Genomic DNA, 47,486 nt, shown 5'->3' with positions numbered 1-47,486 from the left:
CGGGCATGCCCGTGTCGAATAGAGACCACACTCCGGATGCAGCGCAGGTTCCGGACCTATGCCGCGCAGGTAGTCCCACGGCCGGATGTAGACCACGACCCAGGGGCCGTCGAGGCGCTGACCGCATACCTGGCACAGGCTGTGCTGCCAGATTTGTTGCAGCCGTGCCGGATTCACTGCGCCCCACACGGGCTTGGTGGGGTCGCGATGGGTCATCGTGATGTACGGCACGACCATGCCCGCCGAGACAGGCGCCTCGGCCAGGCGCTGCGGAACCGGAACCGAGTCGGTGGCGGCGCCGCGGGGAGTGTCGGGCATCGGGTATCTCCATTCGGAAAGAGGACGGGAAAGCGAAAGAGGGCCGGAGCGGCGTTGAGGTGAGCCGGGCCGGCTCGCCGTGAGCACCGTCGTTTCCTGGCGGTCTCTGTCCGCGGTCGGGACAGCTATTGAGCGGGTTCAGGTCCCGCCGATGCCGGGGTAGCGATCACTGCCCTTCAGCGCTTGCCGAGCCTTGAAAGGCTGCGCGCGCAGTGCGCGAGAGGCGGTGCGGACGAGACGTTCCCGGGTTTGGTAGTCGGTGATGGCGTTGTTGAGCAGGTCCAGTGGCTCACCGCCGATGACGGTGGCCATCGTGTGCGCGACACCAAGTGCGTGTCGCGTCGAGGCGATGTAGGGGTCGAGAGCTTCGAGCAGGATGTCGACGGTCGCGTCGCGGCTCAACGGTTGTGCGGTGGAATTGCCCACGGGTGCTTTCCTTTCGGGACAGCGTGGTTCTCGGCTGCTGCCGTTCGGGCCAGGTAGGGCTGGCTGAGAGCACATGGATTGGTGGCGGCGCCGGTCAGTGGAGTTGCAGGCCGAGCAGGTCGGCGTATCGGTCGGCGCCGTCGAATTGTGGGCATGCGCAGCGGGGGAATGGGTGGGTGCAGTCGGCGCAGTATCCGCAGTATCCGCAGTGCGGGCCGAAGGGTTCGTCGTCGAATGAGCCGCAGTATTCGCAGAATCCGATGTAGTCGGTGTCGGCGCTGGCCCACTCGCCTATCAGGTAGCTGTCGTTGGAGTACCAGGTGCCGCCGACCCAGTGCCCGTGGTGTTCGTTGAAGATGTAGGCGGGGTGCTTGTAGGCGGGATCGGCGGTCAAGATGACGACCTTGTTGGAGGCGAGCCAGTGCTCAAACCGCGCCCGCCCCGCCCAGCTGTCCAGCGACCCGAACGGGTTGGTCGGCAGAAAATCTTCAGCCGCGATCCGGGTATCCGAGCGCGAGTCCCCGGGTACGGGGTGCACGTTGTCGGGCAGGACCCCGTTGTGCGCGAGGACCGTTCGTGCATCGCCACCGACGATGAAGGGGTGGCAGTTGCTGGTATCGCGGTCGCCGTGGGTGGCGTAGCGGGAGTGGAACAACGCCGGGCCGCTGAGATGTTGGGCGCGCTGTTCGGCGAATTCGGCGATCACCTGTTCGGCGTTCATGCCGTGTCCGACGAGGATTGTGTCGCCGGTGTGGATGGCGTAGCCGTGGCCGTGTGGGTTGGCCAGCGCGCCGCCGTGCAGGGCGTCGAGGTCGGGGTCCTGGCCGGGTTTGTAGAAGGTCAGGATGCACACGCGAGGGCCTCCAATTCGTCGGTCAGGCAGCGATATTCGGGGCGCGCGGCCAGCCACGCGGTGAACGCCGCCCATTCCCAGCCCCGGCGGCGGGCGATATCGGCGGCCGACAGGGCGCGGGTGTATTCGACGGAGGCGTCGGCGAAGGCGAGCGCGGCCTGCACCTCCCGCGCCTGCAGAGAGCTGGCGAACACCCGCAGCTCGAACGTGTCGTCGGGACACACATTGATCGCCTGATACCGGAACGCGCCTCCGGTCTCACCCTTGGCATGGGCAGCGGCGTTGGCCCGAGCGCCCGGGTCGAATACCGCCCACTGCTCGGAGTCACGGCGCGCCAGCATCTTGACGTGGGATTCGTTGCGGTAGACGAACTTCAACCACCGGTAGGTGTGCGCGGGGGAGGAGAACCCGGCGCGGGACACGTGCACGTGGATGCCGACGCTGGTGTCGGTGTAGGCTCCCAGTATCCGCAACCGCTGCAGCAGCGACCACGGAAACTGTTGGCACGCAAAGTCATACGACATCGGGTGCGTCACAAGCTCGTATCCGCACGGCTGGATACTTCCATCTTCCTTGAGGTATCCGAGGTCGCCGAGCTGGTCGATGGCGAGTTCGGCGGCGGCGTCGAAAACGTCTCGGGGGGTTTTGATTTCGAGTTCCAATCCGAGGTACAGCGGTCCGGTGCCGTGGAAGACGGGTTCGGGTTTGTAGCCGTAGGAGTGGACGCCGCGATGGTCGGGATGTTGGTTGGCGCAGGCGTCGCAGTAGTCCTCCCAGCAGCGGATGAGGATGTCGCAGCCGCCGCAACGGTGGTAGTCGGCGTCCTCGCAGCGACCGCACACATCCGCCCCGGCTTCGGTCTCGTTGAGCCCGTCTGCGCGTGAGCCGCAGTCGTCACACACCAGGTAGCTGTCGGCGCAGTCGTCACAGACCTCGCCATGGCCGATGACACGGACCAGGTCGCTGTCGAAGCGGTCGCAATCGCGGCACCGACGCCAGCCGATCGAGCATTCCGTGCACACGTCGGTGCCGCGCACGGTGGAGCGGCGCTCTCGTGTGGGGGTGGCGCAGTCGTCGCAGGTGTCGAGCCGGTCGGCGCACGCAAGGCACAGATGATCACCTTCGACGGTGGTGACGGTCGTGTTGTCGTCGATCGGGTGTGAACAGGCCTCACACCGCCGATCGGTGAGAGTGGATGCGGGCATACAGGATTCACGTCCTTCCAAAAAGTCGGGGGACAGACGACGGCGCCCCGCTGCGCGCCGGGGTAGCGGCGCGAAGCGGGGCGCAAGAGGAAAGCGGTGCCGGGCAGCCCGGGTCGAGCGGGCCTGGCGGTCGGGTCAGGTCAAGCCGGGTGCGGGGGCCGCGGTGGGAGCCGGCCGGGGCGGGGTCGACAGGCAGGTGCAGTGGGAGAGGGCGGAATGGCAGCCGAAGCACCAGCCGCAGGTGCGGCAGTAGCGGCTGGTGCGTTCGAGATCGCGGTCGAGGCAGTACCCGCACACCGTCCGGCGGCGGACCAGCCACCGTTGCTCGGGCGGCAGGTAGGAGCGGTTGGAATACCAGATCCCGCCCACCCACAGCCCGGCGCGCTCACCGAACAGGTACGCGGTGTGGGTGTAAGCGGGGTCGACGGTCAAGATCACCAGCTTGCTCGACCCCAACCAGCCAGCCAGTCCGCGCGCTCCGACGGCGGTGTCGATCGGCCCGAACGGTTGAGTGGGCAGGTAGTCCTCGGCTGCGATCCGGGTATCCGAGCGCCGGTCATACGCACGCGGATGCACCCGCTTGGGCAGAGTCCCGTTGTGCGCCAGCACTGTTCGCGCATCGCCGCCGAGCCGGAAGGGATGGCAGTTGGATAGGTCGATCGCGCCGCGGGTGGCGTAGCGGGAGTGGAACAACGCAGGCCCGTCGGGGTGTTCGGCGCGGGTGCGGGCGAACGCGTCGATGACGGTGTGGGCGTTCATGCCGTGCCCGGTGATGATGCGGCCGCCGGTGACGATGGCGAAGCCGTGTCCGTCGGGGTTCGCCTCGGCTCCGAACCGCAGCGCGCGGGTGTCGATCGGGGCGTCGGCGGGGTAGTAGGTCAGCAGGCACATTGCAGGTTCTCCATCTCCGCGGCTAGGGGCTGGTAGTCGGGGCGGGTGGTGACCCAGGTGGCGAAGCGGGCCCAGTCCCAGGCGCCGGCGCGGATGTCGGCGACTCGCAGGCTGCGGGTGTAGTCGATGGAGGCGGCGGTGAACGCGAGTGCGGCCTGCACCTGCTGCACGTCCAGCGAGCTGGCGAACACCCGCACCTCCAAGGTGTTACGCGGCAACGGATTGATCGCCTGGTACCGCTCGAGCCCCAGCGCGTGCTGCGGCCCCTTGGCGGTATGGCGGGCCCGCGCGCGGGCGGCGCTGTCGAACTGGGCGTAGTGCGTGCGCCGGCGCGCCAGGCGGGTGACCGCTTCTTCGTTGCGGTACAACAGTTTCAGCCACCGATACACATGCGCAGGGTTGTCGAACCCAGCCCGGCTGGCATGCACGTGCAGCCCCACTGACGCGTCGGCTTCGCACCCGAGCCGTTGCAGCTGCTTGAGCAGTGGCCAAGGGAACGCGGCGATCGCGTACGGGTAGGACATCGGGTGGGACACGAGTTCGAACCCGGACGGCCGGATGGAGCTATCACGCTTCAAATACCCGAGGTCGCCGAGATGGTCGGTGGCGAGCCCGGCGCAAACGTCGAAACGGTGTTCGGGGACGATGATCTCCAACTCGAGCCCGAGGTAGAGGGGGCCGGTGCCGTGGAAGCGGGGGTCGGGGCGGTAGGTGTAGTTCCACACCTTCCCGCGGTGGGCGCAGGCCTCGCACCGGTGTCCGGGTCGAACAAGAGTGCCGCATTCCGGGCACGCTTGGAATCGGCTGGCGCAGCGGGGGCAGGCGCGGTGCCCGCCGGAGATGTAGCGGCTGTCGGCACTGAACCGCCCACAGCTGAAACACGCAGCGAACAACGCGCCCGCGCACCGCGCACACACGAGTTGATCGGTGTCGGTGCGCAAGTCCGGGCCGGTCAACCGCCGGCACGACACACACCCTGCCCACCCGGTCAGGCAGTGCGCACACAACTGCGCCTCATCAGCAGTGCGCGTCAGCCGCACTGACGGGGTGCGGCAGTAGTCGCAGCGGGGCAGTTGCTGCCAACACGACGCGCACACAGCGGCATTCGCGATGCACAACTCCGTATCGGACGCCGCGCCGTCGCAGACCGCGCACGGTGGGCCCAGGATCGGATCGGTCATGAACGCACACACCCTCCACAACAGAAAAGAGCGCCGGCCGACAGGGGGAGTCGACCGGCGCGGGACAGAGACAGAGACAGGGCAAGCAAGGAGCAACGGGGAGCACCCGATGGGCCCTGCGAGCTTGCTTCAGGCGGCCAGGCTTGGACGGGCGTATTCGCAGTCGTCGGCTGGTTGGCCGTGGTGGCGCCCCGGGCAGTCGATAGTCCGCAGGACGCGATCGGCCACGGACAGGCGGGTGCGTGTCTCGGCCTCGAGATTATCGATGCGGGACTTCGCGATCGCCTCATAGTGCTCGTGCGAACCGGCCACCGATTCCACGTGAGGGAATCCGGCCTGGATCCACATACGCACGTAGAGACCGAACGCGGCGGTGTTGAGCGGGGCCTTCTGGCTGGCCTGCATGACCGCGAGCGCGACCTCGGCCGCGGTCCCAGACACAGGGGACAAGCCGGCGGCGACGCGGTCGAGCAGTTCGCGGCAGTGCGAGCGGTACACGAATTCCTGGCGCATCCGCTCATGGGTCGGCATCAACAGCGCGAACGAGTGGTAGAGGGTGTTGCGGTGGCGCGGATGGCGTTGTTGCGCGCGGACGATTTCGTCCTCGGCCCAGTCGATCTGCTCGAACACCGGCTCGAGATCGGACAGACACCGAGACACCACCGATGCCACATCAGCGACATCGTCGAGCTGACTTTCGGTCACAGGGACTCCTTTCGACAGCAAGGGGCAGGAGAGAAAGGGAAGCGAGACACGACCGCGAGTCGACGGGCTGATGTCGCTGCCTCTGACCGCGTTGTTGCGGATGCGGCGCCGCTGTATGACCGTGGGTTGGGCGTATTGTTGAACTGCGAGGCGCGGGTTGATCTCACCGAGAGTTTGGGAGATCACGACATGAACGACCCCCAGGCGAGCAGGAGCACACGCGGACGAGATGCCGGGAAACTCTCTGGCCAGCTACGTCATTCGCGGGAAGTAATGGATCGTCGCCGCGCGCTTGAACGTCGCCGCGAACAGAATGTCAGCGCCGCCGTGCGGCAGTATTGGTCAGCGTGGCAGGCGATTTCGACGATCGAACAACGCCGCGACCGCCGCATCCGAGCGTTGCACGACAAGATCCGCCACCTCGAAGAAGCCGCGGCAACCGACATCGCGGTACACCGCACCAGGCAGGCTGCGGCTGTGGTGCGCATGAACGAGCACGGATGTAGCACCGACGATATCGCCGAACTACTCGAAATCAGCGTCAGGGGCGCGCGCCAACTACTTGCCGCCGGGCAGGAAAAGCCTGAACCAGGCGTGCAGGCGGCACATCGTGAGAGCGGGCAGAGGCTTAACGAGCCGCAGCGGTCCGCGGGATCGGCAGAACAATCGCCGTGACCGGCGGTCAGAGATAGACCGCCGAGGGATCACCGAACGCAGGGTCCGCAAGCGAACTCCGACCGCCCCTACGGTGGAAGGGTTCACGACCCTGTATCGGGAGAGATCACGCGTCGTTGAGGTAACCCCCGACGTTCCAGACGATCCCCTGGAAACCGCCTGGAGGCACCGGATGCCGCACCGGGATCCCGGCGGCGGGCGCGAAGGGCCAAAAGCACATGCCACATCGATGGCAGTAAACCCCAGCCCGCCACACCGCATAAGCCGCAGGAGCCCCGCGCCGAATCCGGGCCGAGCGTCGCAGCCTCCGGAACGCGAACCACAGAATCAGCAATGACGGAAGCGCGAGAAAAAGCGCAAAACCAAAAGCCCCGATCAAAATCGAAGCAGCCGAGACGCCGGGGTGTGGACGGCTAATCAGCACGCCCCCAGCGGCGAAATACCCGACCGCAGGCAAGCTCAGCGCCAGCGCGAGGGTTGTGAGGCGACCAGCACCCCGGAAATCGGGCTCGGGCGCGAGTGATTGTGCGAGATAACTGGATTGCGTTCGCTCGACGAGCGAGGAGCCCATGACCGGCATCAGACCCGACGAACTCACACCGACACCGGAGTAGTAGTCGGTGCCGTAGACCGTCGAGGTCCCCGAAGCGCGGATCGCAGGAACGCTCTGCACGCAATCGTCGTAACCGCAAGAGGGACAAGATATATCGACGCTCATGAGGTTCCGATTCCCTCCGACCGCCGCTGCGCCGGGAAGATCGCAGGTGCGCAACAACGTCTCTGCTCGTAGCCGGTGTCGAGATGGTTGCATCCATCGAACACCGCCACCCCGAGCCTGTCGATAGGTAAAACGCACACTTGTGTCACCCATCGGGCATGTACCTCCTCGTCTGCGACAGAAATATGGCGCACATCACATGACCCTCATGGGGGTGCGTACTCGTCATCTGCATGAGTTTGTTAAGTACGCGCGTCGAGCGTCGGCTTGCTCGAATGCGATGCCCCTACCGTGACCTGTGAGTGTGGTCGAGTGGCCTACTGACGCCGTCAGCAGCAGGGATGGGGTGTTGACGGCGTCAGCAGGGAACAGGTATCGTTTGTGCCGGAAAATTGCGCGAAGTTTCGTGAAATTCCTGTTGCTACCGGCGGAGACGTTGTACCGGCCGCCTTAGCTCGACTTTTGTGAGGCAGGGGTTAGGGGTTCGATTCCCCTAGGCTCCACAAAACTCACAGCTCCACAAAACTCACAGCTCCACAGAATTCACAGCTTCACAAAGCTCACGGCCGGGCCAGCAGGTCGATGACCGCCTGCACTTCCTCCGGCGTCGGCGTCGGCAGATTGTCGCGGCCGTGGATCAGCCCGATCCCCAGATACACCATCGCGCCCGCGCGCAGGCGCGCCTGGACCGGCTCGAAACCCAGATCGAGCATGGCCGTCTGCACGGTCCGGAAGATGCGCTGATCCAGCGCCCGGACCGCCGCCGCCACCGTGTCGTCGGTGCGTGACCACTCCCGCACCGAGGCCTCGACCATCCAGTGCTTCGGGTCCACCAGCATGGCCGCCATCTGTTCGATGCGGGACTCGACCGGAATCGAATCCAAGGCGGCGAGGGCCCGGACCGCTTCGCTCTGCATGTCGCCCCATCGGTCGGCCATGGCGGCCATCAGCTGTTCGAGATCGTCGAAATGCCAGTAGAAGCTGCCCTTGGTGACGCCTAGCTCCTCGCACAGCCGGGGAATCCGGATCGCGGTCACACCCTCGCGCGCGAGGAGATCCAGCGCGCCGGTCACCCAGTCGTCGTACGACAGCCGCGTCGTCTGCCGGCGGTTGCGGTGTTGTGCCTCCGCTTTCTTGGACACGGCTTTCTTGGACGTGCTCGGGGCTTTCTTCGGTGCTGTCATCCGTTCACCGCCGAGTTGCCCAGGTCCATAACCCGATCGTAGGGGAGCCGGTCGGCTGCGGATTCGACGTGCGCACGACGCACCTCCTCGTACCATTCGAACGAGTACCGTCAACAGTACTAAATGGTATGGTCGCTGCGTCGGGTGGCGATCGATGTCACCTCGGAGGTGCGAGGGATGTATCGACCGATCGGCCGCCCCGCGCTGTTGCGCGGTTGTCGGCGCAGGTGTGACGGCCGCGGTGGCCGGGCGCACGGTGACAAGCCATCGCCGCCGACTCGGATCTGCCGGTTTCGTCCGGCACTGCCGTCTGCTCGATCACGACGACCACGACATGATGCTGCGATTCCGAACGGTGCGATGAGATGACGTCACAGCTGCGAACCGTGAAATGCCCCAGCGCTTTCCGATATTGGGAGGCGAAGCAGCAGCCCGCGGTCCTGCGCGTGGAAGCGCTCGTGCGGAAGGTGACCGGCGCCGAGCTCTTTCCCACCGACGAGCAGGCCCGTGCACTCACCGAGGACTTGTTCACCGGCGATCCGGTCGCCGAACGATTCGTCGCCGAGGTGATGCACGGTCCCGGTGGTTCGGCATCGGGCCGCGCACTGCTCGACCGGGCGCTGGCGGAGGGAATCGACGCCGTGCCCGAGGCGCCGGATTCGATGCGGGAACTGTTCGCCGAATTCGACACCGTGCCGGAGTGGGTGCGGCCGGAATTGGTCGAACAGGGTGCGGCCATCTGGCGGCGGTGGGGCACCATGCTGTTCAGCTTCGCGGGTGCGGAAACACTGGAGATGTACACCGAAGCGGCGGTCGCCACTCCGCTGTCCCTGGCGGGCGGATACGCCGGAAACAGTGCGCTGCGTAGGTATTTGGAGACCTGCCGATTCTGGATGGACGTCTCGCAGCCGAATGCGCTGCTCACCCCGGGGTCGACCGGGCGCGCCACCGCGCTGAAGGTCCGGGTGATGCACGTGTCGGTGCGGGCGCGGGTGGCCGGCCATCCCGAATGGGATATCGACAAGTGGGGACTGCCGATCAGCCAGACCTATCAGTTGCTGACTTTGATCGCGGGCAGTGTGACGCCCGGCCTCGGGCTGTGGGCGCTGGGCTATCAGACGACGCCGTCGGAAATCCGTGCGCTCCTGCACTTTCAGAAGTACATGGGATATCTGCTGGGGGTGCGGTTGCAGTGGCATCCGGAAACCGTGGCCGACTCGCTGCGGGTGCTGGCGATGACCATCGCCTCGCGTTCCTACGACGCTGGTGCGCACGGCGCGGAATTGATCGAGTCCTATCCCGCCGCCTTCGCTCCGCGCCCTGAACACCGCGGCATGAGCCGGCTGCGCGCCGCCTACAACTACCGCATCAACTCGGTGTATTCGGCGATGTACATGGCGCCCGGCACGCGGCGCAAATACCGTATGCCCCCGGCCTTTCCCTGGGTGCTGATTCCGGTGCTGCGGTTTCCGTTGATCACCGCGATGGAATGCGTGCGCCGGATACCACCGGTCGGGCGGCTGCACGAGAAGGTGATGGTCCGGCACCGGGAGAACTGGTATCGGGCCCAAATGCAGGGCAGAGAAGCGGAATTCGATGCGAGCGGAGCGTTGCGGCGATGAACGACACAGCCATTGTCGAGGCATGGAACGGTCCCGGCCGGCGAGACGGCGAACTCACCACCGTCGAACCGCGGCACAACGCATTTCATCCCGCGGCGAGTTCACTCGCGTTCGAACACTGGTATTTCGACGCCCATATCGACAGCGGACATACCGTCGTCGGCTTTCTCACCAAACGCCGCCCCGAGGATTTCCCGCATGCGCGACCCTGGGTCGAGCTGATCGTCTACGAGCCGGACGGCACCCGCCGGCAGGTCTCGCGCAAGTATCCCCGCAACCAGGCGTCGTTCGATGCGCGATATTGCGATGTGCGGATCGGAAACAACCGGGCCTACACCGAATTCCGGCCCGGTGGGTTGCCGACGCACCACCTGCGACTGGCCGAGGACGACCTGGTTTTCGACCTGCGCTTCGACAATGAGCTGCCGAGCTGGATGCCAGGTAAGGGTGAGACGCATTTCGGCGGCGGTGATTGCTTCGGCTGGGTCGTCGGCGCGCCGCGAGCTCGGGTGAGCGGCACCGTGACCATCGACGGCGTCGAGCGGTCCGTCTCCGGTCGCGGGTACGCCGACCACAACTGGGGTGTCGGCGATATGCGGACGATCATCGAGCGCTGGCACTGGGGGCGGCTGTATGTCGAGGACTATTCGTTGCTGTTCGCCGACGTGCTGACCCAGCAGCGACGCGGCGCTCACGAGATCGCACCGCTCATGCTGGCCCACCACGATCGCATCGTTCTCTCGACCGGCGAGACGACCTTGCGGGAGGGACCGGCGCGTTTCGACGCGACCGCCGGGCGCGGGTACCCGGAGTGGATCGAATTGCGCGTGCCCGATCGGGTCGAGTTGCGGCTGACCGTGGATCGGGTGATCCACGCCCACGATCTCCTCGACGATATTCCTTTGGTGAGCACCCGGCTGCTGAAACCGCTGGCGCACAGGGTGATCGGCCATCCAGGCTACTTCCGCTTCGAATCCACCTTCGAGCTGACCGTGCTCGGCGGTGCCGAACCGGTCCGCCGCACCGGCACCACCTTGCACGAGTTGGTGGCGCTCACCTGAGACGTGCGCGGTCCGCGCATCCGCGGTGCAAGGGCGCTGCAAGCGACCGGCGGCAGGGTCGATGTCATGAGCGAGACATTCGATGTGGTGGTCGCCGGTGCGGGTCCGGTCGGCCTGATGCTGGCCTGTGAACTGCGGTTGGCCGGAGTCGAGGTGCTGGTCGTGGAACGGCTGACGGAGATCGACCGGACCATCAAGGCCGGAGCGATCAATGTGCCGACGGCTCAGGCCTTCGATCGGCGCGGGCTGTTGCCCGAGTTGCTGGCGCAGCAGCAGGCCACGGTCGAGCGGATGAAAGCGTTCGGCGGCCGGACGGCGGGCGCCGCGAACCGGCCGCCGATCCCGGGGCATTTCGCCGGGATCATGCTGTCGTTCGACCTGATCGACGCGGAAGATCCGGCCTTCGCGGGGGTGGGGCCGGCGGGCCGGGCCGTACTGGTGAGCCAGCAGGGCATCGAGGAGATTCTCGGTGTGCGCGCCGCGGAACTCGGCGTGGTGGTCCGCCGGGGCGTGGAAGTGACCGATCTGACCGACCACGGCGACGCCGTGACCGTGCGCTGCCGTGCCGCCCAGGGGCGTGGCGACGACGAGAGTTGTGGTCCCGACGAGATACGCGCGTCGTGGCTGGTGGGATGTGACGGCGGACGCAGTACCGTGCGCAAACTCGCCGGCTTCGACTTCCCCGGTATCGGGCCGGAGATCACCGGACGGCAGGCGGTGGTGGAGATGTCGGAAACCGAAGGGCTGCAGCCCGGTTGGCACGACACCGAACACGGCATCTACGTCTACGGGCCGACTCCCGGCCGCTTTCTGACCGTCGAACTCGACGGACCGCCGATCGATCGCGACGCGCCGATCACGGCCGCCGAGTTGGAGGCAAGCCTGCGCAGGGTCTCCGGGGTACCCGTGCGGGTCTCGGCCGTGCAGTCGGCCACCCGGTTCACCGACAACACCCGCCAGGTGCCGGACTACCGCAAGGGGCGCGTCCTGCTCGCGGGTGATGCGGCGCATGTGCATTCGCCGTTCGGCGGTCAGGGCCTCAATCTCGGCATCGGCGATGCGGTCTGCCTCGGCTGGAAGCTGGCCGCGGTCGTCGACGGCCGGATGGACGAGCGCCTCCTGGACACCTACACCGCCGAGCGGTATCCGATCGGCGCCTGGGTGCTGGAATGGACCCGGGCGCAGGTCGCCCTGATGCGACTGGACCGGCGCAGCAAGGCGTTGCGGGCGGTGATGTCGGAACTACTGTCCACCGGCGACGGCGCGACCACCGTGTTCAAGCGGATCTCCGGTGTGCTGCACCGCTACCACCTGGGCGGCGACCACGAGCTGATCGGCGCGATCGTTCCCGATCGCGAGCTGTCCGACGGGACTCGCGTGGCCGAACACTTCGTCACCGGTCGGGGTGTGTTGTTCGATTTCGCCGACTCCGCGCAGCTGCGCGCCGCGGCGGCCCCGTGGCAGGACCGGATCCGGATCGTCACGGCGAAGCCATTGGACACTTCGGACGAGCCCGGCTCCGGTGACGCGGCCGGCGTGCTCGTGCGTCCGGACGGCTACGTCGCCTGGGCCGCCACCGACGGTGTCGACGGCTTGACGACCGCGCTGGCTCGCTGGTTCGGCCGGTGAGCGCGATTCCTACCGGCGCGTTCGAACGTGTTATATGTAACTTCGAGTAGCGGTCACATGTGCTGCCTGCCTACGATCGCATAGCTATCGTTCGTCGAGGTGCCGGCGTGGGCCGGCGCGCGCTGCGGGACTCGCGGCCGGGAGTGGAAGGGAACATCCGTGGTCGCGATCGTTGCGGATCTGCCGCGCGCGGCGCGCAATATCTGGGCGGTGTCCTTCGGCGACGGAATCGAGCCCTACCGGCCGGCGCCGTCCACGCCGATCAGCGAAAAGCCGCACAATCGACTGCTGCGGTACGACCGCGACGAACCCGGTACCGGGAATCCGGTGTTGCTGGTGCCGCCGCTGGCGGTCACTCCGGCCTGCTTCGACCTGCGCGACGGCCAGAGTCTCGTGCGCTATCTGCTCGGCATCGGCAAGCAGCCGTACGTGATCGACTACGGCGATTTCGACTACGGCGACCGCGATCTCGGCCTCGAGCACTGGACCCACGGCATCGTGCCGGACGCGGTGCGCCGCGTCGCCGCCGAACACGGGCGACCCGTGGACGTGATCGGCTGGTCGCTGGGTGGCGCGCTCGCGATGATCGGCGCGGCGGCACATGCGGATCTGCCGATCGCGTCGGTCACCGGCCTGGCGACGCCGTTCGACCAGCGCCACACGCCGTTCCTCGTGCCGGTCCGGATGGCGGGCCGGTTGACCGGTGGACGCGGCGTCGCTCTGGCGACCAGAGTGCTCGGCGGGGCTCCGCGTGAGCTGGTCCGGCTCGGCTTCCGGTTACAGGCCTTCGATCGGGAGCTGACCCGTCCGTTGTTCATCGCCCGGCACGCCGCCGATACCGAGGCGCTGGCCCGGATGGAAGCCGTCGACCGATTCATGGCGACCATGCCCGGTTATCCCGGCCGTTCGCTGTGGCAGATCTATCGCAGTCTGGTGTTGCGAAACGAGTTGGCGGACGGCGTGATTCGATTGCGTTCGGATCTCGTCGTCGATCTGTCGAAGCTGACCTGCCGGGTGCTGCTGATCGGTAGCCGCACCGACATGCTCGTGCCCGCCCGTTCCACCCGCCGTGGTGTGGACCTGCTCACCGGAGCCGCCGATGTGCGCTTCGTGGAGGTGACCGGCGGACATCTGGGCCTGATGGTGGGTCCCGACGCGGCCGGCTCGACCTGGCCCGCGATCGGCGAATTCCTCGGCGAATCCGATCAGATCAAGCCGAGTTCGCGCGCCCGCGCGATGGCTTCGGCACGGGAACCGCTGCCCAGTTTGTGATAGATACCGCGCAGGTGTGTTTTGACGGTGTTGATCGAAACCCCCATGCCCTCCGCGATATTGAGCGTCGTCATCCCCGACGGCAACTGGCGCAACACCGACATCTCGGTTTCGGTCAGTCCCGGGTTGTGAGCCGTGCCGCGAGCCGACGGATGGGCTCGGATCAGATCGACCAGCCGGTCGTGGTGACCGAACCGGCCGACCGAACCGTCCAGTAACGCAACGGTTCCCGGCACCTCCAGGAACGGCCGCACGATCCGGTCGTCGGCGGCGTGACCGAGCGCCTGCGCCACCGCCTCGTAGGCCTTGACCGGGCGGTCCAGCTGCGCGGACGCGGAGGCATACAGGAGCCAGGCCGTGACGGCGGTGAGCGGGGACAGCCCGTCGGTCCGGCGCAGCAGTGGCTGGAGCAGTTCGAGTGTCGCCGAGGAGGTCTGCGCATACTCCGACAGACAGGCCTGCGCCAGCACGACCTCGGGCGTACGACCCAGTACCGCGACCGCTCGCTCGACCAGAGTCTGTGCGCCGACGCGGCATTGGATCCGCAGCAGTGCCATGACCGTGTGCAGGACCAGATTCCCCGAGGAACGCGCCGGTGTCGGTTCGGCGAGCATGTCCAGCAGCTGAATCCGTAGCGTATCGGCAGCCAGGAAACGCTCTGTCGCGGAATCGAATTCGATCAGCCGCAGAATGGCCAGCGCCTGCCGGTCGGCGGCCGGCGCGGGGGAGAGGCCGCTCGTCGTGGCGGGCGGGGGCTGGTCGCCGACATCGATCGCATCGCCCTGCAGATAGTGCGTGTACGCGATCATCGCCTGCGCGTGAATCATCGCGGAATGTGTTCGCAGACCGTACTTCTCGGCGAGGGCGACGGCATGTTCGGCGCGCTTGCACATCACCGTGAGGCGGCCGCCGATACCGCCGCACAATGCCAGTCGCGTCGCCGCCGGCACGACGAAGCGGCCCAGTCCGGAATGTTCGGCCAGCGCGAGCGCCTGCCAGAGTCCGGATTCGGCGCGCGCGACGTCGCCACGGTGCAGGTGTGCGTTCGCCAGCTGCAGGATGATGTAGCAGTCCAGTTCGGCATGGCCGATCGGAGTGGGCGTCGCAGGATCGGGAGCAGCGGGTTCGGCGCCCGTCAGCACCGCGACATCGGCGGCCACAGCGTTGCGCAGCGCGGTCAGCCAGGACGCCGGCACCAGCGCGGAGGCCGAACAGGGTTCTGCGTCGAGGCGATCCAGATAGGCCGTGCAGGCCGCCACGTCTCCGCGGCCCACGGCCTCGGCGATGCGCAGCAGTTGGACGAATTGGTCGTCGGCGAGTTCGCCGACGTCGTCCAGCCGGGCGAAGAAGGACGGCCCGTCCCCGCCGAACACCAACCTCGGGCCGTGCTCGCGGATGAACCGCGACAGCTGCGGGTGTCCGGGTACGGCGAGGACGTGATGCAGTGCGGCGGAGGGCATCCGGGCATCGATGAACCACGTCGAACAGCTGCGGTGTATGCGTTGCAGCCGGTCCGGAAGCGAGCGCGCGGCCTCGGCGAGCAGATAGGCGCGCAGCATGGGGTGATAGCTGTGCCACAGCTCGCCGTGGCGGGCGACGCAGGTGATCGGCAGATTGTTGCGCAGCAGATATTCCAGGGTGGCCGGGGCGGATTCGCCGACCAGCTCCGTGGCCAGCGCGACACTGAATTCCTCGGGTACCGCGGTGGCGAGCAGGAAATGCAGCGCATCGTCCGGTAGCGCGGCCAGCAGCTCGCCGACGAGGAAGTCGCTGATGGCATGGGGTGCGCGGGCCAATGCCGCCAAGGCGGTGGGCCGATCGTGCGGATTCGCGGCCAGATAGATCGCGGCAATCCGCACCAGCGCGGCCCAGCCGCAGGTCAGTCGCTGAATGCCGGCGATATCGGCGGCATTCAGGTGCAGGTCGTGCTGGTCGAGCAGGGCCGCGGTGTGCTCGTCGTCGAGCGCGAGTTCGCGCGCCGTCAGCCGGGTGAGCCGGCCACTCAGTTCGAGGCCGTGCCATCGCAGCGGCGGATCGAACCGTCCGGTGACGATGGTCGTCAGTGTGGCCGGTGCGTTTTCGACGACATATTCCAGCCCCGCCAGCGCCAAAGGGTCGGTCAGCAGGTGGGCGTCGTCGAGGACGAGCACGGTCGGTTCGGCTCGATCGGTCAACCGGTCCACCAGCGTCGCCGGTTCGGCGAGGGGACCCGTGGGGTCTCGGTCGGGTGATCCGACGGGGAAGTCGAGCACTCCGGCGATCGCACGCCACAGATCGGCGGACTCACCGCGGCGGCCGGTGAAGGTGAGCCAGCCCACCCGGCAGCCGGAATGCCGGGTCGTCAGTCGCGTCACCCAGTCGGCGGCGAGGACGGTCTTGCCGGTTCCCGCGGGGGCGCAGATCAATACGGTCCGGCCGGCGCCGGCCGCCTCGTCGATGCGGGCGTGGGCCGCGGGAAGCGAGAGCGGTGCGAAGGAGAGTTCCGGCACGCCGAGTTGGAGGCCACTGCGAATGGCGGCAACATTAGAGCTATCGGCTAGCGATTGTGTTGTTCTGGGCGAAGCGTTCAAAGCGCCTCCCGGAGCTGTGCCTTTGCCGAAGGCGGTGTCGGTGAAGCCTGCTTTCTCCAAACTGAAACGTACACTACTCATTTGCTGAATTCGGTCAAAATATGCGTTCCATCATGATTTCGAATCGGTCTCGGGCCTTCGAATTCGGCCGTGGCGCAGGACGTAACGGGCCGGTCGGAGCCGTAGTGTCGGTCGGAGAATCGACACTCCGGTCTGCGGCGGCGAGGTAATTCCGATGCAATTGCGACGAGATCGGCCCCCGCGGGCCGAGCGGAAAACCCCGCCGCCCGCTTCCGGAGCGACGTGGTCGCTACCACGCGGTCTGATCGTGATGCTGTCCGTCGCCGGCGCCGTCGTGGCCGTCATGGGGATGAAAGCGTTCGCCGGCGTGCTCGGCCCCACCTTCCTGGCACTGATGCTGACGATGGCCGTGCAACCGGTGCAGACCTGGGTGCAGCGGCGCGGCTGGCGGCCGTGGATCGGGATGGTGGCGGCTCTGTTCCTGGTCGTGCTGATTCTGCTCGTACTGCTCGGCGCGCTGGTGCTCTCGGTCGCGCAGTTGGCGTCCGAGCTGCCGAAATACTCCGACAAACTCGATGACATGCTCAACGGTGTGCGGGATGCGCTCGCCGATCTGGGCGTGGACACCGAGCAGATCCGCAACGCCCTCAACGGTCTGGATGTGGGTAAGGTCGTCGATCTGCTGTCGGCCGCACTGAGCAATGCGCTCGGAATCTTCTCGAATCTGTTTTTCGTGCTGGCATTGCTGCTGTTCATGGCGATCGACGGCATGATGATCGATCGAAAACTCGCGGTGGTGGCCAAGGCGCGCCCCGAAATCGCTTACGCACTGGGTGTATTCGCCATCGGCACCCGTAAATACCTGGTGGTTTCCACGGTGTTCGGCTTGATCGTCGCGGTCTTCGACGGCGGTGCCCTGTGGTTGATGGGCGTGCCGCTTCCCGTGCTGTGGGCGCTGCTCTCGTTCATCACCAACTACATTCCGAATATCGGCTTCGTGATCGGCCTGATTCCGCCGGCGCTGCTGGCGCTGCTCGACAGCGGGCCGATGCTGATGATGTGGGTGATCGTCGTCTACTCGGTGATCAATTTCGTGATCCAGTCGATCATCCAGCCCAAATTCGTCGGGGATGCCGTCGGCCTCAGCGTGACGGTGACGTTCCTGTCGCTGGTGTTCTGGTCGTGGGTCCTGGGCGCGCTCGGTGCGCTGCTGGCGATTCCGCTGACGCTGCTGATGAAGGCGCTGCTGCTCGATATCGATCCGACCACGCGGTGGGTCAACGTGCTGATCCAGGACCGGGCGCCCGATCTGGACGAGGATCCGTAGCGGCGGTGACCTCAGCCCGCGGAGTCGGGCAGTTGCGCCATCCCCAGCAGCGTCAGCCCGAGCGAATCGATGCGTGCCAGCACGCCACGCATGGCCGTGGTGTCGGAGAGCGTGCCGAACAGTGTGGTCGTCCCCGCCGAGGAATGATCACTGCGGCTCAATTCCGGAAATGCGGCCAAGGCCCGTTCGGACAATTCACCATCGATGACGAACTGATAGCGGATCGACAACGACCAGCTCACCTCCTCGGCCGGGGTGCATGCACGGCTCCAGGCTCGTGCACAACCGCTGGTAGTCGCCTCATCCGCCCGGGATGAGCTCGAGATCCGAGCGCGAACCGGTGTCGCGGGGCGACGGCGCCCGATACTCACCCGCCACGGGTGAAGCCAATGCGCGCCGCGGTGGGCACAGTCATGGGAAGACCCCTCGGCTGGGAAGGAGTTCTGCCATGACCACAACCCCGCAGGAGCATCCCGTACGTCAGGGCATCGCCGCCGGAACCTCGATCGGCGCGGCGATCCTGCTGGTCACCGTCGGTGTGCTCTCGATTCTCGAAGGAATTTCCGCGGTCGCCAACGACAAGCTGTTCGTCGTGGGCATCGACTACGTCTACCAGTTCGACACCACGACCTGGGGATGGATCCACATCGTGCTGGGGATCCTGCTGGTCATCGCCGCCCTCGGCCTGATGGCCGGCACCACGTGGGGCCGGATCGTGGCGATCACGTTGGCGGCGTTGTCCATTCTCGCTAACTTCCTGTGGCTGCCGTACTACCCGGCGTGGTCGATTCTGGTGATCGCCTTGAATGTGGTCGTCATCTGGGCGGTCGCCACCTGGAATCCCGGCCCGGACCGCATCTGACGCAGCGGGTCGCCGGCTTGTGACCCGTCGTCAGCGGGCGGCCCGGGCTCGGCGAGATCCGTATCGTCGGAATTATGACCTCCCCGGAGCTGTCGAAGCTGGTTCAGTCGGTTGTCGAGCCCTATCTGTTGGAGGGACCTCGCCGCTACAACCGGGTCGAGGTCGCGGAGCTGTCGGGTGTACCGTCCGATCTGTCGCGGCGACTGTGGGTTTCGCTCGGATTCCCTGCTCATGAGGACGACGCCGCGGTCGAATTCACCGACGGCGATGTCAACGCGGTCCGGAACTTCAGAAGTCTCGACGCGCTGGCCGGCGCCGATGTGCGCCGGCAGCAGGCGGCCGCGCGCACCCTCGGACAGTCGATGGCGCGGCTGGCGGAATGGCAGGTCGATCTGGTCGCGGAGGAGATCGCCGACCGGATCCGTACGATCACCGCGGGCGATCCCGCGGTGGACCAGGACAAGGTGGCCCGGGAGGCGACCGCCGAGGTGGTGTCGGCGCTACAGCACCTGCAGGCCTATGCGTGGCGGCGCCATCTCGCGGCGGCGCTGACGCGATCGCTGGCCGGTGACGGCACCGGAGAAACGTTGCGGGAGTTGGCCGTCGGATTCGCGGATATGGTCGGCTACACCCGGTTGACCCGGCATTTGGAAGCCGACGAACTGGACGATCTACTGGAGTCGTTCGAATCCATCACCACGGACGCGATCACCGCGAACGGCGGCTCGACCATCAAGAACGTCGGCGACGAGGTGATGTTCGCGGCCGAATCGGCGGTGGCGGCCGCCCGGATCGCACTGGCGATCCAGGACGCCACGACGAGTGCCGGAACCACCCCTGAACTGCGGGTGGGGCTGGCCTACGGCCAAGTGTTGCAACGTTTCGGTGATCTCTACGGTTCGGTGGTGAATACCGCGGCGCGCCTGACCGGGGTCGCGCGGCCGGGCACTGTGCTGGTGGACGACGGCGCGGCAACACAATTGGCGGACGAACCCGAGTTCTCGCTGCGACATCTGCGCAGTGTGCGGGTGCGTGGAATCGACCGTTTGGGTTCGCACGTGCTGCGGCGGAACGAGGGTTGACCGCATCCGCCATCGGATCGGAAAACGTGTCGTGCTGACGTTCCGAAAGTGCTGTCGCACAAGGAGGACGGGTCACGGACGCCGATAGGAAAAGTCCTGGAATTGGAAGCGGGCCTCGGCGAAGGGGGGGAGTTAGCCGAGGCCCGCGTACGGTCGGCCCGGGGGGGAGGGGCCGACGTGACTGATCCTACGCGACGATTCTCGTTTGTGTCTGCATGAGGGGCGCTAGTTTCGAAATTTTTTTCTCTGGCGTGTTGCGGGGTGCCTCGCCCGGTTTGCCGGAAGCCGGATGGTCGGCAGCGGGTCATTCGTGAATTACGTTGTCACACAATGGAATAAACATGTTCCACGTGAAACGATCGACCGTGACGAGGTGTCGTCGCCAGCGTTGAATTCGGTAGCTGTGCGGGTGTGGCAGCGCACAACGGTGGGCGTTTTCACACCAACGAAGTGCCGGGGGCGCCACGGTAGGTAGCCGTGCGGGCCGTACTCGAGTAGCGCGCTACTCGCGACCTTCGGCGGCGGGCGCGGGAGTATCGAGTCGGTCGCATCCCGCCGGCACCCCCGAGCACCGCCGGATCCCGGGATGCGACCACCTCCACTCTCCGCGCGGTCGAGGTCCCCGTTCGGTCGATGTCCGATATGGGTTTATTCGGATGAACTTGTCGGTGGTGTGGGCAATACTGCACGGCAGTAGCGAACCTCACATCCACACATCGAACGGCAGGGGAAAAGCATGCCCGACGCCATCATCGCCGAGGGTTTGGTCAAGAAGTACGGTCGCCTCGTCGCTCTCGACGGACTCGACCTCGCGGTTCCCGAGGGGACGGTGACCGCACTGCTCGGGCCCAACGGCGCCGGGAAAACCACGACGGTCCGGGTGCTGACCACGCTGCTCACGCCCGATGCCGGTCGCGCCACGGTCGCGGGTATCGACGTGCTGCGCGAACCGCAGCGGTTACGCGCCCACATCGGCGCCTCCGGCCAATACGCGGCCGTCGACGAATACCTCACCGGCTTCGAGAATCTGGAGATGGTGGGGCGGCTGTACCACCTGGGCATTCAGCGCAGTAAGGCTCGCGCCCGGGAACTGCTCGAACGTTTCCGGCTCAGCGATGCGGCCGATCGGCCGGTGAAGGGGTACTCCGGCGGGATGCGGCGCCGGCTGGACCTGGCCGGGGCCCTGGTGGCGAATCCGCCGGTGCTGTTCCTCGACGAGCCGACGACCGGGCTCGATCCGCGAGCCCGCTTGGATCTGTGGGATGTGATCGAGGAGTTGGTCGCCGGCGGTACCACCCTGCTGTTGACTACGCAGTACATGGAGGAAGCGGACCGCCTGGCCGATGCGATCGCGGTGATCGATCACGGCACGGTGATCGCGCGCGGCACCGCCGACGAGCTCAAGACGCTGGTCGGCGGCGACCGGATCGAATTGACCGTCGAACACGCCGACGTCCTCGCCGTCGCCCAGCAGGCCCTGGCCGGTCTGGCCGTCGGCGACATCCACGTCGAACCCGGATTGCGGCGGCTCACCATCCCCGTCGACGACGGCTCGCAGGCGCTGGTCGACACCATCGAGCGGCTGTCCGCGCACCGGGTGCGCATCCAGGACGTCGGCCTGCGGCGGCCCTCGCTCGACGACGTCTTCCTCACCCTCACCGGGCACGAGGCCGCCGACTCCATCGACCCGGCCGATGCCGCGCAGACCCTCGAACAAGCCACGGAAGGACAGAGCAGATGATCACCGCCGCGGCCGACACCCGCAGACCGACCCTGGCCGAACGCGCGGCCATCGTGGCCGGGGACAGCCTGACCATTGCCAAGCGCAATGTCATCAAGATCAAACGAGTGCCCGACGTACTGATCTTCTCGACGCTCTCGCCGATCATGTTCGTCCTGCTGTTCGCCTACATCTTCGGATCGGCGATCACCGTGCAGGGCACCTCGTACCGCGAATTCCTGATCGCCGGCATCTTCGCCCAGACCTCGGTCTTCGGCGCCACGTTCACCGGCACCAGCCTGGCCGAGGATATGCAGCGGGGAATCATCGACCGGTTCCGCTCGCTACCGATGGCGCCTTCGGCGGTATTGGTCGGACGCACCGTGGCCGATGTGGCCATCAATGTGGTTAGTCTGGTGGTGATGTCGGTGACCGGCCTGCTCGTCGGCTGGCGCATTCACGGCTCCTTCCTCGAGGCCGTACTCGCCTATGTCCTGCTGTTGCTGTTCGCCTACGCGATTTCCTGGATCATGGCCGTGGTCGGTTTGCTGGTGCGGGCGCCGGAAGTGTTCAACAACGCCAGTTTCATGGTGATCTTCCCGCTGACCTTCATCGCCAACACCTTCGTGCCCAGCAACGTGTTGCCGACACCGCTGCGCGTGGTGGCGGAATGGAATCCGGTGTCGGCGGTGACACAGGCGACCCGCGATCTGTTCGGCAACACGAGTCCGACGAATCCGACGCCGGATGTGTGGTCGCTGCAGCATCCGGTGGCGACGACCTTGATCTGGGTGGTGGCGATTCTGGTGATCTTCGTGCCGCTGGCACTGCGTCAGTTCAAGAGGTCCGTCAGCCGGTGAGGCTCTCACCTGGCGCTACTGCGGGCGGGCGGGGGCTGTGACAGCATGGTGCCATGCAGTTGGGCAGTTCCCGGAAATCCGGTCGGTTGCGTAATCGGCTCATCGCGGCGGGCGTTGCCGCCGCCGCGGGCGGTGCCGCATGGGTGGCGGTGTCGCGTCGCCCGCAGCTTCCGGAACCGGCCGCCGAACCGCCGCGGCTGGGATATGCGAGCGGAGCGACCGCATCCTCGACCGACGACGCGGCCCACACCGGCTAGGCGCGCCCCGCGAGTACGGACAGCCGACATGGCACGATATTCGGCGTGACCTCACCGAATCAGACCGCCGTGGCCGTCCTGCACACCAACCTCGGCGACATCAAGATCTCGCTCTTCGGTAACCACGCCCCGAAGACGGTGCGCAATTTCGTCGGCCTGGCCGACGGCAGCGCGGCCTACACGACGAAGAACGCCGGCGGCGGCACCTCCGGACCGTTCTACGACGGCAGCGTATTCCACCGTGTGATCGATGGTTTCATGATTCAGGGCGGTGACCCGACGGGTACCGGCCGTGGTGGGCCGGGATACGAATTCGCCGACGAATTCCACCCCGAACTGCGCTTCGACCGCGGCTACCTGCTTGCCATGGCCAACGCCGGTCCCGGCACCAACGGTTCGCAGTTCTTCATCACCGTCGGTCCGCAGCCGCATCTGAACCGTCGCCACACCATCTTCGGCGAAGTGGTCGACGCCGATTCCCGCAAGGTCGTCGACGCCATCGCGACCACCGCGACCGACCGCAACGACCGGCCGAAGGAGCCGGTCGTCATCTCGAGCATCACCCTGAGCTGACCCATCGGAGTTTCGTGAATCCGCAACCGCCCGCACCGACCTGCTACCGCCATCCCGATCGCACCACCGGACTGGCATGCACGCGGTGCGGGCGGCCGGCGTGCCCTCAATGTCTGCAACCGGCCGCCGTCGGACAGCATTGTGCGGAGTGTGTCGCGCAGGGCCGCACCGACGTTCGGCCCGTTCAGCCGACCGTCGGCGGTCCGTTCGCCACCGCCCGCCGCACGCCGTATGTCACCTACGCGCTGATCGCGATCAACGTCGCGGTCTTCGCCGTCACCGCGAGCCAAGCGCACAGTATGACGGACAATCATCTGTCGCGGCTTTTCTACGACTGGGTGCTGGCGCCGCAGTTCGTCGCCCAGGGACAGTGGATTCGCGTCCTCGGCTCCGGGTTCCTGCACTACGGGCCGCTGCACCTGGTGGTCAACATGTTCGCCCTCTACATTCTCGGCCGCGATACCGAACTCGTGCTGGGACGTTCCCGCTTCCTCGCGATCTACCTGGTGTCGCTGCTCGGCGGATCGGCGGCGGTCATGTGGCTCGCCACCGATTCCGCCACGGCCGGTGCCTCCGGCGCCATCTACGGTCTGTTCGGCGCGATGACCGTGATTCTGCTGCGGCTGCGGCAGAGTCCGGTGCAAATGCTGGTGTTGATCGCGATCAATCTGCTCATCAGCGTGTCCCTGCCCGGCATCTCGCTGTGGGGCCATCTCGGTGGATTGGTGGCCGGCACGCTCGCCGCCGTCGCCATCCTGTTCCTGCCGGAATGGTTGCGGGCGCGGACGCGGGATTCGATCCGGTGGATCGGCTGGGGTGCGGTGGCCGCACTCGCCGTGCTGGCGCTCGCAGTGATCGGTGCGGGTGCGGCGGTTCTCGCCTGATCCGGCTCCCGCCGGATCGGTCTGCGGGTGGTCCGGTCGTCAGCTGGTGTGGGGGTCGGCGGGAACGAGACCGTGCACGGTCATCACATCCAGGACATCCTGAGGATGGGTACCGAGGTCCCAGCGGCCGAAGATCACCAGCCGCTCCTCACCCTTGTGGTCGACATCGAGTTCCAGATTGGGAATGCTCCGCCCGAGCCGCCGGAAACCGACCACCCGTGCCCGCAGAATCTGGTCGGGTTCGTAGGTGACCGGGCCGAGCAGGCCCCGAACCACCAGGTGGGCCGGTTTGCCGGGCACGACGGTCAGGCGCGGGCGTTGACGGAAGCCCAGGCCGGCCAGGCACAGCAGCAGTGCCGCACCCAAGCCGATCAACAGCCGGCTCGGTGCGTCGGAGGCGAACGCGGCGGCCACGGCCAGCGCCACTCCGCCGAGGGTCACCGCCGCCAGGGCGGGCGCGGGCGTGGACCACTTGAGCCGGGGCGCCGGCTCGGAACTGCCGAATTCCGGGGTGGATCCGGGGCGGTCGGACTCGGGGTGTTCGGGCGGTGTGCTCACGGTCCCCAATTGCTCCTCGAGTTGTCCACAGAGTCATCCACAGGTGTGCATGAATCACACGCGTGTAAGAAGGATCAGGGGTGCCCGATCAACGCCACCGCATCGTCATGATCAGGCCGATCACCATCAGTCCGAAGCCGATGAGGAAGTTCCAGGCGTTCAGATCGCTCATCCACCGGATGTGGTCGGCGCCCAGGTAGTAGACCAGCAACCATGCCAGACCGGCCAGCATGAAGCCGAGCATGATCGCCACATACCAGACCGGCGACGGCCCGCCCTTCACCTTCACCGGGGTGCGGCTGGTCGGGTTGATCGTGTAGTCGGTCTTCTTGCGGACCTTCGACTTGGGCATGACGTCCTCGTATTCGGCGTGCAGGTCTGCCTAAAGGCTATCTCAGCTGCGTATCGGTGGTGGCGCCACGTACTCTCGAACCATGCGTGTTCTGGTCGTCGACAATTACGACAGCTTCGTATTCAACCTGGTCCAATATCTGGGTCAACTGGGTGCCGAGGCGACCGTCTGGCGCAACGACGACCCCCGATTGCAGGACACCGATGCCGCGGCCGCCGATTTCGACGGCCTGCTGATCAGCCCGGGCCCGGGCACCCCGGACCGCGCCGGCGCGAGTGTCGAACTGGTCCGCGCGTGCGCCCGGAACCGGACTCCGCTGCTCGGAGTGTGCCTGGGGCATCAGGCGATCGGAGAGGCGTTCGGCGCGACCGTGACTCGCGCCCCCGAGCTGCTGCACGGCAAGACGAGTTCGGTTTTCCACATCGGTTCCGGAGTGCTGGCCGGGCTGCCCGATCCGTTCACCGCGACCCGCTATCACTCGCTGACCGTGCTCGAGGACACCTTGCCCGGCGATATCGAGGTGATCGGGCGGACCGAGAGCGGCATCGTGATGGCCATGCGGCATCGCGACCTGCCCATCCACGGTGTGCAATTCCATCCCGAATCGGTGCTCACCCAGGGCGGGCACCGGATGCTGGCGAACTGGCTAGAGGTGTGCGGCGAGCGGCCGGCCGAGGGCCTGGTCGAGACGCTCGAAGCCGAGGTCGCCGCACTGGTCTGACGGCTCGTCGCGCCGCCCGCGAAAGCCGTACCGTGACAAGGAGTTTGCGCATGCATGACCCCGGCGCGGTCGTCGTGACCCGGCGGCGCTGATGGCCCGGCCGTACGTCGTGCTGTCGGTGGCCACGAGCGTCGACGGATATATCGACGACGCCGGTCCGCACCGATTGCTGCTGTCGAATGCGGAGGATTTCGATCGCGTCGACCAGGTGCGTGCCGAGGCCGACGCCATTCTGATCGGCGCCGAGACCCTGCGGCGTGACGATCCCCGGCTGTCGCTGAGCAGTGAGCGGCGGCGCGCGGCTCGGATCGCGGCGGGCAAACCCGAGTTCCCGGTGCGCGTCGTCGTGAGCGCGAGCGGTGACCTCGATCCCGGGCAGCGGTTGTGGAAACAGGGCGGGGACCGGCTGGTCTATACGACCACGGCCGGGCGTGCGCGGCTGGGCGATCGGCTCGCCGGACTCGCCGAGGTCGTCGCCCTGGGTAGCTCCGTCGATTTCGGCGCGCTGCTCGACGATCTGGGCGAGCGCGGGATCGGCCGCCTGATGGTCGAGGGCGGCGGACGTATCCACACCGCGTTCCTCGCGGCGGATCTGGCCGACGAACTGCTGATGGCGGTCGCCCCGGTGCTGGTCGGTGACAGCGCGGCCCCGAAATTTCTGCATCCGGCCGACTTTCCCGGCGGTTCTCGGCGCAGAATGGCTTTGGTGGATATCACTCGTCTCGGAGACATCGCAGTCCTGCGTTATCTGCCGAGACAGGCACCGTCCGATGGGAGTTCGCCGACGATGGAGACCTCCGGTGACAACCGAATTTGATGCGTGGGAGTCGGTCGAGTCGGCCAGTCGTGTCCCCGGCCGGCCGGGGGCGCACCGATTCTGGATGCATCACGCGATCGGCCTGGCCCGGCTGTGCCCGCCGAGTGCCACCGCCTTCTCCGTCGGTGCGGTGATCGTCGGCCCGGACGGCGTGGAACTCGCGCACGGCTACTCCCGCGAGACCGACGCGAAGGTGCACGCCGAGGAGTCGGCGCTGAACAAACTCGGCGCCGATCCGCGCCTCGGACAGGCCACTCTCTACAGCACGCTCGAACCGTGTTCGACCCGGGCCTCGGCCGGGCGCGCCCCGTGTGCCGACCGCATCCTGGCCGCCGGACTTCCGCGCGTCGTCATCGCGTGGCGGGAACCGCGCACCTTCGTGGAGAACTGCGTCGGCGTGGAGAATCTGCGCGAACACGGCGTCGAGGTGATCGAACTGCCCGACCTGGCCGAGGAAGCCATGTCGATGAATCGCCACCTCGCGCTGTGATTACCGGGATCAGGGCGGTCCCAGTACTCCGGTGACGATCGTGATCGTCGCATTGCGCGCCACCGACGAACCCGGTCGCGGCTGCTGATCGATCACCCGGCCGACATTGCTCGCGTCGAACGTGCCCTGGGTGCTCTGGCTGATCTGCCCGACACCGCCGGTCCAGCCCACCGAGCGCAGTTTGTCCACGGCCTGCGACGGGGTGAGGCCGGTCAGCGACGGCATGGTGATCTGATCGCTGGACACCTGAACCGTAATGGTCGAACCCTTGTCGGCCATCGAGCCGCCGGCCGGATCGGTGGACAGCACCTCACCCGCGGGCCGGGACGAGCTGACCTTCTGGATCACGACCTTGAACCCGGCGCTGTCGGCCAGATTCGGTTCCGCCACGTCGATCGACTGGCCCACCACATCGGGCACGCGAACCTGGTCCGGCCCCTTGCCGAGGGTGATCGTCACCTTGGAGCCGGCATCGATCTTGGTTCCGGCAGCGGGGGATTCGGCGATCACCTTGTCCTTGTCCTCGGGACTGGAGGCACCCCGCTGGATCTGGGGATCGAGCAGCAGCCCGGCCGCGTTCAAATTCTGCTCGGCCTGCTGCTGAGTGAGTTTCGTCAGCTGGGGTACCGGCACCTGCTGCGGTCCGGTGGAAATCTGCAGGGTGACCGTGGATCCCTTGTCCACGCGGGCGCCGCCCAGCGGCTGCGTCGCGACCACATTGCCGCTGGCGACCTTGCCGTCGGGTTTCTGCTGGATGGCGACGCCGAAGCCCAGCTTCTCCAGATCGCTCTGGGCTTCCTGGGCGGGTTTGTTGGCCAGATCGGGGATCGCCACCTGGTCGGGTCTGCTGCCCGGACCGATCAACACCCAGAACAGCGCGACCAGCACCGCGACCGCCGCGGCCGCACCGATGCCGATCCACAACTTGCGTCTGGACCCGTCGGATTCGGGCTCCGGCTCGTCGTCGCCGTCGTTGCGTTCGACCGTGCGGTAGCTGCGTGGTTCGGGCTCCATGCTGCCGAGGAAGGTGGTGCGGTCCTCCTCGGTCATCACCATCGGCGCCTGCGGTTTCTGGCCGCCCAGCACCCGGATCAGATCGGCACGCATCTCGGCCGCGGACTGATACCGGTTGGCCGGATTCTTGCTCATCGCCTTGAGGATGACCGAATCGAGTTCACGCGGAACGCCCGGATGAACCAGCGACGGCAGCTTCGGATCCTCGCGGACATGCTGGTAGGCGACCGCGACCGGCGAATCACCGGTGAAAGGTGGCTGGCCCGTGAGGATTTCGTACAGCACACAGCCGACGGAATACACGTCGGACCGGGCGTCGACCTGCTCGCCGCGGGCCTGTTCCGGTGACAGATACTGCGCGGTGCCGATCACCGCGGCGGTCTGGGTCATCGGATTCGAGCTGTCCGCGATGGCGCGCGCGATGCCGAAGTCCATCACCTTCACCGCACCCTGGCGGTTGATCATGATGTTGGCCGGCTTCATGTCGCGATGCACGATGCCGTTCTTGTGGCTGAAATCCAGTGCGGCACAGACGTCGGCGATGATCTCCATCGCCCGGCGCGGCGGCAGCGGGCCCTTGCCGCGCACGATGTCGCGCAACGTCTCGCCGTCGACGTACTCCATCACGATGTAGGGCAGCGGGCCGCCGTCCACCTCGGCCTCGCCGGTGTCGTACACCGCGACGATCGCCGGATGGTTCAACGCCGCCGCATTCTGCGCCTCCCGCTTGAACCGCAGATAGAACGTGGGGTCGCGCGCGAGGTCGGCGCGCAGTACCTTGATCGCCACGTCGCGACCCAGCCGCAGGTCACGAGCCTTGTGGACCTCCGACATACCACCGAATCCGATGATCTCGCCCAGTTCGTAGCGAGAAGACAGATTCTTCGGGGTCGTCATGGCAGTCCTTGTGAGGAGGTGTCAGGGTATCTACTGCTGTCGGCTTCGTGCGTGCCGCCGGCCCCCGGTAGCGAATCGCCGGCCCCCGGCAATGGTAGGTCGAGCGAGGGGTAGGACGGGCGTGTTGTGGGGCGTGTGGTGCGGGTCGGCCGCTCCCGGGTGGTGGTCGTCGGCGGTGCCGTGGTGGTCGTGGTCGGCGGGGGTGTGGTCGTCGTGGTCGGCTCGGGGGTCGTCGTCACCACCGGCGGCGGGGCCGGTTGGGTGGTGATCGTCGGCTCCTCGGTCGTGGTCCATACCGTGGTCGGCGGCGGCGGAGGGGCGACGACGGAGGTGGTCGACTTCACCGGCGACACCGTCGAATCCGGGGCCTTGCCGCTGAGCAGCACCCAGGCGGCCAGGCCGCCGAGCAGCACGGCGCCGGCGCCGAGCCCGGCCATCACCTTCTGACCGGTGGTGAATCCCGACTTCTCGGCGTCGTCCGGGCCGCCGGGCCCGGGCATCATGGCCGTCGAACCCGCCGCCGCGCCCACCCGGGCCGGTTCGGCGGCCGGGTAGCGGACGGTCGCGCCGTCGTAGTCGCCGCGCGGAATCACCGCGGTCGGGCCGGGCGGGAGCACGCGAGTCGCGCCGGTCTGCGGGACCGCACCTCCGCGTGGCGGCGGGGGACGGCGACCGGCCCGGACCGCGGCCACGGCATCGGCGAATTCGCCGCCGCTGTGATAGCGCCGCGTCGGATCCTTGGTCATCGTGATGTCGATCAGCTCACGCACGTTCGGCGGCAGATCGGCCGGCATCGGCGGCGGCGCTTCGCGCACATGTTTCATCGCGACCGTCAGCGCGCCGTCGCCGGTGAACGGCCGATGACCCGACAGCGCCTCGTAGCCGACGACGCCGAGCGAGTACACATCGCTGGCCGAGGTGGCGTCCTCGCCGGTGGCCTGCTCGGGAGCGATGTACTGCGCGGTGCCCATCACCATGCCGGTCTTGGTGACCGGTGAGGCGTCGACCGCCTTCGCGATGCCGAAGTCGGTGATCTTCACCTGCCCGGTGGGGGTGACCAGGATGTTGCCCGGCTTCACATCGCGGTGGACCACGCCCGCGGCATGGGCGACCTCGAGGGCGCGGCTGGTCTGCTCCAGCATGTCCAGACCCTGGCCGACCGAGAGCCGGCCCAGCCGGTTCAGCACCGCGTTCAGCGGTTCGCCCTGGACCAGCTCCATCACCAGATAGGCGGTCTCACCACCCTGCGGATCGTAGGTCTCGCCGTAGTCGTAGACGCCGGCGATACCGGGGTGGTTGAGCTGTGCGGTGGTCTTGGCCTCGGTCTTGAACCGATGCCGGAACGTCGGATCCGCGGAGAACTCGGCCTTGAGGACCTTCACCGCGACCCGGCGGTCCAGGCGGGTGTCCAATGCCTCCCACACCTGGCCCATGCCGCCCGTGGCGATCAGACGTTGCAGCCGATACCGATCGGCGATCAGGGCACCGTTGTTCAGCATGGCCGCCCCCGTCGGTAGGTTCGCCGATCACGACGTTGTTGCATATCCACCTGGGGTCCTGGTCCTCGCTTACTCATCGTCTTCAGCCCCCCTGCAATCCGGCATCCAGCACCGCCCGTGCCACCGGCGCCGCCACCGAGCCACCGGTCGCTGCCAGCGCGCGGTCGCCGCCGTTCTCCACGATGACCGCGATCGCGATCTTCGGGTTCTGCGCCGGCGCGAACGCGATGTACCAGGCGTGCGGCGGGGTGTTGCGCGGGTCGCTGCCGTGTTCGGCGGTGCCCGTCTTGGAAGCGATCTGGTAGGGACGCGGCTGGGTGCCCCCGGCCGTGGCCTTCTCCGAATCGATCATCAACCCGGTCAGCTGGCTGGCCACCGGGGCGCTGATCGCCTGCCCGACCGACACCGGTTTGGTGGTGGACAGATCGCGCAGGTCGGGTCCCTGGGTCCGGTCGATCAGATGCGGTTCCATCCGCACACCGCCATTGGCCACGGTAGCCGCGATCACCGCATCGTCGAGCGGGGTGAGAGCCACGTCTCGTTGTCCGATGCTGGTCTGCGCGAGCGCCGCGTTGTCCGGGATCGGCCCGACCGTGCTGTCGGCCACCGGAATCGGAATGCCCGAATGCGGGCCGATGCCGAATGCCGTGGCCTCGTCCTTGAGTTTGGCCGCACCCACCTTCATGCCGATCTCGGCGAAGGCGGTGTTGCACGAGAGCCGGAACGCGTCGTGCATGGTCGCGGTCGCGCCGCCGCCACACGTCGAGCCGTTGTAGTTCTCCAGCGTGGTGTTCGTCCCGGGCAGGGTGATGTTCGGTGCCGCGGTGAACGCGTCCTCCGGCTTGATCCCCATCGACAGCGCGGCCGCGGCGACGACGACCTTGAACGTCGAACCGGGCGGATACGTCTGCGACACCGCACGATTCAACATCGGCTGACTCGGGTCCGCGCTCAGCGATTCCCAAGCCTGGGTGGCACGCGCGCCGTCGTGCGTGGACAGCTGGTTGGGGTCGTAGCTCGGTGTCGACACCATGGTCAGGATGCGGCCGGTGCTCGGTTCGATGGCCACCACCGAACCGGTGTAACCCTTGCTGGTGAGCTGGTCGTAGGCGACCTTCTGCATCATCGGGTTGATGGTGGTCACCACATTGCCGCCGCGTGGATCGCGGCCGGAGATCATATCGACCAGGCGGCGGCCGAACAGCGCGCTGTCGGACCCGTTGAGCACGGAATCCTCGGAACGCTCCAAACCGGTGCTGCCGTACTGCATCGAATAGAAGCCGGTCACCGGGGCGTATGCGGAGGGATCGGTGGGATAGGTGCGCAGATACTTGTAGCGGTCGTCGGTGGCCACCGAACTGGCGAGCACGGTGCCGCCGGCCGAGATCTGACCGCGCTGGCGGCTGTACTCGTCGAGCAGCACCCGGGAGTTGCGCGGATCGTTGCGCAGGCTGTCGGCCTTGATCACCTGGACGTAGGTCGCGTTCACCAGCAGCGCGACGATCATCACCATGACGGCCATCGCGACCCGGCGGAGCGGGGTGTTCATGCCGGCTCTCCCTTCTCGGGTCGGGGCGTCTCGGCGCGGATCATCTCGGTCTGCGCTTCGGCGATCGGCGCGGCTTCGCGGCGGCGAGCCGGTGCCGGCGCACGAGCGGCGTCGGAGATCTTGACCAGCAACGCCAGCAGGGCGTAGTTCGCGAGCAGCGACGAGCCGCCGTAGGACACGAAGGGGGTGGTGAGTCCGGTCAGGGGGATCAGTTTGGTGACGCCACCCACCACCACGAATACCTGAATGGCGATGGTGAACGCCAATCCGGCGGCGAGCAGCTTGCCGAAACTGTCGCGGACCGCCAGGGCTGTGCGCAGGCCGCGCACCACGAAGACGGCGAACAGCATCAGCACCACGGTGAGCCCGATCAGGCCCAGCTCCTCACCGATGGTGGCGATGATGAAGTCGGTCTTGGCGAACGGCACCTGCGAGGGCCGTCCGCTGCCGAGTCCGGTTCCGGCCAGTCCGCCGGTCGCGAGCCCGAACAGCGATTGCGAGATCTGGTAACCGGTGTTGTTGTAGTCGTCGAACGGGTGCAACCACGTCGACACCCGCACCCGCACGTGGCCGAAGGCGTTGTAGGCGAGGAAGAACCCGAGCGCCAGCAGTCCGGCACCGACGATCAGCCAGCCCACCCGTTCGGTCGCGATGTAGAGCATCGCCAGCACCGTCGCGAAGATCAACAGCGAGGTGCCGAGGTCCTTCTCGAAGAACAACACGACCAGGCAGGTCGCCCACACCAGCAGGATCGGGCCGAGATCGCGCGGTCGCGGTAACTCCATCCCCAGGACGTGGCGCCCGGCCGCGGTGAACAGGTCGCGCTTGGCGACCAGCACCGAGGCGAAGAAGATGATCAGCAGGATTTTCGCGAATTCACCCGGCTGCACACTGAAACCGGGTAGCCGGATCCAGATCTTGGCGCCGTTGGTTTCGGAGAACCTCCCGGGCAGCAGTGCCGGGATCATCAACGCCACCAGGCCGAGCAGACCGAGCGTATAGCCGTAGCGGGCCAGGGTGCGGTAGTCGCGCAGCAGCACCAGCACCGCGATGAACAGGGTGATCCCCAGCGCTGTCCACAGCACCTGTTGATTGGCGTCGGGGGAGGGGATCGGCCACGAATTGTGGATCGCGGTCTGCTCGTCGGCGAGATCCAGGCGATGGATCAACACCAGCCCGAGTCCGTTGAGCAGCGCCGCGATCGGCAACAGCAGCGGATCGGCGAACGGGGCGAACCGCCGCACCGCCAGATGGGCGACACCGAACAACGCCAGATAGGCGAAACCCAATTTGGCCAGATCCCAGGTGATTTCCTGATCCTGACTGGCCTCCACCAGCACCAGCGCAACCGTGGTGATGACCACCGCGAAACCCAGCAGCAACAGTTCGACGTTGCGGCGGGTCGAGGGTGGCGGCGCGGGAGCGAACCCGCCCGGTGGACTGGGGAACGCTCCAGCGGACGGCGGTGCCGGTGCGGACATCAGTCCGCCTTCCTGCAGTTCTCCCCCGGAGTCTGAGGGGCCGGCGCCGCGGTGGTGGGTGCCGGCTGCTCGGAATGGGCGGGGGCATTGGTCGGGTTCGGCGCGGGCGCACCCGGGGTGGTGGGCGCAGGGGAGGGTCCGGGCGTGGCGGGAGCCGGGCTGCCCGGGACGGCGGTACTGCCCTCGGCGGGCGGCGGCGGGGCGACCGGCGGCGCCGGCTTGGCGCAGACGGGCAGCAGGTCGGTGGCGGCCAGCTTCTCCAGTTGCCCGCGCGTGGAGTCGAATCCGCCCGGCGGCAGCAAACCGTTGTTGACCTTGTCGCGCCCGGTCTGCTGCAGATCGGCCACCGCCAGCTGCTTACACCCGCTGGGGAAGCCGGCGCCTGGGCGCATGAGGGTGACCTTGTTGTGCGAGTCGACGCAGACCAGCTGGTCCACATCCTGGATCGAATAGCCGAGGACCGAGCCGGGCAGGCCGCGCATGATCACCACGTTGCCGTTGTCGGCGCCCACGTAGTAATTGCTGCGAATCATCTTGTAGCCCACCACGAGTCCGACCACGACGGCCACGACCAGGGCGACGGCCAGCGCGATCCAGCGGCCCTTGTGACTCTTACGCGGCTCGGGCGGTTCCGCCGCGACCGCGGCCCGGCGCGGCGCGGCCCGCGGGGGACGCATGGCGGCCGCGCGCCCGGCGGCGGTGTTGGGCGGCGGTGTGTCCTCGTCCTCACCGGAGGCCGCACCCGCGACGATGGGGTGGCTCTGGCCGTAGTCGAGATCGATCACATCGGCGACGACGACGGTCACATTGTCGGGGCCGCCGCTGCGCAGCGCCAGTTCGATGAGCCGGTCGGCCGCCTCGTCGGTACTGCCCTCGCGCAGGGTGTTGGCGATCGTCTCGTCGCTCACCACGTCGGAGAGACCGTCCGAACACAGCAGATAGCGGTCACCGGCGCGGGCTTCCCGGACGATGAGCGTCGGCTCGATCTCGTTTCCGGTGAGTGCCCGCATGATCAGTGACCGCTGCGGATGGGTGTGGGCCTGCTCCGGGGTGATCCGGCCCTCGTCGACCAGCGACTGGACGAAGGTGTCGTCGCGGGTGATCTGGGTGAGCTCACCGTTGCGGAGCAGGTAGGCCCGGGAGTCGCCGATATGGGCGAGGCCGAGCTTCTTGCCCGCGAACAGGATGGTGGTGAGCGTGGTGCCCATACCGTCGAGTTCGGGTTCCTCCTCGACCTGGTCGGCGATCGCGGCATTGCCTTCGCGAATCGCCCGGTCGAGTTTGCCGAGCAGATCGTCGCCGGGCTCGTCGTCGTCGAGATGAGCGAGCGCGGCGATCATCAATTGCGAGGCCACCTCACCGGCGGCGTGGCCGCCCATGCCGTCGGCGAGCGCCAGCAGGCGTGCACCGGCGTAGACGGAGTCCTCGTTGTTTGCCCGGACGAGACCACGGTCGCTACGCGCTGCGTAGCGGAGAACTTGAGTCACGATCGCAGCTCGATCACAGTCTTACCGACACGGACAGGGGTGCCGAGCGGAACTCGGACGGGGGTGGTGACCTTCGCTCGATCGAGGTAGGTCCCGTTGGTCGATCCTAAGTCTTCGACGTACCAGTCCTCGCCGCGCGGCGATAACCGTGCATGCCGGGTCGAGGCGTAGTCGTCGGTCAGTACCAGCGTGGAGTCGTCTGCACGCCCGATGAGCACCGGTTGGGTGCCGAGCGTGATCCGAGTGCCGGCGAGTGAACCCTGAGTCACCACTAGATACTTGGCGCCCTTCTGGCCACGGCTGAAGGATGGCAGCACCACCGAACCTCGGGTGGGTCGGGGCTGGATCCGAATGCCTGATGCCGCGTAGATGTCGCTGCGCAAGGTGCGAAGCACCGCCCACACGAACAGCCACAACAACAAGAGGAACCCCGCACGGGTCAACTGCAGGATCAGTCCCTGCACGGCGCTCCACCTCCTGTTCGACCGGTCCCGTAGTGGCGTTTCGTCCCCCAACCGGCGTGCTGGTCAGCACGGCCCGGCTGCCGAGCGAATGTTGGCAGCATAATAGGGCCGATGACCGGTTGCGATCACGATACGGGCGAGCGGTTTCCGCGCCCCATCGTGACCTGCACCGGCGAGCTTACGGGATCAGACGATTCGGATCAGGATCTCGGAATGCCCGGCCCGGATCACATCTCCGTCGGCGAGCTGCCAATCCTGGACGGGAGACCCGTTGACCAGCGTCCCGTTGGTGGAACCGAGATCCGAGAGCATGGCGACCTGGCCGTCCCAGCGCACCTCGATGTGGCGGCGGGACACCCCGGTGTCGGGAAGCCGGAAATGGGCGTCCTGGCCGCGCCCGATGATGTTGCTGCCCTCGCGTAGCTGGTACGTGCGGCCGCTGCCGTCGTCGAGGTGCAGGGTGGCGGAATAACCGGACCCGCCGCGCGCGGGCTGCGGGGCCGCGGCGTAGCCGCCCTGCTGCCCGTAGGCCGGCTGCTGTCCGTAGGCCTGATCCTCGGCGCCGTAACCGCCCTGGTCGGCGTAGCCCTGATCGGCGTAGCCGGGGTCGGCGTAACCCTGCTGACCGTAGCCGCCCTGCGCCTGGTAGCCCTGGTCGTATCCGGGCGCCTGGCCGTAGCCCGGCTGCTGGCCGTAGTTCTGCTCCGGATAGCCCTGCTGTTGCCCGTACCCCTGGTCGGCGTAGCCCTGCTGGCCGTAACCCTGGTCGTAGCCGCTCTGCTCGTAACCGCCCTGTTCGTACGCCTGCTGCTGGCCGTACCCCTGGTCGGCATAGGCCTGCTGGCCGTAACCCTGGTCGTAACTGCTCGGGTCGTAGCTGCTCTGGTCGTAGCCCGGCTGACCGTAGGCCGCGCCGCCCTGCTGGTAGCCCGCGCCGCCCTGCTGGTAGTCGTAGCCGTTCTGGTAGTCACCGTAGGCAGGCTGCGATTCCGGCGCGGCGTACTCACCGGCACCGGGGTACTGGCCACCGCGGCCGTAGTCGTCCTGATATTGCGGCGCGGGGCGGCCCCCCGGCGGGGGTGCGTACCCGCGGTTGCGTGGATCGGACTCCGCGGGCTCTCGGCTGGGGTCGTAGCCTGAGTTCTGCGTCATGGGGCCAGCTCCTGGTTGCGGGTGTGCGGGTCGTTGTGGGGGTCGTCCAGGTCGATCGGGCGGCCGGCGCGGGGCCGGGGGGTTCCGGCGGCCCGCATCCGGGTCGACCCGGCCGTGCGTCCTGAACTGTCCGGTGTGCAGCGTAGGGGATGTCTCGAATTCGACGTGCACTTCACCGTAGGTCTGCCACCCCTGATCGCGGATGTAGTCCTGTAAATGCTTGGCGAACGCGCGGGTGGTCAACTCGTGGTCTGCGTCGAGTTCCTGCAGGTCCGTGGGGTTGACCGTGATGACGTAGACATTCGGGGCGAGCAGATGCCCGCCGTCGAGTTCGGTCAGGCGATCCGAGGCCTCGCGCTGCAGCGCCGCTTCCACCTCCTGGGGAACGACGCTGCCGCCGAACACCCTGGCGAAGGCGTCACCGACGGCGCCCTGCAGGCGTCGCTCGAAACGCGAGACGATGCCCATACCGGCCTCCCTTCGATGCCCGCCCTCGTTGCCTACGCTGTATGTGTACGTCAGCTGATCGGTCTGTGTCGTCCGGGCGTCACGATCCCGCGACACGACATGCCGATAGGGCGTGTCGTCGAACGGACACGGTCACTGCATGATATCCACGATCCTCCACCCCTGTAACTCGCGACCGTCCACCCACGGTTCCCATTACCCGAAAATACTCGTCCGCAACCCTCGTGAGCAGGCGATTTCGTGTGGGAAGCGGACGCGTGATACTGTCTTCCAGTCGCTCGGGCGAGTGGCGGAATGGCAGACGCGCTGGCTTCAGGTGCCAGTGTCCTTCGGGACGTGGGGGTTCAAGTCCCCCTTCGCCCACAGAGGAAAAGCCGCAGATCGAATCCGATCTGCGGCTCTTTCTTTTTGTGCGTCGGGCCGGGTACAGCGCCGCCCGAAGTACCGAAACCGCCTGGGCGACGGGGACGCCGGCGTCGCGGAGTTCGGCGGCGAAGGCCTCGCCCTCGTCGCGCAGGACGTCGGCCTCACGGGTGCCCGATCAGTTTCCGCTGGTGGGAGGGCAGCGCCGCCCTAGCTACGGGACGCGAAAACACCGGATCAAGACACGGCGGCCACCAGCGGCGGCTCGCCGGAACCGGTCGAGCGGAACCGGCGCTGATATTTACTGGGCGATATCCCGAGCCGGGCGACGAACGCGCGGCGCATCGCCTCACTACTCCCGTAGCCCGCCGCCATCGCCGCCTCGGTCACTCCGCAACCGGCATGCAGCATGTCGCGGGCGAACCCGAAGCGGATGAAGGCGACGTACTCGGCGGGGGAGCGCTCCAATTCGGCGCGGAAGAGTCTGGTCAGATGCCGCGGACTGACGTTGGCGTGCGCCGCCAGCGTCCGAACGGTATGGGGGAAGGCCGGATTCGCGCAGACGAGGTCGACGACCTTGCGCACCAGCGGGCTGCGCGGCGCCGGCCCGGACAGTGAGGCCGAGAACTGCGACTGCCCGCCCGCGCGCTGCATGTACACCACCATGAGCTGTGCGATCCGCCGCGCGATGTCGGGGCCGAAATCCTCCTCGACCATCGCCAGTGCCAGGTCGACCCCGGCGGTCACTCCGGCCGAGCTGTAAAGGTTCCCGTCGCGCACGTAGATGTCGTCGGCGGCCACGTCGATCGCGGGATAGCGCCGTGCCAGATGTGCGGCGAACTTCCAGTGCGTGGTGGCCCGGCGGCCGTCGAACATGCCCAGTTCGGCGAGTACGAACGCCCCGCTGCACACCGAAGCGAGGCGCCGGGTGTTCCACGACAGCCGCCGCGCCGCCGCAAGGAGTTCGGGCGTCACGAATGTCGAGGGCGGCAGCTCACTGCCGGGAATCACGACGGTGTCGAAGGCGCCCGCGTCGGCTGCCGCGACAGCACATTCGATCCGGGCGCCGATCGAGGTCTGCACACTGCCGCCGTCCGCCGACACCAGCACGACCTCGTATCCGGGGCAGGCCTGGTTGGCCTCGACGAAAACTTCCGCGGGACCGGTGAAGTCGAGCATCTTGACGCCGTCGAAGACCAGAATTCCTACCCGCCGACGCGGTAACTGCGCGAGTTCGAGGCCCATCCCGCCATCATTCTGGAGTGACGCCTCCAGAACAAGCTTTGTGGCCGGTGTCGCAGGGTGATTGATACGGTGGGCGCCATGGGGAGGCCACGACAGTTCGACGAATCGGCGTTGCTCGACGCCGCCACCGAACTGTTCTGGTCGCAGGGTTTCGAGCAGACGTCGGTCGAGGACGTCTCGCGGGCGACTGGCATCGGCAACGGCAGCATCTATGCCGCCTACCGCAGCAAGCGCGGACTGTTCCTCGCCGCCTTCGAACGCTACTGCGAGGGCCGCGCCCGCCTGGTCCGGGAGGTGGTGACCTCGGCGCCCGGTTCGGCGCAGGCGGCCGTGCGCGCACTGTTCGAGGCGATCATCGACGACTGCGTCTCGCAGCCCGATCGGCGCGGTTGCCTGATGCTCAACAGCATCGCCCAGCTCGGCTCCCGGCTGCCCGAGGTGATCAGCATCGGGAATCGGACCACCGCCGACATGGAACGCAGTGTCGCCGAGCGGCTACGCCGCGCCGCCGAGGAATCCGGCGCCGAACTCGATGCGCCGACCCTGGCCGCCTACAGCGCCACGGTGGTGATGACCGCGCAGGGCCTCATTCAATTGAGCCGCTTGGGAACTCCCCTCGGGCGATTGCGTGAGATCGCCGAGGTGTCGAGTCGCAGTCTGTCCGAGGCGTGGAATGCCCCGGTCGCCGACCGAGCACGCTGACGCGGTGTTCGGTCACCGGCCCCGCTGCGTGCGCACGTAGTCGACGGCATCCTGCGTGACCGCGTCGGTGATATCGGCGAATTCGTCGTGCTTCTGGATGTAGCCGGCCACGAACGGGCAGATGGGCACGATCCGCAGACCGGCCTCGCGGGTACGGTCCAACGCCTGCGAGACCAGGGCGCCGGCCAGGCCGCGTCCGGCGAAGTCGGAGTCGATCTCGGTGTGGTAGAAGATCCGCTGCCCGCCGTGGTCGAGATATTCGGTGAATCCGGCGAGCCGATCGTCCACGCTGATGTCGAACCGTTCCGCGGCCTGCGTGACGACCGGGGTGGGTTGCTGTTCGGCGGTCATGGGTCTCAGTATTGCGGCCCGGCCGGTCGGATTCCCGCAGGTTCGGACGAGGACGCGCGTGGCAGTGTGATCTTCGCCGCACTTTCGGCGCGTGACCGGTCGTTATTCGCTTCGGATATCACCCGTGAGAATTTGCCGTCCGAGTTCGCTGTCGAAATAACTGCACAATTCGATGGAAGCGCATACTCAACCATCTGAGAATTACCTGACGGCAGACTTGGAATCTCCGGCGGTAACAAACTTGAAGTTTGTTTGCAGGCTGAGCGAGCTGGGTATAGGGGCCTGACGTTCGGTCGGTTGATGCCCTGACCTGCAGTGATGACCGGCGGGTGAGCAACAGGCGACGCGCCGGGGAATGATTGCGGTCCGAGTGTCCGGCACCGCGAGTAACGGTCGAATTAGCAGAAAAATCCCGGCTACTCGAGCGTTGCGGTATGGCTCCGGCCGCTATTTCCGACCACCCGCCAGGAATTTGCGCATGGTCTCCGGAGATGCTGCCGGACTGCGGGTTTCGGCTCGGTTACGGCCGGGCAGACGGAGTGTGCAGGAGGTTGCGTGGGGATAACGATTGTGTAGAGTCGACGGTAACGCTGGCCGCAGCTGAGCTGGACTCGCTGCGGCCAGTGGATCTCAAATCGGCACTCCGATGATCCTTCGAATCCCTGCCCTCTCGCAAGGGATTTTCTCAGCCTCAGCAGAACCCGCCCGGCGTTAGCTCGGTATGCGCTCGCTCGCATCCGTAGCGGACCGCAACGCCGCTCTTTCCTGCACCGCACGGCGTCCCGGACCGAAGACGTAGGTCAGAAATCCGAGCTCGGCAACCAGCCCGATACCGATTCGCACCGGCGCCGGCCAGTCTGCGGGTGTGACGAAGCCCTCGATCAGACCGGAAACCAGCAGGACCGCCACCAGTCCGAGTGCGATCGTCGCCGTCGCCCGCCCCTGCCGGGCCAGCGCCTCGGCACGCGACGACCGTCCCGGGTCGATCAGTGTCCACCCCAGTTTGAGACCCGCACCACCGGCGACGAAAACGGCTGTGAGCTCGAGCATGCCGTGCGGCAGCAGGAATCCGAAGAACGAGTCGAGCCGCCCGGCATCCGCCATCAGTCCCGCGGACACTCCGACGTTCAGTGCGTTCATGAACAGCAGATAGGCCGCCGGGAGAATCAGGATGCCGGTGAACAACGCGATGGCCGACACCCAGGCGTTGTTGGTCCACACCTGCGCGGCGAAGGCGTCGTGCGGATGTTCGGAGTAATAGGACTCGAAGCGGCCGCCGGGAGCGGTCAGCGATTCCGCATCCGACGGCAGCCCCAAAGTCCTTCGTGCCGAACCCGAACCGGACACCCAGGCGCCGATACCGGCCGAGACGGCCAGAAACGCCGCCGCCACCGAGGCCCACCACGGCCACGCCCGATACACCGCGGCGGGAAACCGATGAGTGAAGAAATAGCCGATCTGCGACCAGGTATCGGTGCGCGCGCCCAGCAGCCGTCCCCGGGCTCGCGCGAGGACAGCGCTGAGGCCGTTGATCAATTCCGGATCGGGCGAATGCGATTGCAGCCGTGCGAGCTGCTGCGAGGTGCGGCGATACAGGGCCACGAACTCGTCGACCTCGGCGCCGGTGAGTCGCCGCTGCGCGGTCAGCCGGTCGAGCCGATCCCAATGCCGCCGCTGCGCGAACGAGTAGGCATCGACGTCCATCGGCTCCTCCTGTGCTCGGCCCGACCTGCCCCTGCCTCCGAAGGCTAGTTCGCACGCGCCCGATTCGGGATACTGGAGCGACCATGGCCGATTTCACCACCGGGGAGGCCGTCTCCCTGCAGTTGCCGATCGCGCGCATCCCGACCCGGGCCGCGGCCTTCGCGATCGATCTCGTGCTGCAGCTCGTGCTCGCCCTGCTGTTGTTGTCGGCCGTCGTCGCCGTGTTGTTCCGAGTCGAACCCGACGGCGCGTGGGTCGATGTGGCCGTGCTGGTCACGATGGTGACCGTCATCGTCGGCTATCCCGTCGTGAGCGAAACGCTGATGCGCGGGCGGACCGTGGGAAAACTGGCGCTGGGCCTGCGCGTGGTGCGCAGTGACGGTGGGCCCGTCGATTTCCGGCACGCGCTGACCCGCGGTCTCGCCGGCGCCCTCGTCGATTTCTGGAATCTCGGCGGGTTCGGTCTGGTCGCGGTGGTCACCTCGCTCTGTTCGCCGCGCGCGCGGCGTGTCGGTGACATCCTGGCCGGCACCGTCGTGGTGTCGGATCGGGCGCGAATTCCCCTGCCCGCCTTGGCCGTCGCACCGCCGTGGCTGGTCGACTGGGTGGGCCGGCTGGATCTGTCCGGTCTCACCGAGGATCTCGCGCTGCCCGTGCGGCGGTATCTGACCCGCTTTCCGCACCTCACCCCGCAGGTGCAGGTAGAACTCGGTGCGGCGCTCGTGGTCGCGGTCTGCGACCGATTGCGAGTGGCGCCACCGGCCGGCTATCCGCCGCTGCAGATTCTCGGTGCGGTCATCGGAGAGCGGCAACGCCGGATTCTGCCGCCGCCGCGTCTGCCCTTCTGGGCGATGCCCCAGCAGTGGGCGCCGCCCGCTCAGCCGTACCCATCGGTGGTCCGGCCGGGAACGTGAACGCTCAGAGTGCTCCGGACCGTTTCAGTTCCAGGTACTCGTCGGCCAGCGCCTCCGGCACCCGCTCCGGCGCCGCGGCCACCACGTCGATGCCCTGGCGCTGCAGAGTTTCTCGCACGATCGCGCGTTCGGTGAGCAGATGTTCGGCGGCCGCGGCGGCATAGACCTCGGCAGCGGTGTCGCGCCGGGTCGCGGTCGCCGCGATCTCCGGATCGGTGACCGATACCAGCAGCACGCGATGCCGGCTGCTCAGCACCGGGAGTACCGGCAGCAGATTCTCTTCGACCATCGCCCCGTCCAGACTGGTGAACCAGACCACCAGGCTGCGGCGGCGGGTGTGGCGAACCGCGGTGCGGACCATCGCCGGGGTGTCGGCATCCAGCAGCGCGGGCACGACGCCCGAGAGGGCGTGCATCAGCTTGGGCTGCACGGCTTTTCCGCGTGCGCCCCGCACCTCGGCGCGAATCTCGCGATCGAAGGCCAGGAGATCGACCGTGTCCCCGGCCGCGGCCGCCAGTCCGCCCAGCAGCAACGCGGCCTCGATGGCGGTGTCCAGCCGCGTCTGCTCACCGAGCCGGGCGGCGCTGATCCGGCCGGTATCCAGCAACATCAGCACGTGGCGATTGCGTTCCGGCCGCCAGGTGCGAACGAGGACATCGCTCGCGCGGGCCGTGGCTCGCCAGTCGATGGAACGCACGTCGTCACCGGCCACGTACTCGCGGAAGGAATCGAATTCCGAGCCCGGACCGCGCAGAGTGGCGACCGATCGGCCGTCGAGATGGTGCAGTCGCTTCACCTTGGCAGCAAGGATCCGTTCGGTCCGAAACGGCGGCAGCGCACGAACCGTCGCGGGCACGGTGCGACGGAACTGCCGCCCCGCCAGGCCGAGCGGTCCGACCAAGCGAACCGTGACCGGCCCCGCGCTCCGATCGCCGCGGCGAGCCGGGCGGACGGTGGTGGCCAGCCGGGTGGTGGTGTTCGGCGGCAGACGCAACCGGTGGGTCTCGGCCGGCGCCTGCGCACTGGGTGGCCAGTCGTCCCACAGCTGCGCCCGCACCGCGCGGGCGCCGCGGTTCAGGACGGTCAGCTCGACGGTGGCGGTGTGGCCGACCCGGACGGTGGTGAGTGGCACCCGGGACAACTCGAGATCGTCGGCGCGACAGGAGATCACGTCGATCGCGACGAGGACGGCCAGCACACCCGTCAGCACGACGACGCCGGCCCAGGACGGCAGCGCGACACCGACGACCACCGCTGCCACCGCCGCGCAGACCGCGAGCCGACCCGTGACGATCATCGCGCTACACCGGAACCGGGACCGTGGCCAACACCGAGGACATCACGCCTTCACCGGTCACGCCGTCCAGTTCGGCCTCGGGACGCAGCTGCAGACGATGCCGCAGTGCCGTCACCGCAACGGTTTTCACATCATCGGGGGTGACGAAGGCGCGGCCGTTGAGCCACGCCAGGGCCCGTGCCGAGGCCAGCACCGCGGTCGCACCGCGCGGCGAAGCGCCGTGCTGGACCGCCGGTGAGGTACGGGTGGCGCGGCACAGATCGACGATGTAGGCCAGCACTTCCGGATTGACCGTCACCTGCGCGACGGCGGAACGTGCCGCCGCGATATGCGCCGCTCCGGCGACCGCCCGCACGCCCGCCGCATCCAGGTCACGCGGGTCGAAGCCGGCGGCGTGGCGCTGCAGGATCCGGAATTCGTCGTCCCGGCCGGGCAACCGGATGTCCACCTTGAACAGGAACCGGTCCAGCTGCGCCTCCGGCAGCGGGTAGGTGCCTTCCTGTTCGATCGGATTCTGGGTCGCGATCACCACGAACGGATCGGGCAGCGGCTGCGGGACGCCGGCCACCGACACCTGCCGCTCCTCCATCGATTCCAGCAGTGCCGATTGAGTTTTCGGCGGCGTGCGGTTGATCTCGTCGGCGAGCAGCAGGTTGGTGAAGACCGGCCCTCGGCGGAAGGTGAATTCGGCCGAATGCGGATCGTAGATCTGGGAGCCGGTCACATCGCCGGGCATCAGATCCGGAGTGAACTGCACCCGGGTGTGGTCGAGTTCCAGCGCCGCGGCCAGGGCGCGCACCAGCAGCGTCTTCGCCACGCCCGGAACACCTTCCAACAGCACGTGGCCGCGGCACAGCAGCGCGAGTACGAGGTACAGCACGGCGTGGTCGTTGCCGACGACCGCCTTGCCGATCTCGGCACGCACCTCGCCGAGCGCCCGGAGCGCCTGGTCGGCCGTGGGGGCGTGGTTGGTCTGCGCCGTTGTCATCCGGTCTCCGTCATCCTATTTCCGATTCGATCCAGTCCAGTTGTGCCGCCACGTGTTCCAATGCCGGGTCGTCGGCGACAGGGCCGTAGAAGGTCGCGGCGACGCGGCCGGGGTCGATGCCTGTCCGGGCTCCGATCACCGCGCTCACCTGCTCCGGCGCGGCGTCGGCGGGCACATTCACGCGACGCCGGATGCGCCGCAGCGTGGCCGCGCGCAATGTCGCGGCGACATGGTCGCGGTCCTTGCTCCTGCGGTAGAGCGCGGCCTGTCCCGCCAGCAGCTCACCGGCCGCCACCTGCACCGGGCGCGGCTCGCCGACCACGGCACCCCGGCGGCGGCCGCGCCACCAGACCACGACCGCGGCGAAGATCAGCGCCTGCAGCCCGCCGTAGGCCAGCCAGGGCGGTAGGCGCTGGAAGATCGAATCGCTGCCCTCGCCCACATCGGGTGGGCGGACATGCGGATGTTCGGGCGGCGGTGGTGAGTGCGGCTGCGTCGGGTGCGGCGGTGCCGTCGGTGCGGCGGCCAACCGGAACAGCAGATAGACGACCAGCGCGATGACGAGCGCGACCAGCACGAACGCCCAGAAACGCTTGTCGCGCAACAATTGTGGCAGCGGCGGCAACCGGCGGCGGTCACCGCGCCGGCGTTCCGAGCGCTGCTGTTCGACCGGGTCCGGAGGTGGCGGCGGCGCCAGCGAATAGTGGTCGGCCGCGGTGAGGCGCTGATATTCGTCCGGGGTGGCGGTGCGGCCGCCGTAGACGATCTCGTCGAAACTGTGTGCGGCGGAGTCGAATTCGGCCGACGCATCCGGAAGGGCATGTCCTGCGGCCGATGCGGTTTCGCGGGCCGTGCGCGAACGTTGGATCTCGAGGACGCCGCCCTGCTCGAGACCGCGTACGACGGCGCGGAACCGTTCGCGCAGTGCGGCATCGAAGTCGTGGTGCCCGGCGGCGGATTCGGCCGCGGCCCGGTGCTGGGCGGCCGCCCCGAGCGTCGGGGGTGGTGGCGCCGAGGGCCGATCCGCCCGTGCGTCGTCGGTCACCGTGCCGCCCGCCCGGTGGGTATCCGGATATCCCACCCCTCCCGGCCGCAACGCCGGTCGAGATGAACCACGACGGCGGTCGCCGCGTCCACGGCCGCGGCGAACGCCGAAATCAGCAGTGCCGCACCGGACAGCAGGGTGACGACCGCCCAGCGGTGGGTTCCGGAGATATCGGAGACAAAGCCCAGCAGTCCCGCGACCGGCACCGCCAGCACGAGCAGTACGCCGCGCAGATAGAGCCACAGTCCGGCCAGCGGCATCACACGTCCGGTGGCGAGCAGTTTCGCTCGCCGGACCGCGGCCGCGTACGGGATCGATTCGGCGAACAGGACCGGCACGATCAGCCATCGCGTACCGCGTATCCGGGCCAGCCAGATCACCGCCGGGATCAGCGTGACGATCAGCGGCGTACCGAGCACAAGGATGCCGATGCCGATCGACGTGGAGACCACCTGGTTCAGCAATAGCCGGCCCGACACCGGGAGCAGGCGCTCGGCGGCGGTGCGCGCGGTGATCGGCTGGTCGTGGACGACGGCCAGTCCGATCGGCACGGTCACGCCGACTATCCACAGCCGCAGCACCCATGCACAGCAGACTGTGGAAAGAATTGCCGCCCAGGCGGTTCCGGCGCTCGAGCCGTCGGTCGCGAGCGACACCAGTGCGGTGACCGCGGCGACGATGCCCAGGGCCGCGACGAGACCCGCACCCGCCAACCCGGCGATCGGCCGGATGCGATGCTGCAACACCGCGAAGGGCAGATCGGCCAACTCCCGCCACGACAGCGGTCGCACCGGGATTCGTTCGGCGTCGTCTCCATCGCCGGGGTCGCGGTCGTCGGCACCGCGCGGCGGCGCCACGCGGTGGGCGGACGATCGCCCTTCCCGATCGGTCACGACTGGAAACACGGGCCGAGTCTATCCAGGTACCCGGACGTATGACGGTTATCCGATCGGCCACCCGGCCGGTGACGCGACCGGCAGATCAGACCGGTCCGGCCGAATATCCCACGTCCGGTCGCCGGCTCCGGTCATTCGCCGCCGGTGCCCGGCGGCAGTTCGCGCGGGGCGCGGTAGCCGAGTTCGGTCGTGTCGCCTGCAGGGAGTTCGCCGTATCGCTCGGCGTCCGGCAGATCGGGGTGGGCGGCGGGATTCCGGTGCGGGAGCGCCGCGTAGCGCGCATAGCGCGGGTCGTGCCGGTAGGCGGCATAGCGCGGGTCGTGCTGGTAGGCGTCGTACGGGTACGAACCGGGGACCTGGAGGTAGGGCGGATCCGGCAGCGCGTGGCCCGGATGTGCGTAACCCGCCGCCGGATCGTGCGAATCCTCGGAGTTCACCGTCACCTTGCGGGTGCGTTTGAGGGTGAAGGTGATCTCCTCCGCCTCCTCGAAGACCTGACGGACGGTCCGCAGCGGGGCGGCCGCGGTGTCGATGGTCCGGTCGAGTGCGGTGGTGACGAAGCCGGGGACCAGCGGGCGGATCCAGCGCGCGGCGGTATCGGTGAACGGCACCGTACCGATCACCGGAAGTTCCAGCCCGCCACCTTTTTTCGCGTCCTCGCGCGCGGCGGGCACCGCGGCCGGCGCATGCGGCGCCAGGCCGGCCGAGGGCAGCTGTGCGGGCAGATTCCGTGCGGTCACGGTCGCCTCCTGTGACGGGTCGGTTCGGGCCGGGGATTCGGCGGCGGGCAAGGCGCCCGCGGTCGGGGAGGTCGCGGATGCGGTCTGCGCACCCGGCGGAAGGGCGGCCAGCGCTTCGAATTCGGCGACGGCCCGGCGCTGCGGTTCGGTGATGCCGATTTCCAGGTTGCCGATGGCCGCGATCACCCGCTTGCGCTGGCGTTCGCGGTCGATCGCGGTGTCGGCATGCAACGCCAGTTGTGCGGTGGCCACCCGGTGTTCGGCGCGTTGAATCGCGACCGCGGTGTCCGCTGCCCGCGCGGCGCGGTCGGCCTCGGCGTGCGCGGCCACGGCGCGGTCGAACGACGACTCGCCACGCCAGGACCGCAGCACCAGAGGCAGCAGGGCGAGCAGAAC

46 protein-coding genes and 1 tRNA gene (1 of these 47 only partly in view) are annotated in these 47,486 nt (G+C 67.6%); 19 read left to right on the top strand and 28 right to left on the bottom strand.

Translation table 11 applies throughout. The features are described 5' to 3' along the window. The 7 genes from NA3_RS23045 to NA3_RS23015 form a co-directional block, all read right to left on the bottom strand. A partial coding sequence (locus NA3_RS23045) for a hypothetical protein (protein ID WP_218021884.1) occupies positions 1–318 on the bottom strand: 318 nt, incomplete at its 3' end. Between the two features lie 138 nt (positions 319–456). Beyond that, positions 457–744 carry a hypothetical protein gene (locus NA3_RS23040; protein ID WP_062965689.1) on the bottom strand — a complete coding sequence of 96 codons (288 nt, stop codon included), beginning with the start codon at positions 742–744 and terminating at the stop codon, positions 457–459. A gap of 94 nt (positions 745–838) precedes the next feature. After that, on the bottom strand, positions 839–1,597 hold the full coding sequence (locus NA3_RS23035; protein ID WP_062965688.1) for a class II glutamine amidotransferase domain-containing protein: 759 nt from the start codon (positions 1,595–1,597) through the stop codon (positions 839–841). After that, the gene (locus NA3_RS23030) at positions 1,585–2,802 is read right to left on the bottom strand and encodes a hypothetical protein (RefSeq protein WP_062965687.1); all 1,218 of its coding nucleotides are present in this window, start codon (positions 2,800–2,802) and stop codon (positions 1,585–1,587) included. The genes NA3_RS23035 and NA3_RS23030 overlap by 13 nt, the downstream gene beginning before the upstream one ends. 135 nt (positions 2,803–2,937) lie before the next feature. Continuing rightward, positions 2,938–3,693 (bottom strand): class II glutamine amidotransferase, encoded by a 756-nt coding sequence (locus tag NA3_RS23025; protein WP_062965686.1) that lies wholly within the window; start codon positions 3,691–3,693, stop codon positions 2,938–2,940. After that, complete coding sequence (locus NA3_RS23020; RefSeq protein WP_062965685.1) at positions 3,681–4,418, bottom strand: hypothetical protein; 738 nt, start codon at positions 4,416–4,418, stop codon at positions 3,681–3,683. The genes NA3_RS23025 and NA3_RS23020 overlap by 13 nt, the downstream gene beginning before the upstream one ends. 585 nt (positions 4,419–5,003) lie before the next feature. Then, positions 5,004–5,504, bottom strand: a complete 501-nt coding sequence (locus NA3_RS23015) for a hypothetical protein (RefSeq protein ID WP_157126594.1) — start codon at positions 5,502–5,504, stop codon at positions 5,004–5,006. Positions 5,505–5,705: 201 nt separating this feature from the next. On the opposite strand from NA3_RS23015, the gene NA3_RS37090 reads away from it, so the two are divergent. Continuing rightward, positions 5,706–6,254, top strand: a complete 549-nt coding sequence (locus tag NA3_RS37090; protein ID WP_157126593.1) for a hypothetical protein — start codon at positions 5,706–5,708, stop codon at positions 6,252–6,254. 106 nt (positions 6,255–6,360) lie between these two features. Here NA3_RS37090 and NA3_RS23010 read toward each other — a convergent pair whose 3' ends face one another. Together NA3_RS23010 and NA3_RS23005 are read right to left on the bottom strand one after the other, a co-directional pair. Further along, positions 6,361–6,927 (bottom strand): hypothetical protein, encoded by a 567-nt coding sequence (locus NA3_RS23010; RefSeq protein ID WP_062965683.1) that lies wholly within the window; start codon positions 6,925–6,927, stop codon positions 6,361–6,363. Positions 6,928–7,532: 605 nt separating this feature from the next. Then, on the bottom strand, positions 7,533–8,156 hold the full coding sequence (locus tag NA3_RS23005; RefSeq protein ID WP_063917681.1) for a TetR/AcrR family transcriptional regulator: 624 nt from the start codon (positions 8,154–8,156) through the stop codon (positions 7,533–7,535). 365 nt (positions 8,157–8,521) lie between these two features. Between NA3_RS23005 and NA3_RS23000 the strand changes: the two genes are divergently transcribed. The 4 genes from NA3_RS23000 (at position 8,522) to NA3_RS22985 (ending at position 13,740) form a co-directional block, all read left to right on the top strand. Next, positions 8,522–9,778, top strand: a complete 1,257-nt coding sequence (locus NA3_RS23000) for an oxygenase MpaB family protein (protein WP_062965682.1) — start codon at positions 8,522–8,524, stop codon at positions 9,776–9,778. Continuing rightward, positions 9,775–10,839 carry a lipocalin-like domain-containing protein gene (locus NA3_RS22995; RefSeq protein WP_062965681.1) on the top strand — a complete coding sequence of 355 codons (1,065 nt, stop codon included), beginning with the start codon at positions 9,775–9,777 and terminating at the stop codon, positions 10,837–10,839. Before NA3_RS23000 ends, NA3_RS22995 begins: the two co-directional genes overlap by 4 nt. 66 nt (positions 10,840–10,905) lie before the next feature. Next, the gene (locus NA3_RS22990; RefSeq protein ID WP_128145018.1) at positions 10,906–12,468 is read left to right on the top strand and encodes an FAD-dependent monooxygenase; all 1,563 of its coding nucleotides are present in this window, start codon (positions 10,906–10,908) and stop codon (positions 12,466–12,468) included. 159 nt (positions 12,469–12,627) lie between these two features. Continuing rightward, the gene (locus NA3_RS22985; RefSeq protein WP_062965748.1) at positions 12,628–13,740 is read left to right on the top strand and encodes an alpha/beta fold hydrolase; all 1,113 of its coding nucleotides are present in this window, start codon (positions 12,628–12,630) and stop codon (positions 13,738–13,740) included. Here the strand turns inward: NA3_RS22985 and NA3_RS22980 are convergent. Beyond that, on the bottom strand, positions 13,674–16,229 hold the full coding sequence (locus NA3_RS22980; RefSeq protein WP_062965680.1) for a winged helix-turn-helix domain-containing protein: 2,556 nt from the start codon (positions 16,227–16,229) through the stop codon (positions 13,674–13,676). The genes NA3_RS22985 and NA3_RS22980 overlap by 67 nt on opposite strands. A 316-nt stretch (positions 16,230–16,545) precedes the next feature. On the opposite strand from NA3_RS22980, the gene NA3_RS22975 reads away from it, so the two are divergent. Beyond that, positions 16,546–17,658: an AI-2E family transporter gene (locus NA3_RS22975; protein WP_062965679.1), complete on the top strand. Its 1,113-nt coding sequence runs from the start codon at positions 16,546–16,548 to the stop codon at positions 17,656–17,658. An 11-nt stretch (positions 17,659–17,669) separates the two neighbouring features. Here the strand turns inward: NA3_RS22975 and NA3_RS22970 are convergent, their stop codons facing one another. Further along, on the bottom strand, positions 17,670–17,900 hold the full coding sequence (locus NA3_RS22970) for a DUF8691 family protein (protein ID WP_030516694.1): 231 nt from the start codon (positions 17,898–17,900) through the stop codon (positions 17,670–17,672). A 206-nt stretch (positions 17,901–18,106) separates the two neighbouring features. Here NA3_RS22970 and NA3_RS22965 point away from each other — a divergent pair, with 206 nt between their 5' ends. The 7 genes from NA3_RS22965 (at position 18,107) to NA3_RS22935 (ending at position 23,896) form a co-directional block, all read left to right on the top strand. Continuing rightward, complete coding sequence (locus NA3_RS22965; RefSeq protein WP_062965678.1) at positions 18,107–18,520, top strand: DUF7144 family membrane protein; 414 nt, start codon at positions 18,107–18,109, stop codon at positions 18,518–18,520. Between the two features lie 74 nt (positions 18,521–18,594). After that, positions 18,595–19,602: an adenylate/guanylate cyclase domain-containing protein gene (locus tag NA3_RS22960; RefSeq protein WP_062965677.1), complete on the top strand. Its 1,008-nt coding sequence runs from the start codon at positions 18,595–18,597 to the stop codon at positions 19,600–19,602. A gap of 736 nt (positions 19,603–20,338) precedes the next feature. Then, on the top strand, positions 20,339–21,343 hold the full coding sequence (locus tag NA3_RS22955) for an ATP-binding cassette domain-containing protein (protein ID WP_062965676.1): 1,005 nt from the start codon (positions 20,339–20,341) through the stop codon (positions 21,341–21,343). Further along, positions 21,340–22,182: an ABC transporter permease gene (locus NA3_RS22950; RefSeq protein ID WP_062965675.1), complete on the top strand. Its 843-nt coding sequence runs from the start codon at positions 21,340–21,342 to the stop codon at positions 22,180–22,182. Before NA3_RS22955 ends, NA3_RS22950 begins: the two co-directional genes overlap by 4 nt. A 53-nt stretch (positions 22,183–22,235) precedes the next feature. Beyond that, entirely contained in the window at positions 22,236–22,439 is a 204-nt protein-coding gene (locus NA3_RS22945) for a cell wall synthesis protein CwsA (protein ID WP_062965674.1), read from the top strand. 45 nt (positions 22,440–22,484) lie between these two features. After that, on the top strand, positions 22,485–23,012 hold the full coding sequence (locus tag NA3_RS22940) for a peptidylprolyl isomerase (RefSeq protein WP_062965673.1): 528 nt from the start codon (positions 22,485–22,487) through the stop codon (positions 23,010–23,012). Positions 23,013–23,026: 14 nt separating this feature from the next. Then, complete coding sequence (locus NA3_RS22935; protein ID WP_084491791.1) at positions 23,027–23,896, top strand: rhomboid family intramembrane serine protease; 870 nt, start codon at positions 23,027–23,029, stop codon at positions 23,894–23,896. Positions 23,897–23,935: 39 nt separating this feature from the next. On the opposite strand, the gene NA3_RS22930 is transcribed toward NA3_RS22935, so the two are convergent. Together NA3_RS22930 and crgA are read right to left on the bottom strand one after the other, a co-directional pair. After that, positions 23,936–24,454 carry a PH domain-containing protein gene (locus NA3_RS22930; RefSeq protein ID WP_084491790.1) on the bottom strand — a complete coding sequence of 173 codons (519 nt, stop codon included), beginning with the start codon at positions 24,452–24,454 and terminating at the stop codon, positions 23,936–23,938. Positions 24,455–24,542: 88 nt separating this feature from the next. Next, positions 24,543–24,806 carry a cell division protein CrgA gene (crgA, locus tag NA3_RS22925; protein WP_062965671.1) on the bottom strand — a complete coding sequence of 88 codons (264 nt, stop codon included), beginning with the start codon at positions 24,804–24,806 and terminating at the stop codon, positions 24,543–24,545. Positions 24,807–24,888: 82 nt separating this feature from the next. On the opposite strand from crgA, the gene NA3_RS22920 reads away from it, so the two are divergent. The 3 genes from NA3_RS22920 (at position 24,889) to NA3_RS22910 (ending at position 26,834) form a co-directional block, all read left to right on the top strand. Continuing rightward, positions 24,889–25,527: an aminodeoxychorismate/anthranilate synthase component II gene (locus NA3_RS22920; protein WP_062965670.1), complete on the top strand. Its 639-nt coding sequence runs from the start codon at positions 24,889–24,891 to the stop codon at positions 25,525–25,527. A 91-nt stretch (positions 25,528–25,618) separates the two neighbouring features. Further along, positions 25,619–26,344 (top strand): RibD family protein, encoded by a 726-nt coding sequence (locus NA3_RS22915; protein ID WP_062965669.1) that lies wholly within the window; start codon positions 25,619–25,621, stop codon positions 26,342–26,344. Further along, the gene (locus NA3_RS22910) at positions 26,328–26,834 is read left to right on the top strand and encodes a deaminase (protein ID WP_227995423.1); all 507 of its coding nucleotides are present in this window, start codon (positions 26,328–26,330) and stop codon (positions 26,832–26,834) included. The genes NA3_RS22915 and NA3_RS22910 overlap by 17 nt, the downstream gene beginning before the upstream one ends. Before the next feature lie 9 nt (positions 26,835–26,843). Here NA3_RS22910 and pknB read toward each other — a convergent pair whose 3' ends face one another. From pknB to NA3_RS22875, 7 genes are all read right to left on the bottom strand, one after another. After that, the gene (gene pknB / locus NA3_RS22905; protein WP_062965667.1) at positions 26,844–28,745 is read right to left on the bottom strand and encodes a Stk1 family PASTA domain-containing Ser/Thr kinase; all 1,902 of its coding nucleotides are present in this window, start codon (positions 28,743–28,745) and stop codon (positions 26,844–26,846) included. Continuing rightward, the gene (locus tag NA3_RS22900; RefSeq protein ID WP_062965666.1) at positions 28,742–30,244 is read right to left on the bottom strand and encodes a protein kinase domain-containing protein; all 1,503 of its coding nucleotides are present in this window, start codon (positions 30,242–30,244) and stop codon (positions 28,742–28,744) included. Before NA3_RS22900 ends, pknB begins: the two co-directional genes overlap by 4 nt. 82 nt (positions 30,245–30,326) lie before the next feature. Beyond that, a complete protein-coding gene (locus tag NA3_RS22895) occupies positions 30,327–31,793 on the bottom strand; it encodes a peptidoglycan D,D-transpeptidase FtsI family protein (protein WP_062965665.1) in 1,467 nt (488 codons plus the stop codon). Next, positions 31,790–33,274: an FtsW/RodA/SpoVE family cell cycle protein gene (locus NA3_RS22890; RefSeq protein ID WP_062965664.1), complete on the bottom strand. Its 1,485-nt coding sequence runs from the start codon at positions 33,272–33,274 to the stop codon at positions 31,790–31,792. The genes NA3_RS22895 and NA3_RS22890 overlap by 4 nt, the downstream gene beginning before the upstream one ends. Next, positions 33,274–34,761, bottom strand: a complete 1,488-nt coding sequence (locus NA3_RS22885; RefSeq protein ID WP_062965663.1) for a PP2C family protein-serine/threonine phosphatase — start codon at positions 34,759–34,761, stop codon at positions 33,274–33,276. The genes NA3_RS22890 and NA3_RS22885 overlap by 1 nt, the downstream gene beginning before the upstream one ends. Further along, the gene (locus NA3_RS22880; protein WP_030516711.1) at positions 34,758–35,225 is read right to left on the bottom strand and encodes an FHA domain-containing protein FhaB/FipA; all 468 of its coding nucleotides are present in this window, start codon (positions 35,223–35,225) and stop codon (positions 34,758–34,760) included. The genes NA3_RS22885 and NA3_RS22880 overlap by 4 nt, the downstream gene beginning before the upstream one ends. Before the next feature lie 186 nt (positions 35,226–35,411). Continuing rightward, a complete protein-coding gene (locus tag NA3_RS22875) occupies positions 35,412–36,845 on the bottom strand; it encodes an FHA domain-containing protein (protein WP_062965662.1) in 1,434 nt (477 codons plus the stop codon). A 280-nt stretch (positions 36,846–37,125) separates the two neighbouring features. Between NA3_RS22875 and NA3_RS22870 the strand changes: the two genes are divergently transcribed. Beyond that, a tRNA-Leu gene (locus tag NA3_RS22870) sits at positions 37,126–37,208 on the top strand. 237 nt (positions 37,209–37,445) lie between these two features. On the opposite strand, the gene NA3_RS22865 is transcribed toward NA3_RS22870, so the two are convergent. Beyond that, complete coding sequence (locus NA3_RS22865; RefSeq protein WP_062965661.1) at positions 37,446–38,453, bottom strand: GlxA family transcriptional regulator; 1,008 nt, start codon at positions 38,451–38,453, stop codon at positions 37,446–37,448. 78 nt (positions 38,454–38,531) lie between these two features. On the opposite strand from NA3_RS22865, the gene NA3_RS22860 reads away from it, so the two are divergent. Continuing rightward, positions 38,532–39,155 (top strand): TetR/AcrR family transcriptional regulator, encoded by a 624-nt coding sequence (locus tag NA3_RS22860; RefSeq protein ID WP_062965660.1) that lies wholly within the window; start codon positions 38,532–38,534, stop codon positions 39,153–39,155. Positions 39,156–39,167: 12 nt separating this feature from the next. On the opposite strand, the gene NA3_RS22855 is transcribed toward NA3_RS22860, so the two are convergent. Next, on the bottom strand, positions 39,168–39,506 hold the full coding sequence (locus NA3_RS22855; protein WP_062965659.1) for a GNAT family N-acetyltransferase: 339 nt from the start codon (positions 39,504–39,506) through the stop codon (positions 39,168–39,170). Between the two features lie 711 nt (positions 39,507–40,217). Beyond that, the gene (locus tag NA3_RS22850) at positions 40,218–41,210 is read right to left on the bottom strand and encodes a stage II sporulation protein M (protein ID WP_062965658.1); all 993 of its coding nucleotides are present in this window, start codon (positions 41,208–41,210) and stop codon (positions 40,218–40,220) included. Between the two features lie 83 nt (positions 41,211–41,293). On the opposite strand from NA3_RS22850, the gene NA3_RS22845 reads away from it, so the two are divergent. After that, positions 41,294–42,124 carry an RDD family protein gene (locus NA3_RS22845; protein ID WP_063917678.1) on the top strand — a complete coding sequence of 277 codons (831 nt, stop codon included), beginning with the start codon at positions 41,294–41,296 and terminating at the stop codon, positions 42,122–42,124. A gap of 4 nt (positions 42,125–42,128) precedes the next feature. Here the strand turns inward: NA3_RS22845 and NA3_RS22840 are convergent, their stop codons facing one another. From NA3_RS22840 to NA3_RS22820, 5 genes are all read right to left on the bottom strand, one after another. Beyond that, entirely contained in the window at positions 42,129–43,421 is a 1,293-nt protein-coding gene (locus NA3_RS22840; RefSeq protein ID WP_062965657.1) for a DUF58 domain-containing protein, read from the bottom strand. A gap of 4 nt (positions 43,422–43,425) precedes the next feature. After that, positions 43,426–44,409: an AAA family ATPase gene (locus NA3_RS22835; protein WP_062965656.1), complete on the bottom strand. Its 984-nt coding sequence runs from the start codon at positions 44,407–44,409 to the stop codon at positions 43,426–43,428. Between the two features lie 10 nt (positions 44,410–44,419). After that, positions 44,420–45,490, bottom strand: a complete 1,071-nt coding sequence (locus NA3_RS22830; protein WP_233427319.1) for a DUF4129 domain-containing protein — start codon at positions 45,488–45,490, stop codon at positions 44,420–44,422. Beyond that, positions 45,451–46,359, bottom strand: a complete 909-nt coding sequence (locus NA3_RS38760) for a hypothetical protein (RefSeq protein ID WP_128145020.1) — start codon at positions 46,357–46,359, stop codon at positions 45,451–45,453. Before NA3_RS38760 ends, NA3_RS22830 begins: the two co-directional genes overlap by 40 nt. A gap of 122 nt (positions 46,360–46,481) precedes the next feature. Then, positions 46,482–47,486 carry the 3' portion of a DUF4407 domain-containing protein gene (locus tag NA3_RS22820; RefSeq protein WP_227995422.1) on the bottom strand. The gene runs 951 nt beyond the window's last position, so only the last 1,005 of its 1,956 coding nucleotides appear in the window; its start codon lies off the right edge, out of view; the stop codon is at positions 46,482–46,484.

The sequence above is a fragment of the Nocardia africana NBRC 100379 genome (genome assembly GCF_001612635.1).
GTDB classification, from domain to species: domain Bacteria; phylum Actinomycetota; class Actinomycetes; order Mycobacteriales; family Mycobacteriaceae; genus Nocardia; species Nocardia africana.
The sequence above is the reverse complement of the archived record's forward strand: the minus strand, read 5'-3'. Positions and strand labels throughout refer to the sequence as shown.

Bases quoted from the DNA above. Each gene is read 5' to 3' on its own strand.
- NA3_RS23030 (WP_062965687.1), bottom strand. From the start codon at position 2,802: ATGCCCGCATCCACTCTCACCGATCGGCGGTGTGAGGCCTGTTCACAC.
- NA3_RS23025 (WP_062965686.1), bottom strand. From the start codon at position 3,693: ATGTGCCTGCTGACCTACTACCCCGCCGACGCCCCGATCGACACCCGC.
- NA3_RS23005 (WP_063917681.1), bottom strand. From the start codon at position 8,156: ATGACAGCACCGAAGAAAGCCCCGAGCACGTCCAAGAAAGCCGTGTCC.
- NA3_RS23000 (WP_062965682.1), top strand. From the start codon at position 8,522: ATGACGTCACAGCTGCGAACCGTGAAATGCCCCAGCGCTTTCCGATAT.
- NA3_RS22995 (WP_062965681.1), top strand. From the start codon at position 9,775: ATGAACGACACAGCCATTGTCGAGGCATGGAACGGTCCCGGCCGGCGA.
- NA3_RS22990 (WP_128145018.1), top strand. From the start codon at position 10,906: ATGAGCGAGACATTCGATGTGGTGGTCGCCGGTGCGGGTCCGGTCGGC.
- NA3_RS22975 (WP_062965679.1), top strand. From the start codon at position 16,546: ATGCAATTGCGACGAGATCGGCCCCCGCGGGCCGAGCGGAAAACCCCG.
- NA3_RS22965 (WP_062965678.1), top strand. From the start codon at position 18,107: ATGACCACAACCCCGCAGGAGCATCCCGTACGTCAGGGCATCGCCGCC.
- NA3_RS22960 (WP_062965677.1), top strand. From the start codon at position 18,595: ATGACCTCCCCGGAGCTGTCGAAGCTGGTTCAGTCGGTTGTCGAGCCC.
- NA3_RS22955 (WP_062965676.1), top strand. From the start codon at position 20,339: ATGCCCGACGCCATCATCGCCGAGGGTTTGGTCAAGAAGTACGGTCGC.
- NA3_RS22950 (WP_062965675.1), top strand. From the start codon at position 21,340: ATGATCACCGCCGCGGCCGACACCCGCAGACCGACCCTGGCCGAACGC.
- NA3_RS22945 (WP_062965674.1), top strand. From the start codon at position 22,236: ATGCAGTTGGGCAGTTCCCGGAAATCCGGTCGGTTGCGTAATCGGCTC.
- crgA (WP_062965671.1), bottom strand. From the start codon at position 24,806: ATGCCCAAGTCGAAGGTCCGCAAGAAGACCGACTACACGATCAACCCG.
- NA3_RS22920 (WP_062965670.1), top strand. From the start codon at position 24,889: ATGCGTGTTCTGGTCGTCGACAATTACGACAGCTTCGTATTCAACCTG.
- NA3_RS22915 (WP_062965669.1), top strand. From the start codon at position 25,619: ATGGCCCGGCCGTACGTCGTGCTGTCGGTGGCCACGAGCGTCGACGGA.
- pknB (WP_062965667.1), bottom strand. From the start codon at position 28,745: ATGACGACCCCGAAGAATCTGTCTTCTCGCTACGAACTGGGCGAGATC.
- NA3_RS22900 (WP_062965666.1), bottom strand. From the start codon at position 30,244: ATGCTGAACAACGGTGCCCTGATCGCCGATCGGTATCGGCTGCAACGT.
- NA3_RS22895 (WP_062965665.1), bottom strand. From the start codon at position 31,793: ATGAACACCCCGCTCCGCCGGGTCGCGATGGCCGTCATGGTGATGATC.
- NA3_RS22890 (WP_062965664.1), bottom strand. From the start codon at position 33,274: ATGTCCGCACCGGCACCGCCGTCCGCTGGAGCGTTCCCCAGTCCACCG.
- NA3_RS22875 (WP_062965662.1), bottom strand. From the start codon at position 36,845: ATGGGCATCGTCTCGCGTTTCGAGCGACGCCTGCAGGGCGCCGTCGGT.
- NA3_RS22865 (WP_062965661.1), bottom strand. From the start codon at position 38,453: ATGGGCCTCGAACTCGCGCAGTTACCGCGTCGGCGGGTAGGAATTCTG.
- NA3_RS22860 (WP_062965660.1), top strand. From the start codon at position 38,532: ATGGGGAGGCCACGACAGTTCGACGAATCGGCGTTGCTCGACGCCGCC.
- NA3_RS22855 (WP_062965659.1), bottom strand. From the start codon at position 39,506: ATGACCGCCGAACAGCAACCCACCCCGGTCGTCACGCAGGCCGCGGAA.
- NA3_RS22850 (WP_062965658.1), bottom strand. From the start codon at position 41,210: ATGGACGTCGATGCCTACTCGTTCGCGCAGCGGCGGCATTGGGATCGG.
- NA3_RS22845 (WP_063917678.1), top strand. From the start codon at position 41,294: ATGGCCGATTTCACCACCGGGGAGGCCGTCTCCCTGCAGTTGCCGATC.
- NA3_RS22840 (WP_062965657.1), bottom strand. From the start codon at position 43,421: ATGATCGTCACGGGTCGGCTCGCGGTCTGCGCGGCGGTGGCAGCGGTG.
- NA3_RS22835 (WP_062965656.1), bottom strand. From the start codon at position 44,409: ATGACAACGGCGCAGACCAACCACGCCCCCACGGCCGACCAGGCGCTC.